Origin of the sequence: Streptomyces sp. NPDC093568, assembly GCF_044764945.1 — a bacterium.
Lineage (GTDB): Bacteria > Actinomycetota > Actinomycetes > Streptomycetales > Streptomycetaceae > Streptomyces.
Genome location: NZ_JBIWJD010000004.1, coordinates 412050 through 469720, shown reverse-complemented (window position 1 = coordinate 469720; position 57671 = coordinate 412050). Strand labels below are relative to the sequence as shown.

The following is a 57671-nucleotide window of genomic DNA, read 5'->3' as shown; positions in this document are numbered from 1 at the left end:
GGAGGTCTCGCGGACCATGAAGACGAAGTCCGTCAGGGCGGGCGAGTAGGCCGCGCCGCCCGCGCAGGGGCCGAGCATGACCGAGATCTGCGGGATGACGCCGGACGCCTTGGTGTTGCGCTGGAAGATGCCGCCGTAGCCGGCGAGCGCCGAGACGCCCTCCTGGATACGGGCGCCGGCGCCGTCGTTCAGGGAGACCAGCGGGGCACCGGCCGCGATGGCCATGTCCATGATCTTGTGGATCTTCGTGGCATGGGCCTCGCCCAGCGCGCCGCCGAAGATGCGGAAGTCGTGCGCGTACACGAAGACCGTGCGGCCCTCGACCGTGCCCCAGCCGGTGATGACACCGTCGGTGAACGGCTTCTTGGCCTCCAGGCCGAAGCCCTGGGCCCGGTGCCGGCGCAGCTGCTCGACCTCGCGGAAGGAACCCGGGTCGAGCAGCAGCTCGATGCGCTCCCGGGCGGTCAGCTTGCCCTTGGCGTGCTGCGCCGCGGTCGCCTTCTCGCTCGGGCCGGCCAGCGCCTGCGCACGGATCTCGTGCAGCTCGGCCGTCCGTCCGCGCGCGTCGATCGGCTCACCCGGTGCCTCATCCAAAACGGTCATGTAGTGACCTTACGAAGGACGCGTCGGAAAGCGAGCCGTTGACTCCGTACAGTCTCCGGACCCATTTCCTGGTGCCACTGAACAGAACCATGGCCGCATGCAGCCTTTCCGACTGCTCAGGGGGCTTGCGGGTTGTGGGGGTCGCACAAAGGCGTCACACGAGAGCCACCTCACATCGGTGGGTCGCGCATACCATCCCCGGAGTGACACGGACCCTCAGTCGGCGTCCTGTCGCGAGGACCTCGACCGAGTCGTCGGCGCGCAGGACCCGCCGTACGGGGTGGTCCCAGGTGATCTCCAGCGGCTCGCCGGTGCGCGGCGGCTCGCTGACGCAGAGCGTAGCGGTACGGCCCCGCCGGCGGACCATCACACTCGCGCCGGCGGAGGCGGTCAGCGAGCCGGCCGTGCCCGACTGCCAGAAGTTGGCCGCCGTGAGGCCCAGGGAGGGGACGCGCACCGCCTGGCGTTCGCTGTCGTTCGCGAGGACCTGCGGCCGGCCCGGGTCGACGGCGCGGGCGGCCACCTCACCGCGCTGGGCGCCGGGCATGAGTAGATAGAGGTAGGTCGCGTCCGTCGGGTCGGTGCCGTGGTCCAGCCAGAGGGTCTGCCAGCGCCGGGTGCGGCGCTCGGTCGTGCCGGCGGTGTTGATGTCGGCCCAGGCGCCGGTGCGGTCCTCGCGCAGGGTGCGCAGGGTGCCGTACGGCACCACCCAGCCGCCGTGGCCGGCCAGGTGGGCCCAGCCCCGGCCGCGTACGAGGGCCGGGGTGCCGCCCTCCCCCAGGTTGCGGTTGTCGACGACGGTCTCGACGGGGACGCCGTCGGCGCAGGTGATCCCGGCACCGAGGCAGATGACGGCGTCGTCGACGCAGAACCACGACTTGTGGGCCACGAGCGTCGAGCCCAGCCCCTTCAGGTGCTGTCCGATCGCCGCGTACTCGCCGTCGGTGGTGCCGCCGACCCAGCGCACGGCCGGCTTGGGCGCACCCCACTCGCCGCCGGCCTTGTCGGGGAGGCGGCGGGTGGAGACGGTCGTGCCGGGGAGGCGGTACCAGTCGACGGTCGGCCAGTACCAGTCGGTGTACTGGTCCCCCAGGCCGTCGGCCCACCAGGAGAGCATTCCGGCGCCGGTGTGCCAGCCGCGCGGGTTCTCGCCGTTGCCGCACTCGTAGTGGGCGATGCGGTCACTGGCCATGGCGAGGTGCGCGACGAAGCGCGGGCGGCGGTGCACCGCCCGGTCCATCGCGGCGAAGAGGTGGTGGCCGGCGGGTTCGGGCGCGGCGGCGACGGGTGAGTCGGCGACCGCGTGGAGCCGGGCGAGATCGGCGACACCGAATTGACGAGCCGTCAGGACGGGGGTGACGGTGTCCCGTTCGATCCATCCCTTGGCACGGCCGTACCAGCGCTCGCGTTCCGCCGCGCTCGCGCCGCCCGCCAGGAGAGCGATCGCGGCGATGATCCCCTGCCCGTGGTAGTGGTCGCTCCGCATCACCTGGCGGTCGTCGCTCTTGAGGTAACCCCGGCTGATGGCACGGCCGTTGACGCCGTCCATCACCAAACCGTCGTGGATGAGGGGCGCGTAGGCGCGTTCGACGCTGTCGAGGACGATCTGCCGGCCGGGGTCGGTCACCTCCCACTCGGAGCCGGAGAGCAGGGCGAAGAGGCGGCCGAGGCCGTCGAGGAGGACCTGGCCGTAGGTGCCGGAGTAGGCGACCCAGGTGTGCTGGACGAACGAGCCGTCGGCGTAGAGGCCGTCGCCCCGGGTGACGTACGGGAAGACCGGGGAGAGCGCGTCCCGGGCGAGGGCGATCTTCGCCGGCGTCCGGCCGAGGATGCCGCGCAGGGCGACGCTGCGGCACAGGTCGACGCGGTTGGCGCCGGTGGAGGTGCCGGAGTAGTCGGCGAGCACCGCGTCCGGGACGAAGTGGTCCACGGCCGCGCAGGCGGCGTCGATCCGGGCGTCGGTGAGGTGGTCGTACAGGGCGGCCGTGATGTCCGTCAGGAGCCGCGGGCTGCCGATCTGCCATTCCCACCAGTTGCCGTATCGGGTGGTGGAGGGGTTGTAGACGGTGGCGGAGAGATGGTCGAGGCCGCGCAGGACATCGGCGAGGAGACCCGGGTCCGCGGTGGAACCGGTGCCCTGCTGGACGTAGGCCTGGGTCATGGTCCACAGGCGGCTGTAGCTCTGGGTGATGCCGGCGGGCGGGTCGTAGGGGTGGCCGGGCCACAGGGAGGTGGAGGTGGGGGCCATGGTCGCGCGGAAGCCGCGGGCGAGGGTGCCGGTCTCGACCAGGCGGGAGGCGTACGGCTCGGCGGCCGGGTCGTATCCGGTGCCGAGGGCGATGTCGAGCCAGCGGCGGCGGAGGGTGGCGTACGGATCGGCGCTCGCTGCGCGGGCGGGCGCGGCCGTGGCCAGGAGCGCCGCCGCGAGCAGAACGGCTCGGCGGGTGGGTCCGGTGAGCCCTGTGCGCGGAGAGGTCATGCCCTGGGCATCTACCACCTCGGGGTGATCGCGCCAACACTCGGCGAGGGATGTTGAAACTCGTACGGAATAGGTCTACGGTCTGTCGCGTTGGTGTAGTTCAAGATTCAACATCACACCTAGGGAGCACATCATGGCGAACCTCGACCTGACCGCACTGACCGGCGACTACACGATCGACGCGGCCCACTCCACGATCGGCTTCACCGTGCGCCACGCCATGGTCACCAACGTCAAGGGCAAGTTCACCGACTTCAGCGGCACGCTGCACCTGGACGGCGCCAACCCGTCCGCGTCCGCCGCCTCGATCGACGTCAAGATGGAGAGCATCGACACCGGGTCCGCCGACCGCGACGGGCACCTGAAGAGCGCGGACTTCTTCAAGATCGACGAGTTCCCGACCATGACCTTCCGCTCCACCAAGGCGGAGTCCCTCGGCGGTGACGACTACCGCATCACCGGCGACCTGGAGATTCTCGGCACCACCCGGCCGATCAGCATCGACCTGGAGTTCAACGGCGCCGCGAAGGACCCGTTCGGCAACGAGCGCGTCGGTTTCGAGGGCAAGGCGGAGATCCTGCGCTCCGAGTGGGGCCTGACCTGGAACGCCGCGCTGGAGACGGGCGGCGTGCTGGTCTCGGACAAGATCAAGCTGAACTTCGACATCTCGGCGATCAAGAACGCCTGACGCCTCCTCCGCGAAGCCCGAAGCGCCGGTGAGCCGCCCCGCTCACCGGCGCTTCGGCAGTTCCCGCAGGATCGCGGCGACGCGCGCCGCACGGGCACGAGGGGTCCGGGCCTGCAGCAGGCCGAGCATGAGCTGGTAGCGCTCGGTCCGGCCGAGCCGCTCGAACGCCGCCCTCGCGTCAGGATCCCCCTCCAGTGCCACGCTCAGCTCCTGCGGCACCTCCGCCCTGCTCTGCGACTCGTACGCCGCCTCCCAGCGCCCGTCCGCCTGAGCGGCGGCCACTTCGGCGAGGCCCGAGGGGTGCATGCGACCCTCGGCGGTCAGTTCCGCCACTCGCCGCACATTGACCATGGACCAGAGGCTGCCCTGCCTGCGCGGGGTGATCCGCTGGACGTAGGACGACGTGTCGAGGCCCTTGCGCTGCCCCGTGATCCAGCCGTGGCACAGGGCCGCGTCGTTGATCTCGTCGGCGGTGACGGAGGGGATGCCGGAGCCCTTCTTGGCGACCTTGATCCAGAGGCCGGGATGCGGGGCCGGGTGCTCGGTCAGCCAGGCATCGAGGGCGGCGACGGTCGCGAAGGCGAGGGGGGCCGTGTCGTCGGAGGCGCTCATGGGGGCACGGTAGGCGCGGTGGCGGTCAGATCCTGACCTATATGGATCGCGGCCTAGGTGAGCCCGCGCTCGGCCGTAGCCTCGTCCACGAGCGCTGCCGCCTGGTCGCGGGCGTGCGCGATCGGGTCCGGGAAAACGTTCAGGCCGTGGGCGACGAGGGCTCCCTCGTGCAGCAGCATGAGCGTGCGGCCGAGGCGGTCCGCGTCGTCCGGGGCGATGTCCCCGGCCAGGCGGGTGAACAGGGCCAGCATCCACTGCTTCTGCCCGGCGATGACCGGGACGGCCGGGTGGGCCGGGTCGCTGATCTCGGCGTGGGCGTTGACCATGCTGCAGCCCTTTGAGCCGTACTCCGCCGACCAGGCCCGGGAGGCGTCGAACACGGCCAGCACACGCGCCCTCGGTGTCGCCACCTCGGCGCCGAGGTGGTCGTCGAGGTACCGCGCGAGGAAGGCCCGCCAGCGCTCGTCGCGGCCGGCCAGGTACTCCACGACGATCCGCTCCTTGGAGCCGAAGCGGTCGTAGAGGGTCTTCTTGGTCACCCCCGCCTCCGCGGCGATGAGATCCACGCCCACGGCGTGGATGCCGCGCTCGTAGAACAGCCGCTCGGCGGCTTCCAGGACGCGCCGTGCGGCACGCGTCATCGTGACGCGCTGCGGGGTCGCTGAGGTGCCCATGACCCAAGAGTATACCGATCTGTATAGTTGGTGGTGCGAGCCAGGTAAACCGATCTGTCTAGTGGATGTGGTTGGCGTGCACGCACTGCTGTCCCTCGCCTTCGTCCTGTGCTGGAGCTCCGGCTTCATCGGCGCCAAACTCGGTGCGGGCAGCGCGCCCGCGGTCACGATCCTGATGTGGCGCTTCCTGCCGCTCGCCGTGATCCTCGCCGTCGTGGCCGCCCTGGTGTGGCGCGCGTCGTGGCGGGGCCTGACCGCGCGGGACGTCGCCCGGCAGGCCGCGATCGGGGTGCTGTCGCAGAGCGGCTATCTGCTCACCGTCTACTACGCCATCCAGCTCGGCGTCTCCAGCGGCACCACGGCCCTGATCGACGGGGTCCAGCCCCTCGTCGCCGGTGCGCTGGCCGGGCCGCTGCTGCGGCAGTACGTCTCCGGCCGGCAGTGGCTCGGTCTGTGGCTGGGGGTGGGCGGCGTCGTCATCGTCACCGCGGCCGACGCGGGGGCGGCGACGGGCGTCGCCGCGTGGGCCTATGGGGTCCCGTTCCTCGGCATGCTCTCGCTGGTGGCCGCCACGTTCCTGGAGAGCCGCTCCCGGACGCCGGTCCCGCCCGGGGTGGCGATGACCGTCCACTGCGCCACCAGCGCCGTGCTGTTCTCGGTGTCGGCGCTGAGCACCGGAGCGGCCGCGCCGCCCGCCGAGGCCGGGTTCTGGGCGGCGATCGGCTGGCTCGTCGCGCTGCCCACGTTCGGCGGGTACGGGCTGTACTGGATCATTCTGCGGCGCTCCGGGGTCACCCGGGTCAATACGCTCATGTTCCTCATGGCGCCGGTCACGGCGGTGTGGGGAGCGCTGATGTTCGGTGAGCCGTTCGGCGTGCGGACCGGTGTGGGACTGGCCGTCGGCCTCGCCGCCGTCGTTGTCGTGCACCGGGGCGAGGGCGGTGGGCCCCGCTCGAAATCCGGTGGCCCCGCGCGCGGGGGCGTGCGTAACCTGCCTGCGTGTCCAGCCCCGAAGCCTCCAGACTCCGGCCACCGGCTCTCCGGTGGCCGCCCGTGACGTCCAGCTGATCTGCGCTTCCTTCCGCTGCCGGGCCACTCCGCCGCCGGACGGCCGTTCCACGTGCCGTTTTCGACCTCGACTTCGGGTTGCGGAGTTTCTTCATGCCGTTCGCTCTTCTTCTGCTGGGCGTCGCCGTGTTCGCACAGGGGACGTCCGAGTTCATGCTGTCCGGGCTGGTGCCGGACATCGCCCGGGATCTGGGGGTCTCCGTGCCCGCGGCCGGTGCGCTCACCTCGGCGTTCGCCGTGGGGATGGTGGCCGGGGCGCCGCTCGTGGCCGGACTCGCGCGGCGGTGGCCGCGGCGCGGGGCGCTGCTGGGCTTCCTGGGGGTGTTTCTCGCCGTCCATGTCCTGGGGGCGGTGACCGACAGCTTCGGGGTGCTGGTCGTCACCCGCGTCGTCGGGGCGCTCGCCAACGCCGGGTTCCTGGCCGTCGCCCTCGTCACGGCCGCGGCGATGGCCGGGCCGCAGGCCAAGGGGCGGGCCACGTCCGTCCTGCTCGGCGGGGTCACACTGGCCTGCGTGGTGGGCGTGCCGGCGGGGGCGCTGCTCGGCCAACTCTGGGGCTGGCGTGCGGCGTTCTGGGCCGTGGTGCTGGTGTCCCTGCCCGCCGTCGCGGCCGTGGCGCGGTCCGTTCCCGGCGGTGCGGCCGACGCGGAGCGGCCCGCGCTGCGCGGTGAACTGCGCGCGCTGCGCAGCCCCCGGCTCCAGGTGACGCTCGTGCTGGGCGCACTCGTCAACGGGGCCACCTTCTGCTCCTTCACCTATCTCGCGCCCCTGGTCACCAAGGTGACCGGGCTGGAGAGCGGGTGGGTGCCCGTCGTGCTCGCGCTGTTCGGCGCGGGGGCGTTCGTGGGGGTGGTGCTCGGCGGGCGGTTCGCCGACCGCCGGGCGGGCGCGGTGCTCGCGTGGGGCGGTGGCGCGCTGTGTCTCGGGTGGGGTGCCCTGGCACTCGGCGCCGGCACGCCGGCCGTCACGCTCGGACTCGTCCTCGTCCAGGGCGCCCTGTCCTTCGGGGTCGGCTCCACGCTCATCGCCCGAGCCCTCTACGCCGCGCCCGGCGCGCCCACGCTGGCAGGCGGTTTCGCGACAGCCGCGTTCAACGTGGGCGCGGCCCTGGGGCCTTGGCTCGGCGGTACGGCGATCGGGGCCGGGTACGGCTACCGGGCGCCGCTGTGGGTGAGCGCGGTACTGGTGGCGCTGTCGCTCGTGGTCGCGGGCTGCGTCGGCGGCCGGCGGGAAGGGCGCGCGGGCGGGCGTCCGGTGCGGGCATCGCCGTCGGCGTGACCGCCGCCTGCCGCTCCTGAACGGACATGGCCGGAATCCACCCCTTGTGGGGGCGGTCACAGGATTCCCATAATCCAGCAAAGGAATTGACCGGCGCATGTCATCAGAAGCTCACTCCCCCTGATTGGCATGCTCCCGACATTTCAGGCTCTTTCCACGTTCGTGTGTCCAACCCCCCACGGAAGGCATCACGTTGAAGAAGCTCCTCACCGCGCTCAAGAGATGCGCGGCCCTCGGCGCCGCCGCTCTCGCGATCGTCAGCCTTCAGCCCGTCTCGGCCGCGCACGCCGCCGACTCGCGCGTCGTCGGCGGAACCCGTGCCAGCCAGGGCGAGTTCCCGTTCATGGTCCGGCTCTCCATGGGCTGTGGCGGCGCGCTCTACACCCAGCAGATCGTGCTCACCGCAGCGCACTGTGTGGGCTCGACCGGCGCCAACACCTCCATCACCGCCACCGCGGGCGTCGTGGACCTCCAGTCCACCAGCGGCCGGGTGCAGGTCCGCTCCACGTACGTGTACCGGGCCCCCGGCTACAACGGCACCGGCAAGGACTGGGCGCTGATCAAGCTCGCCCAGCCGATCAACCTGCCGACGCTGAAGATCGCCACGACCACGCAGTACAACACCGGCACCTTCACCGTCGCCGGCTGGGGCGCGGCCACCGAGGGCGGCGCCCAGCAGCGCTACCTGCTCAAGGCCAACGTGCCGTTCATGAGCGACGCCCAGTGCCGCTCCTACAGCGGTTACAGCGGCCTCGTCGCGAACGAGGAGATCTGCGCCGGTCTGCCCTCGGGCGGCGTCGACACCTGTCAGGGCGACTCCGGCGGCCCGATGTTCCGCCGCGACGCGAACAACGCCTGGATCCAGGTCGGCATCGTCAGCTGGGGCATAGGCTGCGCCCGGCCGAACGCACCCGGTGTCTACACCGAGGTCTCCACCTTCGCCTCCGCGATCGCCTCGGCGGCGTCCTCGCTCTGACCTCCCGGCAGCTCTGACCTGCCGTCTTCACGGGCCCGGTGTCCTCGGACGCCGGGCCCGTCCCGTGCCGCGAACGTCCCCCTCCACGACCCGTCCGAAAAAATTCTGACGGCGATGTCGAGAGCCGGTGTCCGGCTCCGTCCCAGGGGTGAGCGCGACCACAATGGGCCGCACAGCACCGAGGAGACCACGATGGCCAAGTACCTGCTGCTCAAGCACTACCGCGGCGCCCCGGCGGCGGTGAACGACGTACCGATGGACCAGTGGACGCCCGAGGAGATCTCGGCCCACCTGCAGTTCATGAACGACTTCGCGGCCCGGCTGGAGAAGACCGGCGAGTTCGTCGACGGCCAGGCGCTCGCCCCCGAGGGGACCTGGGTCCGGTACGACGGTGAGGGGCGCCCGCCCGTCACCGACGGCCCGTTCGCCGAGACCAAGGACCTCATCGCCGGCTGGATGGTGATCGACGTCGACAGCCACGAGCGCGCCGTCCAGCTGGCCGGGGAACTGTCGGCAGCGCCCGGAGCGGGCGGGAAGCCGATCCACGAGTGGCTCGAACTGCGCCCGTTCCTGAGCGCGCCGCCCACCGTCCCGGAGTGCGACTTCCATGGATGAGGCTCCGCTGCGGAGCCTCACGCCCGGCGTGCTCGCCGTCCTCGTCCGCCGCGGAGCCGACTTCGCGGCGGCCGAGGACGCCGTACAGGACGCCCTGGTGGAGGCGGTCCGCGTCTGGCCCGAGGAACCCGTCCGGGACCCGAAGGCATGGCTGGTCACCGTGGCCTGGCGCAAGTTCCTCGACGCGACCCGGGCGGACGCCTCCCGCCGCCGGCGCGAGGAGCGCGTCGACGAGGAGCCGGGGCCCGGGCCCGTTTCCTCGGTGGACGACACGCTCCAGCTCTACTTCCTGTGCGCCCACCCGTCGCTGACGCCGTCGTCGGCGGTCGCGCTCACCCTGCGCGCCGTCGGCGGGCTCACCACCCGCCAGATCGCCCAGGCCTATCTGGTGCCCGAGGCGACCATGGCCCAGCGCATCAGCCGGGCCAAGCGCACCGTGTCCGGCGTACGGTTCGACCAGCCCGGGGATGTCGCCACCGTGCTGCGCGTGCTCTACCTGGTCTTCAACGAGGGCTACTCCGGCGACGTCGACCTCGCCGCCGAGGCCATCCGGCTCACCCGGCAGCTGGCCGCCGCGATCGACCACCCCGAGGTCCGGGGCCTGCTCGCCCTCATGCTGCTCCACCACGCCCGGCGCGCCGCCCGGACCACTCCCGACGGCAGCCTCGTACCGCTCGCCGAGCAGGACCGCGGCCGGTGGGACACCGCGGCGATCGCGGAGGGCGTCGAGATCCTTCAGGCGGCCCTCGCGCGCGACCGGCTGGGCGAGTTCCAGGCGCAGGCCGCCATCGCGGCCCTGCACGCCGACGCGCCCAGGGCGGAGGAGACCGACTGGGTGCAGATCGTCGAGTGGTACGACGAGCTCGCGCGCCTCACCGACAACCCGGTCGTCCGGCTCAATCGCGCCGTGGCCGTCGGGGAGGCCGACGGACCGCGCGCCGGGCTCGCGGCGCTCGCGGCACTGGACGACTCACTGCCCCGCCACACCGCGGTGGCGGCCCATCTCCACGAGCGCGACGGCGATCTCACGACGGCGGCACGGCTGTACGCCGAGGCCGCCCGGAAGGCCCCCAACCTGGCCGAACGCGACCACCTGACACGCCAGGCCGCCCGGCTCAACGCGCGGCTGCGCCACTGACCGGCACCCGTCCGCCGGAGCGGAGGCCGTAGGCGTCGACGATGAGCAGGTGATCAGTGCCATTACCTCAAGGGCAGGTCAGAACCCTCCCCCGCCGAAGTCCCCGCCGCCGAACCCGCCGCCGTCGAACCCGCCCCCGAAGTCCCCGCCGTCGAAGTCCGCCCCGGAGACGTCGCCGCCCTCGTAACCGCCGGCGCCGTAGCCGTAGCCCGCGCCGTAGTCGGCCGCGTAGGCGGGGGTCGCCATCAGGGAGCCCAGCAGGGTGCCGACGAGGAGGCCGGGCAGGAGGCCGCCGCCGAAGTAGCCGCCGGCCCAGGGACCGTAGGCCGGGCCCGCCTCCCAGTAGGGGCGGCGGCCGTACTCGGTGTCGACCTCACGGACCACGGGGTCGCGGCCCTCGGACAGCCGGGTGCGGTCGGCCGCGCACACCGGGACCTCGCGGGCGGTGCCGCCGGGTGGTGTCCAGGTCTCGTCGGACACCGACGGGCCGTGCCGCGGATCGAAGAAGCACGGGGGCCGGCGCTCCGGCAGGGCCCGGTGCTCCCGGCGGGCGGCCAGCTGGGTGAGGGAGAACCGGCCGTCCTCCAGGGCCTGCGTGACCGCCTTGACGTCCTCCGGTCTGCGAGCGGAGTCCATCAGGCGTTTCGCCTGGTCGTAGGAGTCGAGGGCGCGTTCGTAGTCCGCGCGCATCGCGTCGTCGGCGCCGGGCTCGGCCGGGTGGAAGTCCAGGCGGTCCAGTTCCTCGCCGAAGGCGGTGATGTCCTCGTCGACCACGACCCGCAGCTTCTCCAGCCCCGCCCGCTGCTCCCGCTCGTGGCGCAGCCGGTTGCGCCGGACGAGGGCGTACGCGCCCGCGCCGCCCGCCACGACCACCGCTCCGACGGCGATCAGGCCGCCGGCGTCCACGCCCGTGCCGCCGCCGTCGCTCCAGCTCGCGGGCGCGGTGCCGCCCACGTTGCGCAGCGCCCCGTCGACGAAGTCGTTCAGCTGGGCCTTGGGATCGCCGGCCGACCGCACCGAGGCGACCAGGTTGTCCACCGCCTGCCGGGACATCACGGAGGCGTCGGCCGCCGCGTCGAAGCGGTCGCCGACCCGGACGCCGTACAGGCCGGTCACACCGGTCTCGGTACGGAGGTTCAACAGGAGGTTCCCGGTGGGCTGGTCGGCCGGGAGCACGGCGACGAAGACCGGCTTGTCGGCATCCTCGATCTTGTCGGCGAGCGCCTCGGCGTCCGACGACGACAGCTGGTCCGAGGCGGCGGGGTCCACGTACACGGGACCGTCCCGCAGCGCCTCGCCGACCTGCGACAGGTCCGTGGCCGCATGTGCGCCGGGCGCGCCGGCCGTGAACACCGCGGCTGCCGCGGCGACCGGCACGATCAGCGAGCGCATGAGGCCCCTCAACAGCGGAGTCCTCATACTTCGACGCTACCTGATGGGCCGGGCAATGGCGCCGGTCCCGGGGCCGCAATCGCCCCGGGACCGGCGCCGGACGGCGTCCCGCCGCGTGCCGTACGGCGGCTCAGGCCGCGCGGTACGCCGCGCTCAGCCTCTCCACCGCCGCCCCGTACCGGCCCGTCAGCAGCAGATGGTCGGCCTCGGCGAAGGGCTTCGCCACCGCCTCGCTCATCGAGTTCCCGGCGGCACGCTGGACGATCAGCCGCGCCTTGGTGACGAGCACCCGGCCCGCCTCCGCCGCCCCCGCCTTCTCGGCGGCCCGGGCCGCGACGCCGAGCGCCTTGAGGGTCGTGGCGCCGCCCTCGGGCACCTTGGTCAGCGTGGTGAGGCCCCAGCCGTAGGGGAAGCGCGGGTCGTAGGACGCGTCGCCCACGTTGATCGGCAGCTGTGCCTCGCTCTTCGGCCAGCTCACGGGGAGCTGCCCGGTGAAGGGCCGCCTGCCGTAGAGGACGTCTGCCACGCCGTCCCCCTCGGTGCCGGGCAGCCAGGAGGCGACCAGGGCGTCGATCCCGGACAGCCGTTCGTCGTCGATGAGCTGCGGGCGCCCGGAGACGATCAGCACCGCGCACTTCATCGCGCCGCACACCTTGTCCACGGCCCGCTCGTCGGCGGCGCTCAGCCGGAGGTCATGACCGTTGCCGACGTCCCCGACGCCCTCGGCGTACGGGGTCTCGCCGACGACGACCACTCCGACGTCGTGACCGGTCAGGGGCTCGGAGGCGTCCTTGGAGTAGGTCAGCGCCGCGGAGTTCTTCCGCATGGCCTCCAGGATCGTCGTGCCGGGCGTGATGTCGCCGGACGAGCCCTGCCAGGTGATCGTCCAGCCGCCGCTCTGGTTGCCGATGTCGTCGGCGTTGGATCCGGCGACGTACACCTTCTGGGACCCGCGCAGGGGCAGGACGCCGCCGCTGTTCTTCAGCAGCACCTGCGACTCGGCGACGGCCTCCCGTGCCACGGCCCGGTGTCCGGCGGAGCCGATCCGCGACGCGCCGCTCGTGTCGGCGTACGGCTTCTCGAAGAGCCCCAGCCGGAACTTCTGCGTCAGGATGCGGGACACGGCGTCGTCGATCCGCGCCTGGCTGATCCGCCCGGCCTCGACCTCCTTCACGAGCGTGGTGTGGAAGTCCCGGAAGGCGTACGGGGCCATGATCATGTCGAGGCCGGCGTTGACCGACGTACGGATGTCGGAGGCGTAGTCGCCGGGGATCTGGTCGATGCCGTTCCAGTCGCTGATGACGAAGCCGTCGAAGCCCATGCGGTCCTTGAGGACCCCGTTGATCATGTCGGCGCGGGCGTGCATCCTGACCGGGCCCCGGCCGTCGCCGACGAGGTCGAGCGAGGAGTACGACGGCATGACCGTGCCGACCCCGCGGTCGACGGCACTCTCGTACGGCGCCAGATGGACGGCCTCCAGCTGCTGCCGGGTGACCTTGGTGACGCCCTGGTCGATGGTGTAGGTGCCGGTGGTGGAGGAGCCGTAGCCGGTGCCGCCGTCGCCGACGAAGTGCTTGGCGGTGGCGAGGACCTTGTCGTCGTCCTTGAGGTCCCTGCCGTTCGCGGCGCCCTGGAGGCCCTGGATGACCGTCTCCATGGAGTCGACGAGGGCCGGGTCCTCACCGAACGACTCGTACGCCCGTCCCCAGCGGTCGTCCCGCGTCACGCACAGGCAGGGCGCGAAGTCCCAGGGGATGCCGGTGGCCCGGGTCTCGGCGGCCGTCACCGCGCCGGCCCGCCGGGCGAGGTCCGGGTCGCGGGTCGCGCCGAGGCCGACGTTGTGCGGCAGGATCGTCGCGCCGGCCAGGTTGTTGTGGCCGTGCACCGCGTCGACGCCGTAGATCACCGGGATCTGGAAGCGGGTCGCCCGCGCCCGCAGCTGGAAGCCGTCGATCATCTTCGCCCAGGCCTCGGGGGTGTTGGGCGTCGGCGTGGAACCACCGCCGGACAGGATCGAGCCGAGGTCGTACGCGGCCACGTCACCCGCGTTCGTCAGGGCGCCGCGCTCGGCCTGCGTCATCTGGCCGGCCTTCTCCGCGAGGGACATGCGGGAAAGGAGATCGGCGACGCGCCGCTGCACCGGCAGCCCGCTGTCCAGATACGGCAGCCCGTGCGCGTCGACGACGACCTGCGGGGTGTCGGCGGGGGCCTTGGCGCCGGTGACCGTCAGCCTCAGCGGGATCGTCTCGGCGGATTCGGCGGACCCGTCCTTCAGGGTGGGGACGCGGACGGTGCGCGAGGTGCCGGAGGCGGTTCCCGCGGGGAAGGTGACCGTGCCGCTGACCGGCGTGTAGTCCTTGCCCGCGTCCGCCGTGCCGGCCGCGGTCTCGTACGTGACCGTCACGGGCTCGTCGAGCGGGGCGGAGCCGGTGGTGGCGACCGCGATCCGCACGGCCGCGGTGCCGCCCTCCCGCACCGGGTACACGGCGGCGTCGGTGGTGACCAAGGCGCGCAGCGACGGGTCGGCCCGGCCGTACAACTCGACTCCGTCCATGGCGAATTCGCCCTTGACCCCGACGGGGAGGGTGACGGAGTAGCCCCAGGTCTCGGTGAGGCCGAGGATCTGGTCGATGCCTCCGACGGGCTGGTAGTCCGTGCGATAGGTGAAGTCGGTGAACGGCAGCTCGATCTGTTTCCAGCCGCTGAAGTCGTCGGTGAAGGAGGTCGTCCACAGCTCGGAGGCCTCGCCGTTGGCCCCGCCGTCCTTCAGCTCGAAGGCGATCTTCTTGCCGTTGTCGCGGCCGTCCCACCAGAACCGGACGCCCTTGTGGGCGGACCAGTCGTGGGCGGGCTCGGCGAAGGCGAAGTCGTGGGTGAAGCCGCCGTAGCCGCTGATGTCGTAGCCGCCGGTGAGGACCTTCTCGCCCTCGGGCGCGTCGTCGCGGGCGGTCAGCTCGAGCGTGGGCGGGTCGTCGTTGTCGCCGCCCCACGTGAAGAGGCCCTCGGCGGGCGGACGGGCGAAGGGCACCTCCCCCTCGAAGCGGTCCACGGGCACCGGGGCGGGTTCGGCGGCGCCGGTCGCGGGGGCGGCGGCGGTCAGCGGGAGCAGGGTGGTGCAGAGGGCGGCGGAGACGAGCAGGGCGGTTCTTCGCATGGAACGTCCCTCGACTCTCATGGTCCACTTATGACTTACCTCACGCCTTGAGTTAACTGGGGGTGCTGTTTGCCGTCAAGACTTCACGTCAGAACCGGTGCCCGCTCAAGTCCTGGCCGGATCAGTGGTGTTGCCCCTTCACCTCATGAACGCGCGACCCCTTGACGCGTACACGAAGCCGTCATTTACTCACGCCTCGCACGCCCCCATCCCCCACCCCCAGAAGGGCTGCGCTCCATGAGGAGATCCACTCGGACGCTCGGGCTGCTTGTCGCCGGGCTCCTCACCTCGGCCGGCTTCTCGGCGGCCACACCCGCACAGGCCGCCGGCGAGCAGGTCACCGCCTGGCTCACCACGACGGACGACAGCGGCGGGCGCCATGTGACCCGCGGGCTCCAGCAGCAGGCGCCCTTCGCCTTCCAGTCCGGCTCCGGCGGCACCGGCGAGAACATCGCGGTCGACGAGAACACCCGCTACCAGACCTTCACCGGCGGCGGCGCGTCCTTCACGGACACCGCGGCCTGGCTGATGGACGGCAGCGGTGCGCTGTCGCAGGCCACGAAGGACGACACGATGCGCAAGCTGTTCTCCCCCACGGAGGGCATCGGGCTGTCGTTCCTGCGCAACCCCATGGGCGGCTCGGACCTCGCCCGGTTCGGCTACACCTACGACGACGTGCCGGCCGGGCAGACCGATCCGGATCTGTCCGAGTTCTCGATCGCCCACGACCTCCAGGACGTCGTGCCGCTGACCAAGCAGGCGCGTCAGCTCAACCCGCAGCTCACCGTGATGGCCTCGCCGTGGACGGCGCCCGCCTGGATGAAGGACAACGGGCAGCTCAACGGGGGCTGGCTGAAGGCGGAGAACTACGGCGCGTACGCCTCGTACTTCGTGAAGTACGTGCAGGCCTACCAGGCCCAGGGCGTCCCGATCGCGTACGTCACCGCGCAGAACGAGCCGACCTGCTGCTCGGGCTATCCGTCGATGAGCTGGAACGCGAGCGGGCTGGCCTACTTCACCAAGAACGAGCTGCTGCCGAAGCTCCAGGCGGCCGGTCTTGCCACCAAGGTGCTCGCGCACGACTGGAACTGGGACACCTACGACGCCTACGCCGCCCAGACCGTGGACGACGCGGCGGTGCGCAACCACCCGAACTTCGGCGGGGTCGCCTGGCACGGCTACGGCGGTGACGTGGCCAAGCAGACGCAGGTGCACAACCAGTATCCGCAGCTGGACGCCTTCGGGACCGAGCACTCGGGCGGCACCTGGATCGCCAACCAGCAGCGCGAGGACATGATGAACATCATCGACTACACCCGGAACTGGGCGAAGTCGGTGACGAAGTGGTCGCTGGCGGTGGACCAGAACCGGGGGCCGCACAACGGTGGCTGCGGGACCTGCGACGGGTTCATCACCGTGCACAACGGGGACTCCCGGCACGGGCAGGTCGACTACACCGTCGAGTACTACACGATGGGCCACCTGACGAAGTTCGTGAAGCCCGGTGCGCAGCGCATCGCGTCCACGGCGTCCTCGTCCGTGCCGAACGTGGCCTGGCGCAACCCGGACGGGTCGAAGGCGCTGATCGCCTACAACGACGCGTCCAGCGCCAAGACCGTGACGATCAACTGGGGTTCGCAGCACGCCACTTACTCGCTGCCGGGCAAGACGTCCGCGACGTTCACCTGGTCGGGTACGCAGACGGACGGACCGTCGCAGTCGGGAGCGTTCGTGGGGCTCGCGGGCAAGTGCCTTGATGTGGCGGGGGGTTCGTCGGCCAACGGGACCGCTGTGCAGCTCTACGACTGCAACGGCTCGTCCGCCCAGCGGTGGACCGTGCAGGCCGACGGGTCGGTGCGGGCGCTGGGCAAGTGCCTGGACGTCACGTCCGGCTCGACCGCCGACGGGGCGAAGGTGCAGCTGTACGACTGCAACGGCTCGGGTGCGCAGCGGTGGTCGTACAGCGCGACGACGGGCGATGTGGTCAACCTCGCCGCGAACAAGTGCCTGGACGTGACGGACAACTCCTCGGCGAACGGCGCCCGTGCGCAGATCTGGAGTTGCACGGGGGCCGCCAACCAGAAGTGGCGCCTGCAGTAGCGGCTCACGCGAAGGGCTGGCCGATGCCCAGCAGGTTGCCCTCACTGTCGTGGAACCAGGCGGCGCGCTCCCCGCGGAAGCCCTTGCTCGGGTAGTGCCCCTCGATGTCGGCGATGCCGTCGACCGTGCGCAGGCCGGGCACGTCGACCGCCTCGAACTCGACGCCGCGCCGCCTGAGTTCCGCGACCACCGCCTCGACGTCCTCGACCTGCCACCCCATCTGGGTGAAGGTGCCGGGGGAGACGCCCGTCGACTGGTACACGGCGAACTCCGTGCCCCCGCATCGGTACAGCAGCCCGCCGGGCCGTTCGTCGACGGGCTCCAGACCCAGCTTCTCGGCGTAGAAGCGCCGGGCCCGCTCCAGGTCCTGGGCAGGCAGCCTGGTCGCCGACTGCCCCCGGGCGAGGAAGTGCGTGGCGTCTGTGTCCTTGTCGTCCATGACTCCACTGTGCCGTGGACGACGGGGCCGGGGGCGCCTGCGAGGTCCGTTCGGCCTACTCCGCCGGCGTCACCCCGGCCCGCAGCAGGCCGTAGGTGTAGGCGTCCTCCAGGGCCTGCCAGGACGCGGCGATGACGTTGTCGGCTACGCCCACCGTGGACCACTCCCCCGCTCCGTCGGAGGTGGAGATCAGGACGCGGGTGGTGGACTGGGTGCCGTGCACGCCCTCCAGGATGCGGACCTTGTAGTCGACGAGGTCGAGCTTGGCGAGCTGGGGGTAGATCTTCTCCAGGGCCACCCGAAGGGCGCGGTCGAGGGCGTTGACCGGGCCGTTGCCCTCGGCCGTGGCGACGATGCGCTCGCCCTTGGCGAAGAGCTTGACCGTGGCCTCGTTGGCGTGGCTGCCGTCGGGGCGGTCCTCGACGATCGCGCGCCAGGACTCGACCTGGAAGTAGCTGAGGGGCTTGCCCTCGACCTCGGCGCGCAGGAGGAGTTCGAAGCTCGCGTCGGCCGCCTCGTACGTGTAGCCCTTGAGCTCGCGCTCCTTGACCCGCTCGACGACTCGGCCGACCAGTTCGCGGTCGCCGCCCAGGTCGATGCCGAGTTCCTTGCCCTTGAGCTCGATCGAGGCGCGGCCCGCCATGTCGGAGACCAGCATCCGCATGGTGTTGCCGACCTGCTCGGGGTCGATGTGCTGGTACAGGTCGGGGTCGACCTTGATCGCGGAGGCGTGCAGGCCGGCCTTGTGCGCGAAGGCGGAGACGCCGACGTACGGCTGGTGGGTGGAGGGCGTGAGGTTCACGACCTCGGCGATGGCGTGCGAGATACGGGTCGTCTCGCGCAGGTGGCCGTCGGGGAGGACCTTCTTGCCGTACTTCAGCTCCAGGGCGGCGACCACCGGGAACAGGTTGGCGTTGCCGACCCGCTCGCCGTAGCCGTTGGCCGTGCACTGCACGTGGGTCGCGCCCGCGTCGACGGCGGCGAGGGTGTTGGCGACCGCGCAGCCGGTGTCGTCCTGGGCGTGGATGCCGAGCCGGGCGCCGGTGTCGGCGAGGACGGTGGAGACGACGGCCTGGATCTGGGCAGGGAGCATGCCGCCGTTGGTGTCGCAGAGGATCACGACGTCGGCGCCGGCCTCCGACGCCGTACGGACGACGGCCTTGGCGTACTCGGGGTTGGCGCGGTAGCCGTCGAAGAAGTGCTCGCAGTCGAGGAAGACGCGGCGGCCCTGCTCGCGCAGGTAGGACACGGTGTCGCGGACCATCTCCAGGTTCTCGTCCAGCGTGGTGCGCAGGGCGAGCTCGACATGCCGGTCGTGGGACTTGGCGACCAGCGTGATCACCGGAGCGCCGGACTCCAGCAGCGCGTTGACCTGCGGGTCCTGAGAGGCCTTGGCGCCCGCGCGGCGGGTGGCCCCGAACGCGACCAGCTTCGCGTGCCTGAAGTCGATCTCCCGCTGGGCGCGCGCGAAGAACTCGGTGTCGCGGGGGTTGGCGCCGGGCCAGCCGCCCTCGATGAAGCCCACGCCGAAGTCGTCCAGGTGCCGTGCGATCGCCAGCTTGTCCGCGACCGTGAGGTTGATGCCCTCCCGCTGCGCGCCGTCGCGCAGGGTGGTGTCGAAGACGTGGAACGAATCGTCGAGTTCGCTGGTTACCGTCATGGTCGTAAGGCTCCTGTGTTGGATCTCGGTCTACCGGAATGACCGGTTCCACCGCCCCCACCTATGGTCCCTCACGCTCTCCGCCCGGCTGCTGGTGGGCCGGGAAACAGAAAAACCTCTCGCGGGTGCGAGAGGTCTGCGCGCGGGTCGAGGACGACGGTGTCCGCCCGTACCTGGTCGTACGTGGCGGTCACTGCGGACCGGCGCGCCTGCTGCCAATAATCATGGCGAACGAGAGCACGGGGGAAGTCTGGCACAAGTCACCCCCGTGCTCACCGTCCGTCTCAGGATGCGAGCACTGTGCTGATCACCGCAGGTGGCGGACGAAGCCGTCGCTCACGCCGTTGGTGTCGCCGGTGACCAGCTGTCCGGAGCCGGAGCCGAGGCCGAGGAGCTTGCCTCCGGCGCCGCCGAACGAGGTGGCGTAGACGTCCTCGTCGGTCACCGGGCCGCCGGTGACGGACGCGCTCGCGAGGCTGGAGGCGCCGGTGCGCAGGTCGCGCACATGGATGTTGTCCTGGCCCTGCGGGGCGCGGAAACCGTAGGCGACGTAGCGGCCGTCGCGGCTGATCTCCGGGCCGGCGATGACCGCGGGGCCACCGATGCCGTCGTGGACGACGCCGCGTGTGGTGTCGGTCCGCAGGTCGCGCACATAGGTCTCGGTGTTGCCCGCGGATCCGTCGGGCAGCAGGTCGTCACCCCGGTAGGTGAAGGCGACGTAGCGGCCGTCGGCCGAGATCGAGGGGTCCAGGCCGTAGCTCTCGGAGGGCGTGCCCTGCGGGGTGACGACGACCTGTTCCTCGGCGCCGGTGCGGCGGTCGTGCACCACCATGGCACCGGCTCCGCCGCGCGGGGGGTTCTGCTCGTAGACCACGTGGCGGCCGTCCGCGCTCATGTCCAGGTGGTACGAGCCCAGTTCCGGGTGGTTCCGGTTGGTGATCCGCTCGACGGCGCCGGTGCGGCGGTCGGTGAGGTACACGGTCGGCAGGATGACCGACTCGCCGCTCTCCATCTGCTTCGGCCGGGCGTTGAAGGCGACGTACCGGCCGTTGTCGGAGATCGCCGCGCTGCCGTGCGCGTAGGAGGAGGCGCCGGTCGGCGTGGTGCTGATCCGCTCGGTGCGACGGGTGACCCGGTCGTGGACGTAGACGTCCTGGGCCCAGTCCTCCTTCGGCTCCGGCCATGCGGTGAGGGTGTCGGCGCTCGAGACGAGCACGACGTACCGGCCGTCGGCGCTGAGGGCCACGGGCTTGGTGCCCCGGTCGGCCTGGGTGCCGTCCGTCGCGACGCTGACCCGCTCCAGGCGGCCGGTGCGCAGGTCGCGGACGAAGGCGTCCTCGACGCCGTTGGTGTCCCCGGGCACGAGGTTCGGCGCGTAGGACGCGAAGGCGGCGTAGCGGCCGTCGGCGCTGAGGTACGGGCCTGCGGCGTGGTCGGTGCCCTGCTCTCCGGTGGCGGAGACGGTGATCCGGTCGGTGGCCGGGACCCGGGGCGCCGCGCTCGTCGGCGTTCCGGTGAGGGCCACGGCGGCGGCGACGAGAGCGGTCGCGAGCGCGATGCGGGTGCTGGCGTACAAGAGCTGTTCCCCCTGTGGTGATGCTGGTCGCCGGTCAGTGAGACCGGTCGGTGACGGTGGTCGGTGACGATGGTCGATGAACACGTCCAAGGCCCCGTGGGTGTCGTCCGGGACCGGGTCGTCGGCCGTCGAGGTGAAGACGATCGAGCGGCCGCCGCGGTTGACGGCGCCCGGGAGCGCGCTGCCGCTCCCGGCCACCGCGCGCTCCCTGCCGGTACGCCGGTCGAGCGCCGTCAGGGCGCCGTCCCGGGACAGCAGCACGCGCCGCCCGCCGGAGCCGGCCGCGGCGACGACGGCCCCGGCCCCACGCCGAGGGCACGCTTCGAGGCAAACGCACCACGCGCTACAGGGTCAATCCGCCATATTGCGTACAACCAGGGCGCTGACTCAGGAGTCCGCGAGGAGGCCGTCGTCCAGGAACTCCCTTACGTGGCGCAGAATTTGCGCCCGGTCGGTGCCCCGCAGCCCGATCGCCACATGGATGGAGAACCCGTCGAGCAGCGCCCGCAGCCGCGCCGCGAAGCGGTCCGGGTCGACCGGCCGGAACTCGCCCCTCGACACCCCCTCCGCCAGCAGGGCCACCAGGTCGCGGTGCCAGGCGCCCTCGATCGCGGCCTGGCGGTCACGGGCGTCGTCGTCGGCGTTCTGCGAGCGGTTCCAGACCTCCAGCCAGAGCGTCCAGTGCGGGTCGCGGTGGCCTTCGGGGACGTACAGGTCGACGTAGGCGTCGAGCCGTTCCCGGGCGGACGCGAGGCGGGTCAGCAGCCGCCCGCGCTCCGCACCCAGCCGGCCCTCGCTCCACTCCAGCGCCTGGAGCAGCAGTTCGTCCTTGGAGTGGAAGTAGTAGAGGAGATGACCGCTGCTCATACCGACCTCACGGCCGAGCGCCGCCATGGTGAGCTTCTCCAGACCGCGCTCGGCGATCATCTCCATGGCGGCGACGAGGACCTCGTCGCGAGGCGGCGCCTGCCTGCGGCCACCGGCCATCTGCGGCTCCTAGATCTTCGGCTGCTGCTGCGTGATGCAGTGGATGCCTCCACCACCCGCGAAGATCGTACGGGCGTCGACGAGCGTCACCGTCCGCTCCGGGAACAGCCGCCGGAAGATGCCGGCCGCGAGTTCGTCGTTCGGGTCGTCGAAGGAACAGAGCACGACACCGCCGTTGCAGAGGTAGTGGTTGATGTACGAGTAGTCGACCCACTCTCCGTCCTCGTCCTTCAAGACCGTGGGGGCCGGGATCTCGACGACCTCCAGGCGGCGGCCCTTCGCGTCGGTCTGACCGCGCAGGATCTCGATGTACTCCCGCGAGCGGGCGTGGTCGGGGTGGGCCGGGTTCCGCTGGCTGTGGACGACGACGGTGCCGGGCCGCGCGAAGGCGGCGACGATGTCGACATGGCCCTGGGTGCCGTACGTGCCGTAGTCGCCGGTGAGGCCGTGCGGGAGCCAGATCGCCTTGGTGGTGCCGAGCCGGGCGTGGATCTCCGCCTCGACCCGCTCGCGCGTCCAGCCGGGGTTGCGCCCGACGCCGAGCTGGACCGTCTCGGTGAGCAGGACCGTGCCCTCGCCGTCGACGTGGATCGCACCGCCCTCGTTGACGAGTGCGCTGCTCAGTACGGGCACCCCGGCCAGATCCGCGACATGGCCGGCGATCTTCGAGTCGTGCTCCCAGCGGGCCCAGTCCTGTGCGCCCCAGCCGTTGAACACCCAGTCCACGGCGGCCAGTTCACTGCAGTTGGTGACAAAGGTCGGGCCGATGTCGCGCATCCACGCGTCGTCGAGCTCCCGCTCGACCAAGTCGATGTCCGGGCCGAGCAGTTCGCGGGCGGTCCCGCCCTGCCCCGGCCCGTGCACCATCGTCACCGGCTCGAAGCGGCGTACCGCGCGGGCCACCGACGCCCAGGCGGCGCGGGCGTCGGCCAGGTTCTCGTCGGCGGTGAACGTCGCGTTGGGGCCGGGCCAGGCCATCCAGGTGCGCTCGTGCGGGGCCCACTCCGGGGGCATACGGAAGGAGGTCATCTGCGGTCCTAGAGGAAGTAGAGGCGGTTGAGCGAGACCGAGTCGGCCGGCTCGGAGCGCAGCGGCTCGCCGTCGAGGGTGACCAGACCGGTGTTCTGGTCGACGTCGACGGCTCCGGTACGGGAGTTCAGGCGCAGGTCGGCGGGACCGATGCCGCGCGTGCCGCGCACCGCGACCCTGCGGCGCCGGGTCGGCATCGTGTCGCCTCCCTGGTCGACGGCGGCCTGGGCGACGAAGGCGACGGAGATGTCGGCGGGTGTGGCGCCGTACGCCCCGAACTGCGGGCCCAGGACGAGGGGTTCGCAGGTGTCGGTGGCGGCGCCCGGGTCGCCGGTCACGCCGTACGCCGGGAACCCGGCCTTGAGCACCAGCTGCGGCTTGGCGCCGAAGTACTCGGGGCGCCACAGCACGATGTCGGCGAGCTTGCCGACCTCGATCGAGCCGACCTCGTGCGCGAGGCCGTGGGCGATCGCCGGGTTGATGGTCAGCTTGGCCATGTAGCGCAGGACGCGTTCGTTGTCGTGCTCGTCGGGGGCGCCGAACTCGGCCTTCATCTTCCCGGCCATCGCGAAGGTGCGGCGGACGGTCTCGCCGGCCCGGCCCATGCCCTGCGCGTCCGACGAGGTGATGCCGATCGCGCCCAGGTCGTGCAGCACGTCCTCGGCGCCCATGGTCCCGGAGCGGATGCGGTCGCGGGCCATGGCGGCGTCGCCGGGCAGGTCGGTCTTGAGGTCGTGGACGGAGACGATCATGCCGTAGTGCTCGGCGACCGCGTCCCGCCCGAAGGGCAGGGTCGGGTTGGTGGAGGAGCCGATGACGTTCGGGACGCCGGCCATCTTCAGGACGTTCGGGACGTGTCCGCCGCCGCAGCCCTCGATGTGGAAGGCGTGGATGGTGCGGCCCTCCAGCACGCGCAGGGTGTCCTCCACCGACAGGCACTCGTTCAGGCCGTCGCTGTGCAGGGCGACCTGCACGTCGTGCTCCTCGGCGACGCGCAGCGCCGTGTCCAGGGCTCGGGTGTGGGCGCCCATGTCCTCGTGCACCTTGAAGCCGCTCGCGCCGCCCTCGGCCAGCGCCTCGATCAGCGGCGCCTCGTGCGAGGACGAACCGCGGCCCAGGAAGCCGATGTTGACGGGCCAGGCGTCGAAGGCGTTGAAGGCGTGCCTCAGCGCCCACGGCGAGTTGACGCCGACGCCCCAGACCGGCCCGAACTCCTGGCCGACCAGCGTGGTCACACCGGAGGCCAGCGAGGCCTCCATGATGCGCGGCGACAGCAGATGGACGTGGGTGTCGACGGCGCCGGCGGTGGCGATGAGCCCCTCGCCGGACACGATCGAGGTGCCGGTGCCGACTACGACGTCGACCCCGTCGAGGGTGTCGGGGTTCCCGGCCCGTCCGATCGAGCGGATCCGTCCCTCCCGGATCCCGATGGAGACCTTGCGGATCCCGAGCGCCGCGTCGATCACCACCACGTTGCTGATGACGACGTCACAGGTCTCCCGGACGGCGGCGGCCTTGAGGTGCAGCCCGTCCCGGGCGGTCTTGCCGAAGCCGGCGAGGAACTCGTCGCCGGGGCGCTGGGAGTCGGACTCGACGCGGACGGTCAGTCCGGAGTCGCCGAGCCGGATCCGGTCGCCGGCGCGCGGGCCGTGGGTGGCGGCGTACTCGTGCGGACCGAGGCGGCGGGCCTCGGCGGCGTGGCCCCCTGGGCGGCTCATCGCTGGACCTCCTGGTCGGGTGTGTGCGTGGCGCCGAGGTAGCCGCAGGCGGCGGCGCGGCGCAGGGCCTCCTCGCGGGCGCCGGGCGCGTCCAGCGGCCCGTCGACGAGCCCCGCGAACCCGATCGCGTTCCGCTCGCCGCCGATCGGGACCAGCCCGACCTCGAGGCTCTCCCCCGGCCCGAAGCGCACGGAGGACCCGGCGGGGACGGCGAGCCGCATCCCGTAGGCCCGCTCCCGGGCGAAGTCGAGGCGCGGGTTGGTCTCGAAGAAGTGGAAGTGGGAGGTGACGGAGACGGGCACGGTGGCGGTGTTCGTGACCGTCAGCCGTACGGCCGCCTCGGGCTCGGCGTACCCGGGCCCCGGCAGCAGCGCCCCCGGTGCCCCCCCGCCCAGCCCCCCGCCGATCGGATCGGAGACGACGGCGAGCCGCGAGCCGTCGTCGAAGACCGCCTCGACGTGTACCTCGGTGACGACGTCCGCCACTCCCGGCAGCACGTCGTCCGGCCCGAGCACGGACCGGGCCCGCTCGATCGCCTCGGCGAGGCGGACGCCGTCGCGGGCGGCCTCGCAGACGGTGTCCGCTATGAGCGCGGTCGCCTCCGGGACGTTCAGCCGCAGCCCGCGGGCCCTGCGCGCCCGGGCCAGTTCGGCGGCTCCGAAGAGCAGCAGCCGGTCACGTTCCGTGGGGGTCAGTCTCACTGCGTGGCACCTCCTTGCCTACCCGACTTTAGAGCATCACTCTAAACATGAAATTCCTTCGGCCGAAAGGTTGACACTCAACATCGCGCCATCCAGATTGAACGTCACTCAAACCCAGGGAGACCAGCCATGCCGATGGAACAGCGCGGAGTCGACACCATCCCCGAGCAGGAACGCACCAGCGGGCCACGGGATCTCGTCTCGATCCTGCTGGGCTCGAACCTCTGCCTCGGAGTGATCGTCTTCGGCTGGCTCCCGCCGTCGTTCGGCCTGGACTGGTGGGCCTCGGTCAGCTCGATCGTGGCCGGCACGGTCGTCGGCACGGCCCTCACCGCCCCGCTGGCCCTGATCTCCCTGCGCACCGCGACGAACCTGTCCACCTCCTCCGGCGCCCAGTTCGGCGTACGCGGCCGCCTGGTCGGCTCGGTGGTCGGCCTGCTGCTCGCCCTCGGCTACACCGCCCTGACCGTGTGGATCGGCGGCGATGTGATGGTGGGCGTGCTGGGCCGGCTCATCGGGCTGCCGGCGAGCGGGGTGTCGTACGGCGTGGTGTACGGGCTGCTGGCCGCGGCGACCGTCGCGGGCGCGGTGTACGGCTACCGCGTGCTGCTCGCCATGTCCCGTGTCCTCGCGGTCGGCATGACGGCCCTGCTGGCGCTCGGCGTGATCGCCTACGCCCCGCACTTCACGACCGCGGCGCTGCCGGAGGCGGGCGGGTATCTGCTGGGCGGCTTCTGGCCGACCTGGCTGCTCGCGGCGGTGGCGGCGGGCCTGTCCGGGCCGATCGCCTTCATCACCCTGCTCGGCGACTACACCCGCTACATCTCCCCGGTCCGGCACTCCTCACGCAAGGTGCTGCACGCGACCTGGCTCGGCCTGATGCTGGGGCTGCTGGTCCCGCAGCTGTTCGGCACCTTCACGTCGTACGCGGCACGGGCGGCGCTCGACTACGCCGGACCGCTCGTCTCCGCGTCCCCCGCCTGGTACCTGGTCCCGCTGCTGCTCGCCGCCTCCGCGGGCTCGGTCGGCAACGCCGGTCTGATGCTCTACTCCATGGGCCTCGACCTGGACGCCATCCTGCCGCGCGCCTCCCGGGCGACGGCCACGTACGCGGTCGCGGTGATCGCCACGGCCAGCGTCTTCGTCGGCCACTACTACTCGTCCGCGCAGGACGCGATGACGTCCTTCGTCCTGCTGCTGACGGCGATCGGCACCCCCTGGGCGGTCATCACCCTGATCGGCTTCGCGCGCTGCCGTGGCGTGTACGACGCGGAGGCCCTCCAGGTCTTCAACCGCCGGGCGCGGGGCGGGATCTACTGGTACCGGGCCGGGTGGAACCTCCCGGCGACGGTCGCCTGGGCACTGGGGGCGACGGTCGGCCTGCTCGCGGTCTCTCTACCGTCGTACGAGGGGCCGCTGCTGACGTGGACCGGTGGGGTGGACTGCAGCTTCCTGCTGTCGGGGCTGGTGGGGGGCGCGGCGTACGCGGTGCTGCAACCCGGGGCCCGAACCAGGCCGAGCCCGACCCGTTCAGCCCGTCCGGCGTTTGAGGACGAGGCCGTTTAGGCCGAAGCGGGGGTCTGGGGGCGGCAGCCCCCAGCGACCCCGGCAGCAACGCCGAGCACCGAAAGCCCGACGCCCGGTCAGCCCGGCTCGAGCCCCGGCAGGAACCCCGTTCCGAACGCCGGCTTCAGGTCCGTGAACCACGTCGCGCTCTCGTCGTACGCGGCGAAGAACGGCCGGTCGACGAGTTCCGGGTCCCGCGCCTGGATCAGGTGCAGCACGAAGACCCGCTCACCGGCCACCTCGGCGACACCGTCCACGCAGACCTTGCCGGGCATCGCCGACATCACCGGTCCGCGTACGGTGCGGGCCAGGCCGGAGACGCGTGCGTAGGCGTCCCGGAAGATCTGGTGACCGCGTGCCAGCGGCACCCCGAAGTAGCCCTGGGGGCCGGTGTCCCGCTCCACGAACTGGTAGTACGGCACCGCGCCCAGGGTCGTCGTGACGTCCCACAGCTCCGCCCAGGCCTCCGCGCTGTCGTTGATGCCCGCCACCAGCGGGCCCTGGCAGCGGATGACGGCTCCCGTGTCCCGTACCCGGCGCATCGCCTCCCGCACGACCGGGGGCCGCAGCTCCTGGGGATGCGTGAAGTGGGCCATCAGCGCCAGGTGACGGCCGCCCGCGACGACGCGCTCGAACAGCCTGAGCAGGTCGTCGGCGTCCCGGTCGGAGGTGAAGCGGTACGGCCAGAAGGCGAGCGACTTGGTGCCGATCCGGATCGACCGGATCGTGTCGATCTCCAGGAGCGGCTCGACGTAGCGACGCAGCACGTCGGTGCTCATGACCAACGGGTCGCCACCGGTGATGAGCGCGCTGCTGACCTCGGGACGGGCGCGCAGATAGGCGGTGGTGGCGGCGATGTCGTCGGTCGCGATGCGCAGATCGGCCTCGCCGACGAACTGCGGCCAGCGGAAGCAGTACGTGCAGTAGGCGTGGCAGGTCTGGCCCTGGCGCGGGAAGATCAGCACGGTCTCGGGGTACTTGTGCTGCAGTCCGGTCAGGCGGCGGCCCTCGTGCACGGGCACGTTGGCGTCGAGCTGCCCCGACGGATGGGGGTTGAGCCGCATCCGGATCTCGTGGGCCGCCCGCAGGATCTCGGCCCGCGGCGCCTGAGCGCCCAGCAGGTTCGCCATCCGGCGCAGCTCGGGCGCGGGCAGCATGCCCGCCTGCGGGAAGGTCAGGCGGTAGATGGGGTCGTCGGGTACGGCCGTCCAGTCGATCAGCTCGTCGATCACGTACGTGTTCGTGCGGAACGGCAGGACCGTCGCCACGGCCCGCAGGGCGAGGCTCTCGGCGGGCGTGAGGGACATCCGCCGCAGCAGGCCGTCCAGGTCACGGGGCGTGAAGGCACGGAAGCGTGGGCCTCCGTCCTCGGGTGCGGGGTGGTGCGCTGAACTCATATGTGCTGAGGCCCTCTATTCCGTGACCAGGACCGGCGGCCGCAATTCGACGAAGGCGGTCGCCGACGCATCGTACTTCTCCGTGAAGTGCTGGATGAGCCGCGCGTGCAGCTCGCTCTCGTCGTCGACAACGATCAGCTCGTGCGCGCCCTGGATGCTCAAGGCCTCGCTGTACGCGGAGAGTTGGTCCAGGTGATGACGGGCGAGATAGGTGACGAGGTCGGGTCCTGAGACGTAGAGACTGTCGTCGACCGACACGAAGTGGCAGGTGAACTGCCGTCGTCCGTCAGTCGCGTGGACGAGTGTGACCGGCAGACGGGTGAACCGTTCCATCGGTTTGCCCTGTTGCCACAGTTCGTCGAACCGCTGTTCCACGAAGGTGCCGAGCGGGGAGCGGACCGCGACCTCCAGCTGGACGCCCTCGCCGGAGAGCCGGCCGACCGTGAGGAAGGACACCAGACAGCGGTCGTCCCAGCGGTAGAGGGTGACGCCCGGCGAGGTGGAGCACAGCCGCACCTCGAGATGCTGGCGCGAGTTCTCGTCGAGCCGCTGTGCGAACCGGTCCAGGGTGCGCAGGTTGCGCAGGATGTCGCGGCGGATGACGGCACTCTGCTCCCCCAGTTCACGGCCGCGCAGGATGACGGCGAGGGAATCGGGGTCGAGCAGCAGGATCTGCACCCGGGCGCCGTGCGCGGTGGCCGCCCGCACGCCCCGGAAGAGGCGCTCGGAGAACTGCGGGCCGAAGAGGTTGGAGAAGGTGTCGAGCACCTTGACGTTCGAGGTGGAGCCGTGGACCTGGGCACTGAACCACTCGTAGTCGAGCCGGTGGTGCTCGCGCACGCGGCCCTCCTGGGCCCGGGAGATCAGCGGGCCGATCACGAAGACGGTGACGACGACCCCGACGATGTCCGTGCCGAGGTTGAGGGCGAGGTTCTCGCCGTAGTTGTCCATGCCCCTGCTCCGCCACAGCAGCAGCGCCGCGCAGGCCGCGAGGAGGGCGAGCACCGTGAGGCTCTGGGGGCGGCGCGGGGTGCGTAACGCCCGCATCAGCCAGCGCAGCCTGGGTATCGGTGACTGTCCGCTCACCCGTGCACCCCTCCCCCGGTGTGGGCAGGGGGAGGCTCACGCTCCCCCGCGGAATGGGTGGATACCCGCGCGGGGGAAGCGATACGCGTCGAACGAACGGCCTGTGCCCGTAAGCACGGCCGGAGGGATCAGCCCAGCTTGTGCATCCAGCCGTGCTTGTCCTCGGCCTTGCCCCGCTGGATGTCGAGGAGGGCCTGGCGGAGGCCGAGGGTGACCTTGCCGGGCTCGCCGGCGCTCTGCTGCCACTCGGTGCCGGTGCGCTTCACCGTGCCGACCGGCGTGATGACGGCGGCCGTTCCGCAGGCGAAGACCTCGGTCAGGGTGCCGTTCTCCGAGTCGCGCTGCCACTGGTCGACGGAGACCCGGCCCTCCTCGGCCTCGTAGCCGAGGTCGCGGGCGACCTGGAGGAGGGAGTCACGGGTGACGCCCTCCAGGATGGAGCCGGTGAGGGACGGCGTGATGATCTTGTCGCCGTACACGAAGTACAGGTTCATGCCGCCGAGCTCCTCGACCCACTTGCGCTCGACCGCGTCGAGGTAGCAGACCTGCGCGCAGCCCTGGGCCGCGGCCTCGGCCTGGGCCAGCAGGGACGCGGCGTAGTTGCCGCCCGTCTTCGCGTCTCCCATGCCGCCGGGGACGGCGCGCACGTGGTCCTCGGAGACCCAGATGGACACCGGCTTGACGCCACCGGGGAAGTAGGCGCCGGCCGGGGAGGCGATGACGAGGAAGAGGTACTCGCTCGCGGGCTTCACGCCCAGGCCGACCTCGGTGGCGAACATGAAGGGGCGCAGGTAGAGGGACTCCTCGCCGCCGTGCGCCGGGACCCAGTCCGCGTCCTGCTTCACCAGGGCGTCGCAGGCCTCGATGAACGTCTCGACCGGCAGCTCCGGCATGCCGAGCCGGCGCGCGGAGGACTGGAAGCGCTGGGCGTTCTTCTCGGGACGGAAGGTGGCGACGGTCCCGTCGGGCTGGCGGTAGGCCTTCAGGCCCTCGAAGATCTCCTGCGCGTAGTGCAGGACCATGGTGGCCGGGTCGAGGGAGAGCGGCGCGTACGGCACGAGCTCGCCGTCGTGCCAGCCCCGGCCCTCGGTCCACTTGATCGTCACCATGTGATCGGTGAAGTGGCGGCCGAACCCGGGGTTGGCCAGTATCGCCTCGCGCTCGGCGGCGGCGAGCGGACTGGCGGAGGGCTTGAGCTCGATCGTGGGCGTCGTCATGAGTGGATGTCCTTCACCGGTTTTGATTGTGGCGGGCCGCGCTCACGCCAGTACTGCCAGTGGCCAGTGCTAGGACGTCCGAGCATTGCCTCATTCCGCGGCTCCGCGTTCGATTATCGCAAGCGGGTGCCGAGGAAGAAATCGGCCTGTTCGGCGTGATCGGCGTGATTCGCGACCCAGGGGTCGATGGTGTCACCCGGTGGCGGACATGGGGAAGCCGCCGGGTGCGATGTGACCCGACGGCTTCGAAGGTTCGAATAGCGCGGCGGAGTCAGCCGGCTACTCGTACGGCCAGCGCGTCGCCGATCTCCGACGTGCTGCGGGCGGGCTTGCCGGCCCGCTCGGTGAGGTCGGCGGTGACGGCCTCGTCGATGCGGTCGGCCTCGGCGTCGTGGCCGAGGTGGCGCAGGAGCAGGGCGACGGACAGGACCGTGGCGGTGGGGTCGGCCTTGCCCTGGCCGGCGATGTCCGGGGCCGAGCCGTGGACCGGCTCGAACATGGACGGGAACGCGCGGCTCGGGTTGATGTTCCCGGACGCGGCGACGCCGATGCCGCCGGAGACGGCCGCGGCGAGGTCGGTGATGATGTCGCCGAAGAGGTTGTCGGTGACGATGACGTCGAAGCGCTCGGGCTGCGTGACCAGGTAGATGGTCGCCGCGTCGACGTGCATGTACTCGGTGGTGACCTCGGGGAACTCCTCGGCCACCTTGTTGAAGACGTCCGTCCACAGGTGACCCGCGAAGGTCAGCACGTTGTTCTTGTGGATCAGCGCGAGCTTCTTGCGCGGGCGGGCCTGCGCACGGGCGAAGGCGTCGCGGACCACGCGCTCGACACCGAAGGCCGTGTTCACGGAGACCTCGGTGGCGACCTCGTGCTCGGTGCCCTTGCGGATGGTGCCGCCGTTGCCGGTGTACGGGCCCTCGGTGCCCTCGCGGACGACGACGAAGTCGATGTTCGGCTCACCGGCGAGCGGGGTGGCGACACCCGGAAGGAGCTTCGAGGGACGCAGGTTGACGTGGTGGTCGAACGCGAAGCGGAGCTTGAGCAGGAAGCCGCGCTCCAGCACGCCGGAGGGGACACTCGGGTCGCCGATCGCGCCGAGCAGGATCGCGTCGTGCTTCTTCAGCGCGTCCAGGTCGGCGTCGGTGAGGGTCTCACCGGTGGCGTGGTAGCGCCGGGCGCCGAAGTCGTACTCCTTGGTCTCCAGCTTCACATCCTGCGGAAGGACGGCGGAGAGGACCTTCAGGCCTTCGGCCACGACCTCCTGGCCGATGCCGTCACCGGGAATCACTGCGAGATTGAGGCTGCGAGACATGTCGGCACCCTACTCCTCGTCCCATGGGATGACACGCGATGTCCGCGATACGGACACCCTGACGAGGGACGGCGTCTGCGCGTCGACCGGCGTTCACCCGCATGTATGCCGGGTGTTGGCCGCCGCTGGGAACTTTCCCACCATGGACCTCCGCGACTTCGGCATCCCGCCCCAGCTCGCCCGCCGCATGAGCATGGCGGAACAGCACGAGTACCTCCGTACGAAACTGACCCGGCGCCGCACGCTGGTGACGGCGGGCGCGGTGGCAGGCGGTCTGCTGACGGGCTGCTCGGGGCCGGGCTCGGGCACGCCCGGTACGAAGCCCTCCGTATCGGCGCCCGCGTCCACCCTCACTAAGGTGCCGGGCTCCGCCGTCGCCCCGTTCGGCCGCCATCTCGCCTTCGGCGCCGACCCGAAGTCGCAGATGCGGATCTCCTGGCAGGTCCCGGCCGCGGTGAGGAAGCCGTACGTCCGGGTCGGCCTGCGGCCCGACGAGCTGAGCCGCCGGATCGACGCCGAGATCCGCGATCTGTACACCCCCGAACTGCAGGGCATCCGCGCGGCGTTGGAGCAGTACTACGTCCACGCGGCACTGGACTCCCTGCGCCCCGGCACGACGTACTACTACGGCGTCGGCCACGACGGCTTCGACCCGGCGGCCCCGGGCAACCGCGCGACGATCGCCTCCTTCCGCACGGCTCCCGCGAGCCCGGAGACCTTCACCTTCACGGCCTTCGGCGACCAGGGCGTCAGCGAGGCGGCCGCCACCAACGACAAGCTCCTGCTGGGCCAGAACCCGGCCTTCCACCTCCACGCCGGCGACATCTGCTACGCGAACGTCAAGGGCCTGGGCCAGGAGTCGGACGCCTACGACCCCGGCTACTGGGACGGCTACCTCAAGCAGACCGAGTCGGTGGCCAGGTCGGTGCCGTGGATGGTGACGACCGGCAACCACGACATGGAGGCCTGGTACTCGCCGGACGGCTACGGCGGCCAGCTGGCCCGATGGTCCCTGCCGGACAGCGGCTTCGACCCCCGCACGGCCCCGGGCGTGTACTCCTTCGTCTACGGCAACGTCGGAGTCGTGGCGCTGGACGCGAACGACGTGTCGTACGAGATTCCCGCCAACCGGGGTCACACGGACGGCCGCCAGACGAAGTGGCTGGACGAGCGGCTCGGTGAGCTGCGGGCGGCCAAGGACGTCGACTTCGTCGTCGTCTTCTTCCACCACTGCGCCTACTCGACGTCCTCGCACGGGTCCGACGGGGGCGTGCGGGCCGAGTGGGTGCCGCTGTTCGCCCGGCACCAGGTGGACCTCGTGATCAACGGGCACAACCACGTCTACGAGCGGACGGACGCCGTCAAGAACGGCGAGGTCGGCCGGCAGGTGCCCGTCGGCGCCTCGACGGACCCGACGCGGGACGGCATCGTCTACGTCACGGCGGGCGGTGGGGGCAAGGAGCTGTACGGCTTCCCCGCGGGCGTCGAGGAGAGCTACGAGGGGCATGTGACCGAGCGGGAGTCGGTCGACACCTTCAGGTGGACCAAGTCGCGCAACACCAAGCCGGAGAGCGTGCACTGGTCACGGGTGCGCTACCGGGGCTTCTCCTTCCTCACCGTGGAGGCGGAGAGCGGCGCGAAGCCCCGGCTGCGGGTGTCGGCACTGGCCCAGAACGGGGAGCGCATCGACCACTTCGAGGTGCGGCGCGGAGCCTGAGGCCGCGCGCCGCACCCCGGTCGGGCGCGGCTCCCGGTTCAGGCTGCCTGGTGGCCCGTGACGCCGCCGTTGTCCCGGCGGTCCAGCGCGCGCTGGAGCGCCGCGGCGGCGTTCTTGCGGTCGGACTCGCTCGTACGGGAGAGGTGACGGACTCGGCGGCGGGCGGTCGTCTCGGCCATGGGAAATCGACTCCTTCGAATCCGGGAGTGCACAGAGGGGTTTCGAGACGCCGGGTGGGGCGGGGAGCGGGCCGCAGGGGTTGCCTGCACGGGGCCCGGCTCACGACCGCCATTCGCTTGATCGAGCGAGACGTTCGGCTTCTACAAAGCTAAGGGAGGACGACGTGTCTGTCTCCACAATTACTCGGACTTCCTACTATCTGAGACGGTGGAGTGGGTCACACGCCGCTGACCTGCACTTTCTCTCCAGACCCGGTCAGAGCACATCCCCGTCCCGCCAGTCGAAGACCAGCTCGAACGCGGGATCCAGCGGCCCGGCCAATGCGGTCCGCACGAACGTGCCGCCCTCCTCGTCGGGCAGATGGACGACGCCGTCCGGCGCGAGCCCGCAGACCCGCCCGCTCCACACCTGCCAGCCCCGGGCGGTATACAGCGCGGCCCCCTCGTCACTGGCGGAGAGCATGCCCGCGTCGTAGGCCCGGTCGATCACCCGCTCCAGCTCGGCCATCACCCGGCCGCCCAGCCCGGTGCGGCGCGCGTCCGGCCGTACGGCGACCGCCTCGACGTACCCGACCCGCAGCCACCGCTCCCGGTGCCGCACCCGCCGCATGACCACCGACCCGTGCGCGACGAGCAGCCCGGCGTCGTCGTGCACGAGGGCGTGCATCCCGCCGAGCCCGTGCTCGAAGTCCTCGTCGGAGAAGTCGCCGTCGAAGGCGTCGTCCAACAGGGCGCGGACGGCGCGCAGTTCGGCGGCGGTGAGGTCGGCGGTGTGGACGGTGCGCGGCCTGCCGGCCGGTGCGTCGGAGGTCATCCCACCAGTATTCGGCATCGCCCACTCGGCTGATCCTCCGCGCCGCACGGGACACCGGGTCACGCCGAGGGGAACGGTGAGGTCATGAACGACACGTCGAAAGTGTTCCTCGAGGGCGGCCCCGAGGATCTCCCCGAGCGGATCGTCGGGACCCCGTCCCCCGGCCCGGATGTGAAGATCAAGCTCCGCGGTGGCTACGAGCACTTCAGGCCGACCTCGCGCCGGACGAACACCCCGCAGGGCGCGCTGCCGGTCTACGAGTGGTGGGAGCGGACGGAGATCGCCGAGTAGCGCTCTCCCCTCTCCTCCCCCTTGAACGGCGAAAGGCCGGGTCCGTCAAGACCCGGCCTTTCGCGTTGCGTTGTCGTGTCAGCCCATGTGCGGGTACATGTAGTCGGTCGGCGGGACCAGCGTCTCCTTGATGGCGCGGGTCAGCGTCCAGCGCATCAGGTTCTGCGGGGCGCCGGCCTTGTCGTTGGTGCCGGAAGCACGGCCGCCGCCGAAGGGCTGCTGGCCGACGACGGCGCCGGTCGACTTGTCGTTGATGTAGAAGTTGCCGGCCGCGTAGCGCAGCTTCTCCATCGTGTACGCGGCCGCCGCGCGGTCGCCCGAGATGACCGAGCCGGTCAGCGCGTAGGCGGACACCGACTCCATCTGCTCCAGCATCTCGTCGTACTTGTCGTCCTCGTAGACGTGCACGGCGAGGAACGGACCGAAGTACTCGGTGGTGAAGACCTCGTTCTCCGGGTCGGAGCACTCGACGACGGTCGGGCGCACGAAGTAGCCGACCGAGTCGTCGTAGGAGCCGCCCGCGACGATCGTGCAGGTCGGGTCGGACTTGGCGCGGTCGATGGCGGCCTTGTTCTTGGCGAAGGCACGCTCGTCGATGACGGCGCCGATGAAGTTGGACAGGTCGGTGACGTCACCCATGGTCAGGTAGTCGACCTCGGCGGCGAACTCCTCCTTGAAGCCGGAGTTCCAGATCGACGCCGGGATGTACGCCCGGGAGGTCGCCGAGCACTTCTGGCCCTGGTACTCGAAGGCACCGCGGGTCAGGGCCGTCTTCAGGACCGCCTTGTCGGCGCTCGGGTGGGCGACGACGAAGTCCTTGCCGCCGGTCTCGCCGACGATGCGCGGGTAGGAGCGGTACTTCTCGATGTTGTTGCCGACCGTCTTCCACAGGTACTGGAAGGTCTTGGTCGAGCCCGTGAAGTGGATGCCGGCGAGGTCGCGGTGCTCCAGGGCGACCTTGGAGACCTCGATGCCGTCGCCGGTGACGAGGTTGATGACGCCCTTGGGCAGCCCGGCCTCCTCCAGCAGCTGCATCAGCAGCACGGCGGCGTGGGTCTGCGTCGGGGACGGCTTCCAGACGACGACGTTGCCCATGAGGGCCGGGGCGGTCGGCAGGTTGCCCGCGATGGCCGTGAAGTTGAACGGCGTAATCGCGTAGACGAAGCCCTCCAGCGGGCGGTGGTCGAGGCGGTTCCACACGCCCGGGGAGTTCGCCGGGGGCTGCTCGGCGAGCAGGTCACGGGCGTACTTGACGTTGAAGCGCCAGAAGTCGACGAGCTCGCAGGGGGTGTCGATCTCGGCCTGCTGGGCGGTCTTGGACTGGCCCAGCATGGTGGAGGCGGCGAGCGTCTCGCGCCAGGGGCCGGCCAGCAGCTCGGCGGCGCGCAGGATGATCGCGGCGCGGTCGTCGAAGGCCATCGCGCGCCAGGCGGGCGCGGCGGCGAGGGCCGCGTCGATGGCGTCCTGGGCGTCCTGCTGGGTGGCGTTGCCGTAGGTGCCGAGGCGGGCCTTGTGGTTGTGCGGCTGCACGACGTCGACGCGCTCGCCGCCGCCGAGCCGCTTCTCGCCGCCGATGGTCATCGGCAGATCGATCGGGTTCTCGGCCAGCTCCTTGAGCTTGACCTCGAGGCGGGCGCGCTCGGGCGAGCCGGGGGCGTAGCCGTGCACCGGCTCGTTGACGGGGGTGGGGACCTGGGTCACAGCGTCCATGAGATCCTTGACTCCTTGAACTTGAGCGGGTGTTCGGGCTCAGCCCTTGCTGATCACCGAGCGGGCGAAGTGCTTACCCGGGGGACAACCCCCGGCCCCCCGGCAGAAAAACCTCTGCGTGTGCGTCATTTCTCAACCTCGGGTGAGCATGCTCCGGGCGAAGAAGCGCAGGTTGGCCGGCTTCTCCGCGAGGCGGCGCATGCTGTGCTTTCCCGGGGGACAACCCCCGGCCCCCCGGCAGAAAAGCCTCTGTGTGTGCGTCATTTCTCAACCTCGGGTGAGCATGCTCCGGGCGAAGAAGCGCAGATTCGCCGGCTTCTCCGCGAGGCGGCGCATGAAGTAGCCGTACCAGTCGGTGCCGTAGGCCGTGTAGACGCGCATGCGGTGGCCCTCCGCGGCGAGGCGCAGGTGCTCGTCGCTGCGGATGCCGTACAGCATCTGGAACTCGTACTCGTCGAGCTTTCGCCCGGCGCGCCGCGCGAGTTCCTGGGCGATGGAGATCAGACGCGGGTCGTGGGAGCCGATCATCGGGTACCCGGCGCCCTCCATCAGAACCTTCAGGATCCTGACGTACGCCTTGTCGATCTCGTGCTTCTGCTGGTAGGCGACCTCGGCGGGCTCCTTGTAGGCGCCCTTGACCAGGCGCACCCGGCTGCCGCTCTCCGCGAGGCGGCGGGCGTCGGCCTCGGTGCGGAAGAGGTAGGCCTGGATGACGCAGCCGGTCTGCGGGAAGTCCTTCCGCAGCTCCTCGTGGATGGCGAACATCGAATCGAGGGTGGTGTGGTCCTCGGCGTCGAGGGTGACGGTGGTGCCGATCGCGGCGGCGGCCTCGACGACCGGGCGGACGTTGGCCAGGGCCAGCTCGTGGCCGCCCTCCAGCGCCTGTCCGAACATCGACAGCTTCACGGACATCTCGGCCCTGGTGCCCAGCTCCAGCTCCTTGAGCCGGTCGATGAGCGCCAGGTAGGCGTCGCGGGCGGCCGTGGCCTGTTCCGGGCGGGTGATGTCCTCGCCGACGACGTCCATCGTCAGCTCCAGGCCCCGGTCGCTGAGCTCCCGGATGATCGGCACGATCTCGTCGACGGTCTCGCCCGGGATGAAGCGGTCGACGACCTGCTTGGTCACCGGGGCCGCCGAGATCAGGCGTCGCATCCGGTCGCTGCGCGAAGCGGCGAGAATCACGGGACCCAGCACGGGGCACCTCCACAGACAGCGAAAAGGCGGCCGAATCCCAACCATTCGGGTACGGCACGGAGAACCACCGTGAAACCTAAGGATCCCTCCGATCGTCGGCCATCGACAGCTGTCACGCATCCGTGCCGCAGATCTCAGACAGATGTATGAAGGCCCTCGGGAAATGCGGGAGAATGCCCGGGTGACGTCCGAATTCAAGGGTGACTACCAGGAGCTGGTCGATGAGATCTCGGAGCTCCTGGGCGCCCCCGCGACCCTGGAGAACCGTGACTTCGAGCTGATCGCCTTCGGTGCCTACGACAGCGAGGACGACCTCGACGCGTCCGCCCTGGACCCCGTGCGCACCCGCTCGATCCTGACCCGCCGCTCGACATCGGCCGTACGGACCTGGTTCGAGGGCTTCGGCATCACGCGCGCGACCGGCCCGGTACGGATCCCGCGCACCCCGGAGGCGGGGGTCTACCGCGGACGAATCTGCCTCCCGGTACGCCATCGGGGTGTCGTCCTCGGGTACGTCTGGCTGCTCGACGACGATCCTGGCCCCACCGACCAGCAGCTGACGGCCGCGATGGAGGTGACCGCCCGGATCGGCGCGCTGCTCGCGGACGAGGCGCAGCACGGGGCGGACCTCAGCCGGGAGCTGCGGGCGGTGCTGACCGCCGAGCGCGGCTGGCAGGGCGACATGGCGGTCGCCGAGCTGCGCACGGCGCTGGGCGCGCGCGCCGACGGCGTCCATACGGTCGTCTGCGTGGCCCCCTGGCCCTCCGCCGACCCGGACGACGCCCCCTCGGTGCGTACGGTGCCGCACGCGACCGCGCTGTGCACGGTGCCGTGGGGGCCCGAGGGGCAGAGCCTCGCGGTACTGGTGCGGCTGCGCTCACCCGAGGTGCGCACGGCGGCTGTGACGGCGGCGTCCCGGCTGCTGAAGGAGAGTCCGGCCACGCGGGGCCGGGCACGGGCGGCCGCCGGCCTCGGCGAACCGCGCGCCGGCCTCGCCGACCTGGCCACCGTCTGGCGGGAGGCGTCGGCGGCGGCCCGCGCGGCCCTGGCGGAACCCCGGCTCGGGCCGGTGGCGCAGTGGTCGGACATCGGGCCGTACCGCCTGCTGACCTCGCTGTCCCCCGAGACGGCCCACGACCGCGCCGTCGCCCCCCTCCTCGCCCCCGCCCAGCACGAACTCGCCCGCACCGCCGAGATCTACCTGGACTGCGCCGGCCAGGCCGGCCGCACCGCCGCCGAACTCGGCATCCACCGCCAGACCCTGTACTACCGCCTCTCCCGCGTCGAACAGCTCACCGGCCTGGACCTGGACGACGGCGAGGACCGCCTGCTGCTGCACATGGCGTTGAAGGGGGCGCGGCTGTAGCGGTTGGCCGGGCGCTCCTAGGCAGGACGAGCCGGCGCTGGGAGTCACCGAAGGTGCATCTCGGGCTGCATGACCACCTGGCTTTCAACGGCTCGGCCTGGTCCGCCCGTGCCGGACGCCGTGCGCCAGGTCAGCGGGCCGTGACGGCGGTGAGGGCATCATGCAGCGCCGCCTCGCCCGGCGGTCCGTCGCTCCAGCGGGCGGCGATGTGGCCGTCGGGACGGACGAGGAGGGCTCCGCGCGAGCCCAGGCCCCAGAGGTCGGCGTGCTCGGCGGGGAGGGTCTCGACGCGCAGGGGCCAGGCCGGATCCCGGTGGACCGGTGCGGCGGTGAGCAGGGTGAACCACTCGCCGAACGCGTCGAGCGTGGAGCGTCCGTCCGTGAGCCAGAGGTGGGGCATGCGGTGGCCCGGCTGGGCTGTCGGAACATAGGTCGTGCCGGACGGCTCGGTCGGCGAGTGGCCGTCGGCCACGACGGCGGCGGAGCGGTAGGCGACGCCGAGCACGAGGCCGAGTTGCGCGAAGTACTGTTCCGACCAGGGCGGTTCGACCCGCTGCGCCGCCTGGGCCCCGTCGGCCTGGAGCTGCTCCCGGCGCACGTCCTGCACCTGGAACATCATCTTGGAGTTCTCCACGGCCTGGCCGAGTGTCCGGCGGGCGACGGGCATTCGTTCCGGTTCGTAGGTGGCCGGCAGATCGGGCCCGGCCCAGCCGCGCAGCACGCCCGCCAGTTTCCAGCAGAGGTTGTGCACATCGGCGACGCCGACGTTCATGCCCAGGCCGCCGGCGGGCGGGACGGCGTGCGCGGCGTCGCCGGCCAGCAGGGTCCGGCCGTGCCGGAAGCGCTCGGCGACGAAGGCGTTCACCACCCAGTGCTGCACCCGCCGCACGTGGACGGGCACATCCGCGCCGAGGGAGCGCGTGACCAGGCCGGGCCAGTCCGCGGCCTCGGGGTCCTGCGGGGTCGGGGCGAACAGGGCCCAGCCGCCCTCCGGGTACAGCGGCAGGAACGATCCCCGGGTGGTGAGGTAGACCCCGGCGGGCTGCCGCGCGGACCAGTGGTCGAGGTCGGCGTCGAAGACGACGGTGGTGACGCGGCCGACGGCTCCGGGGCCCTCGGTGCCGATGCCCAGCCGTTCCCGGACGGTGGAGTTCGCGCCGTCGGCGGCCAGTACGTAGCGGGCGCGGACGCGTGATTCCGTGCCGCTCCCATGCTCGACGAGCCGCGCCGTGACAGCGCCGTCGGCCTCGGCCAGGTCGACGAGTTCGACCCCGAACCGCACCGGCGAGCCCGCCGCGCCGAGCAGCACGGGCTCCAGCCGGTCCTGGGAGGTGACCACTCCGGTCACGGGGCTCTCGGGCACCGGCCCGTCCACTCCGATCATCGCCGCCGAGGCGAAGTCGGGGGCGTGCAGCGTGTCGCGGAAGCGGATCCGGCCGTACTCCGGCGCGAACGCGGCCGCCGTGATCCGCTCGGCGAGTCCGAGCTGCCGGAAGATCTCCATCGAGCGCACGTTGACCAGCCGGGAGCGGGGAAACGGCGACAGCTCACGGTGTTTCTCGACCAGCAGGGTCCGCACCCCCCACCGTTCGAGCAGTGCTCGGGCGGTGAGCCCGACGGGCCCGCCTCCGACGATCAGAACCTCCGCCTCGGCGTCCGCCGCGGGCATCTCGGGCTGCATGGGATCAATCATCCGCGCCCGGCGGGCGACCGCAACGAAGGTCCGTGCGACCGAGCCGGCGCGTCACTTCCGCGCGGCCGCCTCGATCACCAGACGCAGCCCCTCGGCGAGCTGTTCCCCGCCGGGGGCCGTCTTCGGGTCGAACTGCCACTGCGCGATGAGCCCCGTCATCACCGTCACGTAGAACATGCCGAGGGTGTCCAGGAGCTCCTCCGGCACGTCCTCCTCCCGTCCGCCCATGAGCAGCGGAATCAGTCCGCGCGCGGCCTCCCGCTGGGCCAGCGCCAGATGGTCGCGGAGCTCGGGCAACTGATCGCCCATGACGACGATCTCCATGCTGAGCCGCCACATCGAGCCGGGCTCGCGCATGGTGCCGATGATGTTCGACCACACCTCCTGGAACCGTTCGACGGAGCCCGGCTCGGTGGTGAGCCCGTCCGCCCCGCCGCCCTCGAAGGCCTCACCCATCCCCTCGACGAGCGCCACGTACGCCTGCGCCAGCAGCGCGTCCTTCGAGCCGTAGTGGTACCCGATCGAGGCCAGGTTGGTCCCCGACTCCTTGACGATGTCCCGCGCCGTCGTGCGCGCGAACCCCTTCTCCAGCAGGCAGCGCTTGGCGCCCTCGAGCAGATCCTCACGGTGTCCCATGCCGCCACCCTACCGCCGGTCCATACAAGCGTCCCATACGCACGTCTTATACAAGCGTTCTAGACAAGCGTTTAGGACGCGCGTACATTCACCGCCATGACAACGAACCCGACGAGCACCACCCCCGCGGCCCGCGCCGGCCGCCGTGAATGGACCGCGCTCGGCGTCCTGATGCTCCCGCTGCTGCTGGTCTCGATGGACGTCTCGGTCCTCTACTTCGCGGTTCCGTCGATCAGCGCGGACCTGGAGCCGAGCGGCACCCAGCAGCTTTGGATCTTCGACATCTACGCCTTCGTCCTGGCGGGCCTGCTGATGACGATGGGCTCGCTCGGCGACCGCGTCGGCCACCGCCGGCTCCTGCTGATCGGCGCCCTCGCCTTCGGCACCGCCTCACTGGCGGCGGCGTACGCGGGCAGCGCCGAGATGCTGATCGCGGCCCGCGCGGTCCTCGGCATCGGCGGCGCGACCCTGATGCCCTCGACGATGGCGATGCTCCGCACGATGTTCACCGACCCCGCCCAGCGCGCCAAGGCGATCGGCCTGTGGTCCGGCGTGATGACGGCCGGCATCGCGCTCGGCTCGGTGATGAGCGGGGTGCTGGTCGAGTACTTCTGGTGGGGCTCGGTCTTCCTGGTCAACCTGCCCGCGATGGCGCTCCTGCTGCTCCTCGGCCCGCTCCTGCTCCCCGAGTCGAAGAACCCCGCGCCCGGCCGCTTCGACCTGCTGAGCGTCCCGCTGTCGATGGCGGCCGTGCTCCCCGTGATCTACGGCCTGAAGGAGATCCCCTCCGAGGGCTGGAACGTCCGCTACGTCGTCTCGATCACCGTCGGCCTGCTCTTCGCGGCCCTCTTCGTGCACCGTCAGCGCACGGCGGCGGCACCGATGATCTCCCCGGCCCTCTTCCGCGGCCGCGGCTTCGCCCCCTCGGTCGCGCTGAACCTCGTCTCCGCGTTCGGCATCATGGGCTCGGCGTACTTCACCACGCAGTACCTGCAGTCGGTGCTCGGCAAGAGCGCCCTGGAAGCGGCCCTGTGGGCGCTGCTGCCGTCGGTGCCGATCGGAGCGGCGGCCCCGGTCGCGACCCAGCTGGTGCAGAAGGGCGTGAGCCGCGCCCAGGTCGTCACGGCCGGCTTCGTGATCGCCGCGGCGGGGTTCGGGCTGCTGGCCCTGGCCGGCCCGGACTCGATGGCGCTGGTGCTGGCCGCCTGCGCGGTCCTCGCTGTCGGCGGCGTCGTGGTGATGTCCCAGATCATGGACCTGGCGATGGGCACGGCCCCGCTGGAGCGGGCGGGCTCCGCGTCCTCCCTGATGGAGACCGGAGCGGAGTTCGGTGGCGCGCTCGGCATGGCGGTGCTGGGCTCGATCGGTACGGCGATCTACCACCACGAGATCCCGGCGTCGGCCCCGGAGGCCGCCCGCGAGACGCTCGGCGGAGCACTGGCGATCGCCGACCGCGCTCCTGGCCTGGCCACTGCCGCGCGGGAGGCGTTCACCAGCGGGATGCAGGGCGCGGCGATCGCGGGGGCGGTGATCCTGGCGGGAGCGGCGGTGCTGGCGGCCGTCACGCTGCGCCGGGTCGAGGTCCGGGAGCAGACATGCGAAACGCCGGACGAACCGAGCAAGCTCAGCCCGTCCGGCGTTTGAGACCAAGCGCGCACCGTCCCGAGCCCCACCCACCCGCCGGGGGCCTCCCCCCTCAACGCCGGACCGCATCATCCAGCCCGTCCGGCGTTTGAGGACGAGGCCCGTTCAGGGCCGAAGCGGGGGTCTGGGGGCGGCAAGCCCCCAGGGGACGGTCACCGCAGGAGACCCGGAACTCAGGTCAGGTTCACCGCACGAGCGGACGTCGCCCCGATCTCCGCCGCGACCTCGGACAGCACCGCGGAGGGCACCGTGTCGTCGACGGTCAGGACGGCCAGCGCCTCGCCACCGGCGATCGCCCGGGACACCTGCATGCCGGCGATGTTGATCCCGGCCTCCCCGAGGATCCGTCCGACGGTGCCGACCACACCCGGCCGGTCCTCGTACCGCAGCACCACCATGTGGTCGGCAAGCGCGAGGTCCACGTCGTAGTCACCGACCGCGACGATCTTCTGCAGGTGCTTGGGGCCGGCCAGCGTGCCGGAGACCGCCACCTCCTCGCCGCCCGAGAGCGTGCCGCGCACCGTGACGACGTTGCGGTGGTCGGTCGCCTCCGAGCTGGTCGTCAGCCGCACCTCCACGCCGCGCTCCTGCGCGAACAGCGGGGCGTTGACGTACGACACCGTCTCGTCGACGACGTCCTCGAAGACACCCTTGAGGGCGGACAGCTCCAGCACCTTCACGTCGTGCTGGGTGATCTCGCCGTACACCTCGACGTCGAGGCGCACCGCGACCTCGCCCGCGAGGGCGGTGAAGATCCGGCCGAGGCGCTCGGCGAGCGGCAGACCCGGCTTGACGTCCTCGGCGATGACACCGCCCTGGACGTTGACCGCGTCCGGGACCAGCTCGCCGGCGAGCGCGAGGCGCACCGACTTGGCGACGGCGATACCGGCCTTCTCCTGCGCCTCGTCGGTGGAGGCGCCCAGGTGCGGGGTGGAGACGACCTGGTCGAACTCGAACAGCGGGGAGTCCGTGCAGGGCTCCTTCGCGTACACGTCGAGACCGGCGCCGGCGACCCGGCCCTCCTTGAGGGCGGAGTACAGCGCCTCCTCGTCGACGATCCCGCCGCGCGCGGCGTTGACGATGCGCACGCTCGGCTTGACCTTGCGCAGCGCCTCGTCGCCGATCAGACCGAGGGTCTCGGGGGTCTTCGGCAGGTGGACGGTGATGAAGTCGGAGACCTCGAGCAGCTCGTCCAGCGACAGCACCTTGACGCCCATCTGCGCGGCGCGCGCGGGCTGCACGTAGGGGTCGTAGGCGACGACCTTCATGCCGAAGGCGGACATGCGCTGGGCGACGAGCGCGCCGATGCGGCCGAGACCGACGACACCGAGGGTCTTCTCGGCGAGCTCCACACCCGTGTACTTGCTGCGCTTCCACTCGCCGTTCTTCAGCGCGGCGTTGGCCTGCGGAATGTTGCGGGCGGTGGCGAGCAGCAGACCGCAGGCGAGCTCGGCGGCGGTCACGATGTTCGAGGTGGGGGCGTTGACGACCATCACGCCGGCCTTGGTGGCGGCGGAGACGTCGACGTTGTCCAGGCCGACGCCGGCTCGTGCGACGACCTTGAGCTTCTTCGCCGCGGCGATGGCCTCGGCGTCGACCTTGGTGGCGGAGCGGATCAGGATCGCGTCCACGTCGGCGATGGCGGGCAGCAGCTCGGCCCGGTCGGCGCCGTTGCAGTTCCGGATCTCGAAGTCCGGACCAAGCGCGTCCACGGTCGCGGGCGAAAGCTCTTCAGCGATGAGTACGACGGGTTTCGAGCTCACGTGGGTCCTCACATGTCCAATGCGGACGGCCGTCCCGACGGCCGCAGGCGGTGGAGGGGCTAGCCGCGTGGAAGACGCACGACGCTGTGGGCCTGACGCGTATGTAGTACGGCAGTGTAGTGCCGTGGCGGAGGTCGTCCTGCGCCTCCGCGGAAGGATCACCCGTCCGTGATGCGACGGGTTGGACAAAGGGGCCGGAGCGGCATGCCCCGGCCCCGTCACCTGAGGCTTACGCCTCCTCGTTCACCCAGCTCATGAGCTTGCGCAGCTCCTTGCCGGTGGTCTCCAGCAGGTGCTCGGAGTCCTGCTTCTTGTACTCGTTGTACTTCTTCAGACCGCCGTGGTACTCGTCCATCCAGGCCTGGGCGAAGGTGCCGTCCTGGATCTCGGCGAGGACCTTCTTCATCTCGGCCTTGGTGGCGTCGGTGATGATCCGCGGGCCGGTGACGTAGTCGCCCCACTCGGCGGTCTCGGAGATCGACCAGCGCATCTTCTCCAGGCCGCCCTCGTACATGAGGTCCACGATCAGCTTCAGCTCGTGCAGGCACTCGAAGTACGCGATCTCCGGCTGGTAGCCGGCCTCGGTCAGCGTCTCGAAACCGGCCTTGACCAGCGCGGCCGTACCACCGCAGAGGACGGCCTGCTCACCGAACAGGTCGGTCTCGGTCTCCTCGGTGAAGGTCGTCTTGATGACGCCGGCGCGGGTGCCGCCGATGCCCTTGGCGTAGGACAGGGCGAGCGCGAAGGCGTTACCGGTCGCGTCCTGCTCGACGGCCGCGATACACGGAACGCCGCGGCCCTCCTCGTACTGGCGGCGCACCAGGTGGCCCGGGCCCTTCGGGGCGACCATGCAGACGTCCACGCCGGCCGGGGGCTTGATGAAGCCGTAGCGGATGTTCAGGCCGTGCCCGAAGAACAGGGCGTCGCCGTCGTTCAGGTTCGGGGCGATGTGCTCCTCGTAGACCTGGGCCTGGATCGGGTCCGGGACGAGGATCATGATGACGTCGGCCTCGGCGGCGGCCTCGGACGGGCTCACCACGCGCAGGCCCTGCTCCTCGGCCTTCGCCTTGGACTTGGAGCCCTCGTGCAGACCGACACGCACGTCGACACCCGAGTCACGGAGCGACAGCGCGTGGGCGTGGCCCTGGCTGCCGTAACCGATGACCGCGACCTTGCGGCCCTGGATGATGGACAGGTCGGCGTCGGCGTCGTAGAACAGCTCGGCCACTTTGGGTTCTCTCCTTGTGTGCAGGTGTTGCGTCCCACCGTATGACGGTGGGGGGAAGGGAAGTCTCGGGGTCTCGCTATACGGGCGGAATCCGGACGGCCGGTGTCACCCGACCGCCCGAACGCGTCCCTAGGCCGATCGGTCGAGCGCGCGCAGCGAGCGGTCCGTGATCGAACGCGCGCCCCGGCCGATGGCGATCGTGCCGGACTGGACGAGCTCCTTGATGCCGAACGGCTCCAGCATCTTCAGCATCGCCTCCAGCTTGTCGCTGGAGCCGGTGGCCTCGATCGTCACGGCCTCCGGGGAGACGTCGACGGTCTTGGCGCGGAAGAGCTGGACGATCTCGACGATCTGCGAGCGGGTCTCGTTGTCGGCGCGCACCTTCACCAGGACGAGTTCACGGTGCACGGCCGACGCCGGCTCCAACTCGACGATCTTCAGCACCTCGACGAGCTTGTTGAGCTGCTTGGTGACCTGCTCCAGCGGCAGGGCGTCGACACTCACCACGATCGTGATGCGGGAGATGTCGGGGTGCTCGGTGACACCGACGGCGAGCGAGTCGATGTTGAAGCCGCGGCGGGAGAAGAGCGCGGCGATCCGGGCCAGGATGCCGGGCTTGTTCTCCACCAGGACGGAGAGCGTGTGCTTGGACATGGTCTTTTACGTCTCTCTCGCTCAGTCGTCTTCGTTGTCGCCGAAGTCGGGGCGGACGTCCCGGGCGGCCATGATCTCGTCGTTGGAGGTGCCGGCGGCGACCATCGGCCACACCATCGCGTCCTCGTGGACGATGAAGTCGATGACGACCGGGCGGTCGTTGATGGAGTTCGCCTCTTCGATGACCTTGTCGAGCTCGGCCGGGTCCTCGCAGCGGATCGCGTAGCAGCCCATGGCCTCCGACAGCTTCACGAAGTCGGGGACGCGGGTGCCGGCGCTCGGCTGCTTGCCCGCGGCGGAGCCGCTGTCGGACACAGTCGCCTCCGGGCCGCTGTGCAGCACGGTGTTGGAGTAGCGCTGGTTGTAGAAGAGGGTCTGCCACTGGCGGACCATCCCGAGGGCGCCGTTGTTGATGATGGCGACCTTGATCGGGATGTTGTTCAGGGCGCAGGTGGTGAGCTCCTGATTGGTCATCTGGAAGCAGCCGTCGCCGTCGATCGCCCAGACGGTCTTGGCCGGTGCTCCGGCCTTGGCGCCCATGGCGGCCGGGACCGCGTAGCCCATCGTCCCGGCGCCGCCGGAGTTCAGCCAGGTGGCGGGCTTGTCGTACTGGATGAAGTGCGCGGCCCACATCTGGTGCTGGCCGACGCCCGCCGCGAAGACCGTGCCCTCGGGGGCGAGTTGGCCGATCCGCTCGATGACCTGCTGCGGCGAAAGGGATCCGTCCTCAGGCTGGTCGTAGCCCAGAGGATAGTTCTCCCGCCAGCGGCTCAGGTCCTTCCACCAGGCGCTGTAGTCGCCCTGGTTACCCTCGGCGTGCTCCTTCTGGACGGCCTGGACGAGGTCGGCGATGACCTCGCGGGCGTCCCCGACGATCGGCACGTCGGCGGCGCGGTTCTTGCCGATCTCGGCCGGGTCGATGTCGGCGTGGACGATCTTGGCGTACGGGGCGAAGCTGTCCAGCTTGCCGGTGACGCGGTCGTCGAAGCGGGCTCCGAGGGCGACGATCAGGTCGGCCTTCTGCAGCGCGGTGACGGCGGTGACCGCACCGTGCATGCCCGGCATTCCCACGTGCAGCGGGTGGCTGTCGGGGAATGCGCCGAGCGCCATCAGGGTGGTGGTGACGGGCGCTCCGGTGAGTTCGGCGAGGACCTTCAGCTCGGCGGTGGCGCCGGCCTTGATGACACCGCCGCCGACGTACAGGACCGGCCGCTTGGCGGCGGTGATCAGCTTGGCGGCCTCGCGGATCTGCTTGGCGTGCGGCTTGGTCACGGGCCGGTAGCCGGGCAGGTCCATCACGGGCGGCCAGGAGAACGTCGTCTTCGCCTGGAGGGCGTCCTTGGCGATGTCGACGAGGACCGGGCCGGGGCGGCCGGTGGAGGCGATGTGGAACGCCTGCGCGATCACCCGCGGGATGTCCTCCGCCTTGGTGACCAGGAAGTTGTGCTTGGTGACCGGCATCGTGATGCCCACGATGTCCGCCTCCTGGAAGGCGTCCGTGCCGATCGCCTTGGACGCGACCTGCCCGGTGATCGCCACGAGCGGCACCGAGTCCATGTGGGCGTCGGCGATCGGCGTCACCAGGTTGGTGGCGCCGGGGCCGGAGGTGGCCATGCAGACACCGACCTTGCCGGTGGCCTGCGCGTAGCCGGTGGCCGCGTGGCCGGCGCCCTGCTCGTGCCGGACCAGGACGTGGCGCACCCGGGTGGAGTCCATCAGCGGGTCGTACGCCGGGAGGATCGCACCACCGGGAATGCCGAATACCGTGTCGGCGCCGACCTCCTCGAGCGAACGGATGAGGGACTGCGCACCCGTGACGTGCTCGGGGGCGGACTGCTGTCCTCCGGATCGGGGCCGCGGCTGCGGATTATGGGCCCCGGTGGCCTGCTCGGTCATCGGCATTCTCTTCTCGATGCTGAGGGTTTTTGCGAGGTTTGAGCGGAGTTTCGATGCTGCACGACAGGTGCCTGTGCAACAAAAAACCCCTCGTGCCGTAAGGCAAGCGAGGGGAGCGCGCCGGGTGTGGACGCTGGGAGTCCGGGTTCCGGACGTCACCAGCCTCAGCCGACGCGCTTTCCAAGTACGAGAATTCGGGTGCGCATGGCACTGACCCTCCCCCCGGCGCACACCCACTGTCAAGTGGGTGGGACGGGAGTCTCATTATGTGAGCGAAGGGCACTGCCGCCTCCGAGAACAGCGGGCACACCACTGGTGTACACCCCCGCGCCTCCTCCTGCGAAGGCCGGCTCGGCCGGGCCGTGCGGAACCGGATAGTGGCCGGAACTGAGCGCCCGGCGCAGCCGGTACTCGTCCAGCGGCCCGGAGAAGGCCATGCCCTGCCCATGGGTGCACCCCATGGCCCGCAGGGCGACGACCTGCTCCGGCAGATCCACGCCGTCGGCAACGGACTGCAGTCCGAGGTCGGCGGCGATCCGCAGCAGCCCACCGGTGATCTTGTGCAGCCGCGCGGACTCCACGACGCCCTCGACCAGACCGCGGTCCAGCTTGAGGATGTCCACGGGGAGCCTGCGCAGCGCGGTGATCGCCGCGTAGCCGGTGCCGAAGCCGTCCAGGGCGATCCGGACGCCGAGTCTGCGCAGACCACTCAGCCGGCGCTCCAGATCGTCCAGCGAGATACGCGGGTCGAGGTCCGACAGCTCGATGACCAGCGACCCGGACGGCAGCCCGTGCCGGGTCAGCAGCGCCTCGATCGAGCCGAGCGGCATCGACCGGTCCAGCAGCCGGCGGGCGCTCATCCGTACGGCGATGGGCACGGCGAGCCCGGTCGCGGTGCGTTCGGCGGCCTGCTCGACGGCCTCCTCCAGCATCCAGCGGCCCAGCTCGGCGGTCTTGTCGCTGTCCTCGGCCACCCGCAGGAACTCGGCGGGCGTGAACAGCACCCCTTGCGAGGACCGCCAGCGCGCCTGGGCGGCGACCGACGTGATCCGGCCGTCCTCCAGAGCCACCACCGGCTGGTGCAGCAGCGCGAACTCTCCGTCGTGCAGCGCGGCCCGCAGACGCGTGGCGAGCTCCGCCTTGCGTACGACGTCCTGCTGCATCTGCGGCCTGTACAGCTCGACGCGGCCCTTGCCGCCCGCCTTGGCGCGGTACATCGCGAGGTCGGCGTTGCGCAGCAGCTCCCCCGCGCCGAGGCCCGGCTCGGCGAAGGCGACGCCGATGGAGGCGTTGACCCGGACATCGTTGCCGTCGATGAGGTACGGCTGGGACAGCGTCATCCTGAGGCGGTCGGCGAGCTCCAGGATGTGTCGTTCGCGGGCGGTGCGGTCACGGGTGTTGTCCCCGGCGATCAGGGCCGCGAACTCGTCGCCGCCCAGCCGGGAGGCGGTGTCCCCGCCCCGGACCGCGTCCTGGAGTCTGCGGGCGGCCTGGACGAGCAGTTCGTCGCCGGCCTGGTGCCCGATCGTGTCGTTGACTCCCTTGAAGCCGTCGAGGTCGATGAACAGGACGGCCGTGTTGCGCAGGGCCAACCCCCGGTCGGAGGCGCGGCGGCCGGACAGGGCCTGCTGGACGCGCTGGGTGAACAGCGCGCGGTTGGGCAGGTCGGTGAGCGGGTCGTGCTCGGCGTTGTGCTGGAGCTGCGCCTGCAGGCGCACTCTTTCGGTCACGTCCCGGCTGTTGAAGATGAGGCCGCCGTGGTGCCGGTTGACGGTCGACTCCACGTTGAGCCAGCCGTCCTCCCCGGACCGGAAACGGCACTCGATGCGCGTAGTGGGTTCCTCAAGTGGGCTGGCGGCGAGGAAGCGGCGCACTTCGTGCACCACGCAGCCCAGGTCCTCCGGGTGGATGAGATTGGCCAGTTCCGTACCCACCAGGTCCTCGGCGGAACGGCCGTAGACCCCGGCGGCGGCCGGGGAGACGTACCGGAGGATGCCGTTGGGCGCGGCGATCATGATGACGTCGCTGGAGCCCTGCACCAGGGAGCGGAAGTGGTTCTCCTTCTGCGCCAGTTCCTGGGTGAGGGTGATGTTGTCGAGCAGCATGATGCCCTGGCGCACCACGAGCGCCAGCACGACGGTGCCCCCGGTGATGAGGACCACGCGGTCGACGCTGCGGCCGTTGAGGACGTTGTAGAGGATGCCCAGGGTGCAGACGGCGGCGGCGAGGTAGGGCGTGAGCGCGGCCAGGGAACCGGCGATCGGGCGGTTGGCCGGGTACCGGGCGTGATCACCCCCCGGCGCGGGCGTGTGGTGGTGGCCGGTGCCGCGCTGTCCGGGCACGTGCTCGTGCACCACGCGCGTGTGGCCGGCCCTGTCGTGCCGGTCGGGGTCCTCCTGCCCGCGCCTCGGCGCGGCCCAGGGGGCGTACGCCAGGAGCAGCGAGCCGGCGAACCAGCCCGCGTCGAGCAGCTGGCCGGAGCGGTAGCTGTTGTGCAGCAGCGGCGAGGTGAACAGGGCGTCGCACATCACGGTGAGCGCGAGCGCGCCGATCGCGGTGTTGACCGCGGTGCGGTTGGCGGAGGAGCGCCGGAAGTGCAGTGCGAGCACCATGCTGACCAGGGCGATGTCGAGCAGCGGATAGGCGAGCGAGAGCGCGGTGTGGGCCACGCTCTCCCCGCCGCTCGAGTCGATCTTGGCCGCCTGGGCGAGCGCGAGGCTCCAGGCCAGCGTGAGCAGCGAGCCGCCGATCAGCCAGGCGTCGAGCCCCAGGCAGACCCAGCCGGCCTTGCTCACCGGGCGCTTGGCGAGCACCAGGAGACCCACGATGGCGGGCGGCGCGAAGCAGAGGAAGAACCCGTCGGCATACGAGGGGCTGGGCACGGGCCGCTCCAGGACGACCTCGTACCACCCCCAGACCAGGTTGCCGAGCGCCGCCATGGCCGAGGAGAGCGCGAACAGCAGCCAGGCGGGACGAAAGCGGATGCGGCGGCTACGGGCGTAGCGGAAGCAGGACACGGCGGCGGCGCCGGCCGCGGCGGCCAGCCCGAAGTCGCCCATGATCAGCGCTACTTGGACCGAACCCCAGCCGAGCGCGGAACCGACGGCGTATCCCGCGCACACCAGAGCCAGTACGAGTTGCGGAAACAGTCCCGAGCCGTTGCCGCCGGACAGGGGGCGACGCAGGGTCGCCGCAGACGGAGGCTGTGACCGCAGCGCTCCGTCGAGCGTGGTCGTGGAGGGCGGTGGCGAGCTCACCGGACCCTCCCGGTCCGCGCCGCCCGCGGGTCCCGAGGGTCCCGGCGCACTGGGTGCGCATGCCGCCTGCGGCTGCTGTGCCTGCGGTGGTGATGGCTGTGACGGCAGCCGTGAGTGCCGTGCTGGCCGCGTCTGCGCGCGGCCGCTCGCCAGGGTCGCCGCCGACGGCCCCGTCGCGTCGGATCGCTCGTCCATAGGCCGTGCATCGCCCGTCGCCCCCCTCACAAATCTGAAATGTCCATCCCCGGCGCCGAACGGTGCGCGGCGCAGCCCCTGTCGGGGACGATACACCAGTCTCGTCACTCAGGGACATAGCACCTCTACGCTCCGTGACGACCAGCGCATATGCGAGTACGGACCGCTTCCGTGGGGTCGCGGACGGTACTCGAAGCGGACTACGGGCCAGTCGTGCACGGCACGCGCGGCACCCGCGCGATGGCTCAGCCCGTGAGCGTCACGCGCGCGTCGCGCCCGTCGTAAGGATCACGTTGCGCAACGGCTCCCGGTTCACGTAACGACGCAACTGGTCCACGAGCAACCGCTTGGCGCGCGGCAGGAACGCGGACGTCGGACCGCCCACATGCGGGCTGATCAGCACGCCCGGCGCCCGCCACAGCGGGTGCTCCCGGGGCAGCGGTTCGGGGTCGGTGACGTCCAGGGCGGCGGTGATGCGCCCGGTCTCCAGCTCGGCCAGCAGCGCCTTGGTGTCCACCACGGCTCCGCGGGCGACGTTGACCAGCAGCGCGCCGTCCTTCATGCGGGCGAGGAAGTCGGCGTCGACGAGGTGGCGAGTGGCCTCCGTCAGGGGCGTGGACACGATCACGACGTCCGCTTCCGGGAGCATCGTGGGCAGTTCGGTGAGCGGATGCACTTTTCCGCGCGCCGTGGTGCGCTCAGAGCGCGCGACGCGCGCCACCCGCGCGAGTTCAAACGGTGCGAGCCGGTCCTCGATGGCGGCACCGATCGAGCCGTATCCCACGATGAGGACGTTCTTGTCGGCCAGCGCGGGTCGGAACCCGCCGAGCCACTCCCCCCTGTCCTGGGCGCGTACGAAGTCGGGTACGCCGCGCAGCGAGGCGAGGATCAGGGTGAGCGTGAGCTCGCCGGTGCTCGCCTCGTGCACCCCGCGCGCGTTGCACAGGAGCACGCCGGGCCGCAGATGCCTCATCCCCGGCTCGACGTGATCGGTGCCGGCGGACAGCGTCTGCACCACCTCCACGTTGCCCATCTCCGGCAGGGGACGCTGCCCCAGGCCGGGCGGCTTCATGTACGGGACGACGTAGAAGGCGCACTGGGCCGGGTCGGCGGGGAAGTCCTCGGCGCCGTTCCAGTAGCGGTAGTTGAGGCCCTCCGGCAGGCCCTCGATGTCGTCCGGCGGAATGGGCAGCCACACGTCAGGAGTCATGGTCAGGAGGCTATGTCAGGCGAACTGGAGTGCAGAGGTTAGGTTGGGGTGCCGGAAGAGGGAGGGTTACGGCCAGGTGGAGCGCAGGACGATCGGCGCGGCGGCACTCGCGGTGGGAGCCGTCGGGCTCGGGTGCATGCCGATGAGCTGGGCGTACAGCTCGTCGCGGCAGCGGGGCGAGGAGTCGGTCAGGGCGGTGCACCGGGCGCTCGATCTGGGCTCGACGCTGCTGGACACGGCCGACATGTACGGCCCCTTCACCAACGAGCTGCTGGTGGGGCGGGTGTTGAAGGAGCGCCGCCAGGACGCGTTCGTCTCGACCAAGGTCGGCCTGCTGGTGGGCGAGCAGCACATCGTGGCCAACGGCCGCCCCGGCTATGTGAAGCGGGCCTGCGACGCCTCGCTGCGCCGCCTCCAGACGGACGTCATCGACCTCTACCAGCTGCACCGCGCCGACCCCGAGGTCCCCGTCGAGGAGACGTGGGGCGCGATGGCGGAGCTCGTCCGGGCCGGAAAGGTACGGGCGTTGGGGCTGTGCGCGATGGGCGCGCGGGGTGGCCGGCGCTTCGGGACGCGGCTGCACGACGCGACGATCCGGCAGTTGCAGCGGGTGCAGCAGGTCTTCCCGGTGAGCGCGGTGCAGGCCGAGCTGTCGGTGTGGTCGCCCGAGGCGCTGGAGACGCTGCTGCCGTGGTGCGAGGCGCGCGGCATCGGGTTCCTCGCGGCGATGCCGCTGGGCAACGGCTTCCTCACCGGCACGCTGACCCCCGGCCAGGGGTTCGAACCGGACGACGTGCGCGCCCGGCACCCCCGCTTCACCGCGGAGATGATGGCGGCGAACCAGCCGATCGTCGCGGGGCTGCGCCGGGTCGCGGCCCGCCACGGGCACGACGTCACGTCGGCGCAGGTGGCGCTGGCGTGGGTGCTGGCGCAGGGGCGGCACGTGGTGGCGGTCCCCGGCACCAAGCGGGAACGCTGGGTCGCGCAGAACGCGGGTGCCGAGGGGTTGCGGCTGACCGCGGAGGACCTCGCCGAGGTGGCGGGGCTGCCGGGGCCGCAGGGATCCTGGGACTGAGACCACCGGTATTCCGGGCGTCGGCGGACACCGCCGACCCGGGGCCCGGCGGCGCTGCTCAGGATTCATGGATCGGGAACCTCTGAGCCGCGAGCGGTGTAAGAAAAGTAGAACCCGCCGCTTCGAAGGGACCGTGATCGTGCAACGTCGAGCTGTGTCGGCCGTTTTGGCCGCGGCCGCACTCCTGCTGACGGCCGGCTGTTCCTCCGACGACGGGGGCTCGCCGGGCGAGGGCGGGAACAACAAGGCGCCGAGCACCACCGCGCCCTCCCCCACCCAGCGGACCGCCGAGACGCCACCGGCGAAGGGCACGGTCAAGGTGGTGCGCACGGTCGCGGAGGGCCTGAGCACCCCCTGGGGCGTGGCCCCGCTCCCCGGCGGCGGCCTGCTGGTCTCCTCCCGCGACGACGCCACGATCACCCGGATCGACGGGGAGAGCGGCAGGAAGACCGTGCTGGGCGAGGTGCCGGGGGTGTCACCGGCGGGCGAGGGCGGTCTGATGGGCCTGGCGCTCTCCCCGGACTACGCCTCCGACCACATGGTCTACGCGTACTTCACCTCGGCCTCGGACAACCGCATCGTCCGCATGCTCTACGACGAGCAGAAGCCGTCCGGCGAGCAGCTCGGCGCGCCCGACACGATCTTCAAGGGCATCCCCAAGGGCTTCATCCACAACGGCGGCAGGATCGCCTTCGGCCCGGACAAGATGCTCTACGCGGGTACCGGGGAGAGCGGGGACACGGGCCTGTCGCAGAACATGGACTCCCTGGGCGGCAAGACCCTCCGCCTGACCCCGGAGGGGGAGCCGGCCCCGGGCAACCCCTTCCCGGACTCCCCCGTGTACTCGTACGGCCACCGCAATGTGCAGGGTCTGGCCTGGGACGCGAATCAGCGTCTGTTCGCCGCCGAGTTCGGCCAGGACACCTGGGACGAGCTGAACGCGATCAAGCCGGGCGCCAACTACGGCTGGCCGGAGGTCGAGGGCAAGTCGGACGACAGCGCGTATCAGAATCCCCTGGCCCAGTGGGGCACCGACGACGCCTCCCCCAGCGGCATCGCCTTCGCCGAGGGCTCCGTCTGGATGGCCGGTCTGAAGGGCCAGCGCCTGTGGCGCATCCCGCTGAACGGCACAGAGGCCTCGGCGGACCCGCAGGCCTTCCTGGAGGGTGAGTACGGCCGGCTGCGGACCGTGGTGTCGGCGGGCGGCGACAAGTTGTGGCTGGTGACCAGCAATACGGACGGGCGGGGTGACCCCAAGGACGGGGACGACCGGATTCTGGAGCTGCAGGTGACCTGAGCGGCTCCTACCCGTCGCTGGCTTCGCCGCCGCGCCTGTCGTCCGGCGCCTCGGGTGGCCGGACGACGACCTTCCCGGACGCGAGGTCTATCGGTCCGCGCCCGGGGTCGTTGTCCCCGACGTCCACGCGGGCCAGTTCCAGGCGGTTCTGTTCGTCGCGGGTGTGCTTGCGGCCCGGGGCGAAGAGCTCCTCGAACGTGTTGAACACGGGACCTCCCTGAACAGACGTCTTCTACAGCGTAAGCCTCAGCCCTTCGTCCCCGAGGCGAGTGTTTCGGCCGGAAAAAGCCCCGTCCGATGCGCCACCGCCGCCGCCTCGCCCCTCCCCGAGACACCGAGCTTCCCGAGGATGTTCGAGACATGGACGCTGGCGGTCTTCGGGGAGATGAAGAGTTCCTCGGCGATCTGGCGGTTGGTGCGGCCGGCGGAGACCAGGCGCAGGACGTCCCGTTCGCGGGTGGTGAGACCGAAGGAGCCGGCCGGGTCGGGCGGGGGCGGGGCCGTCGTGAGGCTGAGGCGGGCGCGCTGGGCCAGGTGCGTGGTGGCGTCGAGGAGGGGGCGGGCGCGGAGGTGGGCGGCGGTGGCGTGGGTGAGGCGCAGCAGTTCCGTGGCGCGGGCGCGTTCGTCGTCGCCGCCGAGGGCGAGCAGGGCCTCGGCGAGTCGGTGGCGGACCTGCGCGAGGTCGTAGGGGCGCTCCAGCGTCTCGAAGGCGGTGACCACGTCCGACCAGGTGTCGGGGGCGACCCGGCCCGCGGCGCGGTCGAGTTCGGCTCGGGTCCACTGCTCGTAGGCCAGCCACAGCGGCGCGCCGGTGGTGAGCGTGCGGACGGCCTCGAAGAGCCGTTCCAGGAAGGCGGCGCGGCCCGTCTGTGCGATGGGCAGCGCCTGGGCGCGGGCGTCGGACTCGGCGACGGCGGCGGCCAGGAGCAGGGGCCAGGCATAGCGCTGGGTGCCGGTCGGGAAGCCGGCGTCGAGGGCTCGGTCGGCCTCCGCGCGGACGTCGAGGAGGCGGCCCTCGGCGGCGGCGATGCCCAGGGCCAGGAAGGACATCGGCAGGTCGTTCTGCGGCATGGGGTCGTGGGTGCCGTAGGAGGCGCGGGCGGCGGCGAGGTGGTGGGACGCCTCGTCGATCTCGCCGCGCACGAGGGCGAGGTGGGCGAGGCGGTTGGAGCCGCCGCCGCGCGGCTTGGCCGACTGCCCGGTGCGCTGGGCGTTCACCGCGGCCTCGACGGCCTCGTCCCAGCGGCCCAGGGAGATCAGCGACTCGGCGAGGTTCGCCCACATCCATGCCTCGGAGTCACGCAGGCCCCACTCCTGAGTGAGGCCCAGCCCCTCGCGCAGGATGCGGACGGCGTCCTGCGAGCGGCCGACGCCTTCGAGCACGGAGGGCAGGTTGACATGGCTGCGGCCCACGACGGCGGTGAGGCCCCGGGCGAGGACCTCGTCCTTGACCTCGTACATCTGGGCCAGTCCGGTCTCGATGTCGCCGGCGTCGACCATGAGGACGCCGAGCGTGAGACACGCGTTGAGCTCGATGTCCTCGGCGCCCACCATGCGCGCGTACTCGACGGCCCGTTCGGCGGCGGACATGGCGTCGGGGCCGGGGGCGCGCAGCATGGACCAATTGGCCGCGGCGGCCAGCACCTCGGCGTGGACCTCGGACGGCGGCAGGCCGCGCACCAGTTCCTGCGCGGTGCCCAGTTCCTTCCAGCCGTCGCCGCGGGCCTGCGCCTGGACCAGCCGGGAGCGCTGGACCCAGAACCAGGCGGCGCGCAGCGGGTCACCGCCGTCCTCCAGCTGGTGCAGGGCCCGCTTGGTGATCTTCAGGGCGCGTTCGCGCTCCCCGCAGAGCCGTCCGGCGACGGCGGCCTCGGCCATCAGGTCGAGGTAGCGCAGGGGTGTGGTGGCGGGGTCGCAGCCGCAGGGAGGGTAGACCTCGGCGTAGTCGACGGGGCGCAGGGTGGCGCGGATGTCCTCGGGGGTGGCCTCCCACAGTTCCATCGCGCGTTCCAGCAGCCGCAGTCGCTCGGCGTGGGCGTGCCGGCGGCGAGCGGTGACGGAGGCGTCCAGGACGGCGGGCAGGGCCTTGGCGGGGTCGTGGGCGTGGTACCAGTAGCTGGCCAGCCGCATGACGCGCTCGCCGGCCGGGACGAGCGTCGGGTCGGCCTCCAGGGCTTCGGCGTAGTGGCGGTTGAGGCGGGAGCGTTCACCGGGCAGCAGGTCGTCGCCGACGGCCTCGCGGACCAGGGAGTGCCGGAAGCGGTAGCCGTCGCCGCCGGGCGCGGCGAGGAGGATGTTGGCGCCCACGGCGGCCCGCAGTGCCTCGATGAGGTCGTCCTCGGCGAGCCGTGCGACGGCGGCGAGCAGCCGGTACTCCACGGTCG

At 71.3% G+C, this 57671-nt stretch carries 45 protein-coding genes (2 of these 45 cut by a window edge); 14 read left to right on the top strand and 31 right to left on the bottom strand.

The window, feature by feature from the left end; all coding sequences use genetic code 11:
- On the bottom strand, positions 1-603 hold the beginning of the coding sequence (locus ACIRD7_RS19515; protein ID WP_403454643.1) for an acyl-CoA carboxylase subunit beta. The gene continues 981 nt to the left of window position 1, outside the view; 603 of the gene's 1584 nt are visible here — the first part of the coding sequence; the start codon lies at positions 601-603; its stop codon lies beyond the left edge, outside the window.
- A 154-nt stretch (positions 604-757) separates the two neighbouring features.
- Entirely contained in the window at positions 758-3082 is a 2325-nt protein-coding gene (locus ACIRD7_RS19510; RefSeq protein ID WP_403454640.1) for a polysaccharide lyase 8 family protein, read from the bottom strand.
- A 133-nt stretch (positions 3083-3215) separates the two neighbouring features.
- Between ACIRD7_RS19510 and ACIRD7_RS19505 the strand changes: the two genes are divergently transcribed.
- Positions 3216-3770, top strand: a complete 555-nt coding sequence (locus tag ACIRD7_RS19505) for a YceI family protein (protein ID WP_403454637.1) — start codon at positions 3216-3218, stop codon at positions 3768-3770.
- Positions 3771-3812: 42 nt separating this feature from the next.
- Here the strand turns inward: ACIRD7_RS19505 and ACIRD7_RS19500 are convergent, their stop codons facing one another.
- Together ACIRD7_RS19500 and ACIRD7_RS19495 are read right to left on the bottom strand one after the other, a co-directional pair.
- A complete protein-coding gene (locus ACIRD7_RS19500; RefSeq protein WP_403454634.1) occupies positions 3813-4382 on the bottom strand; it encodes a YdeI family protein in 570 nt (189 codons plus the stop codon).
- A 53-nt stretch (positions 4383-4435) separates the two neighbouring features.
- Positions 4436-5056, bottom strand: a complete 621-nt coding sequence (locus ACIRD7_RS19495) for a TetR/AcrR family transcriptional regulator (RefSeq protein WP_403454631.1) — start codon at positions 5054-5056, stop codon at positions 4436-4438.
- 76 nt (positions 5057-5132) lie between these two features.
- Between ACIRD7_RS19495 and ACIRD7_RS19490 the strand changes: the two genes are divergently transcribed.
- From ACIRD7_RS19490 to ACIRD7_RS19470, 5 genes are all read left to right on the top strand, one after another.
- Positions 5133-6113, top strand: a complete 981-nt coding sequence (locus ACIRD7_RS19490; RefSeq protein ID WP_403454628.1) for a DMT family transporter — start codon at positions 5133-5135, stop codon at positions 6111-6113.
- A 104-nt stretch (positions 6114-6217) separates the two neighbouring features.
- Positions 6218-7402, top strand: a complete 1185-nt coding sequence (locus ACIRD7_RS19485; RefSeq protein WP_403454625.1) for a Cmx/CmrA family chloramphenicol efflux MFS transporter — start codon at positions 6218-6220, stop codon at positions 7400-7402.
- 193 nt (positions 7403-7595) lie between these two features.
- Positions 7596-8378 (top strand): serine protease, encoded by a 783-nt coding sequence (locus ACIRD7_RS19480; RefSeq protein ID WP_403454623.1) that lies wholly within the window; start codon positions 7596-7598, stop codon positions 8376-8378.
- 192 nt (positions 8379-8570) lie between these two features.
- Positions 8571-8993: a YciI family protein gene (locus ACIRD7_RS19475; RefSeq protein ID WP_403454621.1), complete on the top strand. Its 423-nt coding sequence runs from the start codon at positions 8571-8573 to the stop codon at positions 8991-8993.
- The gene (locus ACIRD7_RS19470) at positions 8986-10131 is read left to right on the top strand and encodes an RNA polymerase sigma factor (protein ID WP_403454618.1); all 1146 of its coding nucleotides are present in this window, start codon (positions 8986-8988) and stop codon (positions 10129-10131) included. The genes ACIRD7_RS19475 and ACIRD7_RS19470 overlap by 8 nt, the downstream gene beginning before the upstream one ends.
- A 78-nt stretch (positions 10132-10209) precedes the next feature.
- Here ACIRD7_RS19470 and ACIRD7_RS19465 read toward each other — a convergent pair whose 3' ends face one another.
- Positions 10210-11550, bottom strand: a complete 1341-nt coding sequence (locus ACIRD7_RS19465) for a hypothetical protein (protein ID WP_403454616.1) — start codon at positions 11548-11550, stop codon at positions 10210-10212.
- A gap of 103 nt (positions 11551-11653) precedes the next feature.
- Positions 11654-14677 (bottom strand): glycoside hydrolase family 3 protein, encoded by a 3024-nt coding sequence (locus ACIRD7_RS19460; protein ID WP_403454612.1) that lies wholly within the window; start codon positions 14675-14677, stop codon positions 11654-11656.
- Positions 14678-14914: 237 nt separating this feature from the next.
- Between ACIRD7_RS19460 and ACIRD7_RS19455 the strand changes: the two genes are divergently transcribed.
- Positions 14915-16777: a lectin gene (locus ACIRD7_RS19455; RefSeq protein ID WP_403454609.1), complete on the top strand. Its 1863-nt coding sequence runs from the start codon at positions 14915-14917 to the stop codon at positions 16775-16777.
- Between the two features lie 4 nt (positions 16778-16781).
- Here the strand turns inward: ACIRD7_RS19455 and ACIRD7_RS19450 are convergent, their stop codons facing one another.
- The 7 genes from ACIRD7_RS19450 to ureA form a co-directional block, all read right to left on the bottom strand.
- A complete protein-coding gene (locus tag ACIRD7_RS19450; protein ID WP_403454607.1) occupies positions 16782-17216 on the bottom strand; it encodes a VOC family protein in 435 nt (144 codons plus the stop codon).
- 55 nt (positions 17217-17271) lie between these two features.
- Positions 17272-18876 carry a citramalate synthase gene (cimA, locus tag ACIRD7_RS19445; protein WP_403454605.1) on the bottom strand — a complete coding sequence of 535 codons (1605 nt, stop codon included), beginning with the start codon at positions 18874-18876 and terminating at the stop codon, positions 17272-17274.
- A 307-nt stretch (positions 18877-19183) separates the two neighbouring features.
- Entirely contained in the window at positions 19184-20713 is a 1530-nt protein-coding gene (locus ACIRD7_RS19440) for a TolB family protein (RefSeq protein WP_403454602.1), read from the bottom strand.
- Positions 20714-20839: 126 nt separating this feature from the next.
- Positions 20840-21439, bottom strand: a complete 600-nt coding sequence (locus tag ACIRD7_RS19435; RefSeq protein WP_403454600.1) for a TetR/AcrR family transcriptional regulator — start codon at positions 21437-21439, stop codon at positions 20840-20842.
- Positions 21440-21448: 9 nt separating this feature from the next.
- Positions 21449-22468 (bottom strand): agmatine/peptidylarginine deiminase, encoded by a 1020-nt coding sequence (locus ACIRD7_RS19430; protein ID WP_403454597.1) that lies wholly within the window; start codon positions 22466-22468, stop codon positions 21449-21451.
- Positions 22469-22476: 8 nt separating this feature from the next.
- Entirely contained in the window at positions 22477-24186 is a 1710-nt protein-coding gene (locus ACIRD7_RS19425) for an urease subunit alpha (protein ID WP_403454595.1), read from the bottom strand.
- A complete protein-coding gene (gene ureA / locus ACIRD7_RS19420) occupies positions 24183-24887 on the bottom strand; it encodes an urease subunit gamma (protein ID WP_403454592.1) in 705 nt (234 codons plus the stop codon). The genes ACIRD7_RS19425 and ureA overlap by 4 nt, the downstream gene beginning before the upstream one ends.
- A gap of 129 nt (positions 24888-25016) precedes the next feature.
- Here ureA and ACIRD7_RS19415 point away from each other — a divergent pair, with 129 nt between their 5' ends.
- Positions 25017-26453: a cytosine permease gene (locus ACIRD7_RS19415; protein WP_403454590.1), complete on the top strand. Its 1437-nt coding sequence runs from the start codon at positions 25017-25019 to the stop codon at positions 26451-26453.
- A gap of 77 nt (positions 26454-26530) precedes the next feature.
- Here the strand turns inward: ACIRD7_RS19415 and ACIRD7_RS19410 are convergent, their stop codons facing one another.
- The 4 genes from ACIRD7_RS19410 to ACIRD7_RS19395 form a co-directional block, all read right to left on the bottom strand.
- Positions 26531-27850, bottom strand: a complete 1320-nt coding sequence (locus ACIRD7_RS19410; RefSeq protein WP_403454588.1) for a KamA family radical SAM protein — start codon at positions 27848-27850, stop codon at positions 26531-26533.
- A 15-nt stretch (positions 27851-27865) separates the two neighbouring features.
- On the bottom strand, positions 27866-28936 hold the full coding sequence (locus ACIRD7_RS19405; RefSeq protein ID WP_403454586.1) for a hypothetical protein: 1071 nt from the start codon (positions 28934-28936) through the stop codon (positions 27866-27868).
- Between the two features lie 128 nt (positions 28937-29064).
- Positions 29065-30153 (bottom strand): branched-chain amino acid aminotransferase, encoded by a 1089-nt coding sequence (locus ACIRD7_RS19400; RefSeq protein ID WP_403454585.1) that lies wholly within the window; start codon positions 30151-30153, stop codon positions 29065-29067.
- Positions 30154-30424: 271 nt separating this feature from the next.
- A complete protein-coding gene (locus ACIRD7_RS19395) occupies positions 30425-31468 on the bottom strand; it encodes a 3-isopropylmalate dehydrogenase (RefSeq protein ID WP_403454584.1) in 1044 nt (347 codons plus the stop codon).
- 142 nt (positions 31469-31610) lie between these two features.
- On the opposite strand from ACIRD7_RS19395, the gene ACIRD7_RS19390 reads away from it, so the two are divergent.
- Positions 31611-33185 carry a purple acid phosphatase family protein gene (locus tag ACIRD7_RS19390; RefSeq protein WP_403454582.1) on the top strand — a complete coding sequence of 525 codons (1575 nt, stop codon included), beginning with the start codon at positions 31611-31613 and terminating at the stop codon, positions 33183-33185.
- Positions 33186-33223: 38 nt separating this feature from the next.
- Here ACIRD7_RS19390 and ACIRD7_RS19385 read toward each other — a convergent pair whose 3' ends face one another.
- Positions 33224-33364: a hypothetical protein gene (locus ACIRD7_RS19385; protein WP_003997658.1), complete on the bottom strand. Its 141-nt coding sequence runs from the start codon at positions 33362-33364 to the stop codon at positions 33224-33226.
- A 256-nt stretch (positions 33365-33620) separates the two neighbouring features.
- Positions 33621-34178 carry a GNAT family N-acetyltransferase gene (locus tag ACIRD7_RS19380; protein WP_403454580.1) on the bottom strand — a complete coding sequence of 186 codons (558 nt, stop codon included), beginning with the start codon at positions 34176-34178 and terminating at the stop codon, positions 33621-33623.
- Between the two features lie 84 nt (positions 34179-34262).
- Here ACIRD7_RS19380 and ACIRD7_RS19375 point away from each other — a divergent pair, with 84 nt between their 5' ends.
- On the top strand, positions 34263-34469 hold the full coding sequence (locus ACIRD7_RS19375; protein ID WP_403454577.1) for a DUF5988 family protein: 207 nt from the start codon (positions 34263-34265) through the stop codon (positions 34467-34469).
- Between the two features lie 78 nt (positions 34470-34547).
- On the opposite strand, the gene pruA is transcribed toward ACIRD7_RS19375, so the two are convergent.
- Complete coding sequence (gene pruA / locus ACIRD7_RS19370; RefSeq protein WP_403454575.1) at positions 34548-36179, bottom strand: L-glutamate gamma-semialdehyde dehydrogenase; 1632 nt, start codon at positions 36177-36179, stop codon at positions 34548-34550.
- A 267-nt stretch (positions 36180-36446) separates the two neighbouring features.
- A complete protein-coding gene (locus ACIRD7_RS19365; protein WP_403454572.1) occupies positions 36447-37373 on the bottom strand; it encodes a proline dehydrogenase family protein in 927 nt (308 codons plus the stop codon).
- Positions 37374-37554: 181 nt separating this feature from the next.
- Here ACIRD7_RS19365 and ACIRD7_RS19360 point away from each other — a divergent pair, with 181 nt between their 5' ends.
- Positions 37555-38739 carry a PucR family transcriptional regulator gene (locus tag ACIRD7_RS19360; protein ID WP_403454570.1) on the top strand — a complete coding sequence of 395 codons (1185 nt, stop codon included), beginning with the start codon at positions 37555-37557 and terminating at the stop codon, positions 38737-38739.
- A 130-nt stretch (positions 38740-38869) separates the two neighbouring features.
- Here ACIRD7_RS19360 and ACIRD7_RS19355 read toward each other — a convergent pair whose 3' ends face one another.
- Together ACIRD7_RS19355 and ACIRD7_RS19350 are read right to left on the bottom strand one after the other, a co-directional pair.
- Positions 38870-40420: an FAD-dependent monooxygenase gene (locus ACIRD7_RS19355; protein WP_403454568.1), complete on the bottom strand. Its 1551-nt coding sequence runs from the start codon at positions 40418-40420 to the stop codon at positions 38870-38872.
- A gap of 63 nt (positions 40421-40483) precedes the next feature.
- A complete protein-coding gene (locus tag ACIRD7_RS19350) occupies positions 40484-41068 on the bottom strand; it encodes a TetR/AcrR family transcriptional regulator (protein WP_403454566.1) in 585 nt (194 codons plus the stop codon).
- Between the two features lie 96 nt (positions 41069-41164).
- On the opposite strand from ACIRD7_RS19350, the gene ACIRD7_RS19345 reads away from it, so the two are divergent.
- A complete protein-coding gene (locus ACIRD7_RS19345; protein ID WP_403454565.1) occupies positions 41165-42712 on the top strand; it encodes an MFS transporter in 1548 nt (515 codons plus the stop codon).
- A gap of 173 nt (positions 42713-42885) precedes the next feature.
- On the opposite strand, the gene serA is transcribed toward ACIRD7_RS19345, so the two are convergent.
- From serA to ACIRD7_RS19315, 6 genes are all read right to left on the bottom strand, one after another.
- Positions 42886-44475: a phosphoglycerate dehydrogenase gene (gene serA / locus ACIRD7_RS19340; protein ID WP_403454562.1), complete on the bottom strand. Its 1590-nt coding sequence runs from the start codon at positions 44473-44475 to the stop codon at positions 42886-42888.
- A 229-nt stretch (positions 44476-44704) separates the two neighbouring features.
- Entirely contained in the window at positions 44705-45703 is a 999-nt protein-coding gene (gene ilvC / locus ACIRD7_RS19335) for a ketol-acid reductoisomerase (protein WP_360211875.1), read from the bottom strand.
- A gap of 129 nt (positions 45704-45832) precedes the next feature.
- A complete protein-coding gene (ilvN, locus tag ACIRD7_RS19330; protein ID WP_403454558.1) occupies positions 45833-46357 on the bottom strand; it encodes an acetolactate synthase small subunit in 525 nt (174 codons plus the stop codon).
- 21 nt (positions 46358-46378) lie between these two features.
- Positions 46379-48259 carry an acetolactate synthase large subunit gene (locus tag ACIRD7_RS19325; protein ID WP_403454556.1) on the bottom strand — a complete coding sequence of 627 codons (1881 nt, stop codon included), beginning with the start codon at positions 48257-48259 and terminating at the stop codon, positions 46379-46381.
- A gap of 233 nt (positions 48260-48492) precedes the next feature.
- Positions 48493-51510 carry a putative bifunctional diguanylate cyclase/phosphodiesterase gene (locus ACIRD7_RS19320; protein WP_403454553.1) on the bottom strand — a complete coding sequence of 1006 codons (3018 nt, stop codon included), beginning with the start codon at positions 51508-51510 and terminating at the stop codon, positions 48493-48495.
- 454 nt (positions 51511-51964) lie between these two features.
- A complete protein-coding gene (locus ACIRD7_RS19315; protein WP_403454550.1) occupies positions 51965-52915 on the bottom strand; it encodes a 2-hydroxyacid dehydrogenase in 951 nt (316 codons plus the stop codon).
- A 76-nt stretch (positions 52916-52991) separates the two neighbouring features.
- Between ACIRD7_RS19315 and ACIRD7_RS19310 the strand changes: the two genes are divergently transcribed.
- Together ACIRD7_RS19310 and ACIRD7_RS19305 are read left to right on the top strand one after the other, a co-directional pair.
- Positions 52992-53990 carry an aldo/keto reductase gene (locus ACIRD7_RS19310; protein ID WP_403454547.1) on the top strand — a complete coding sequence of 333 codons (999 nt, stop codon included), beginning with the start codon at positions 52992-52994 and terminating at the stop codon, positions 53988-53990.
- Between the two features lie 154 nt (positions 53991-54144).
- The gene (locus tag ACIRD7_RS19305; protein ID WP_403454545.1) at positions 54145-55287 is read left to right on the top strand and encodes a PQQ-dependent sugar dehydrogenase; all 1143 of its coding nucleotides are present in this window, start codon (positions 54145-54147) and stop codon (positions 55285-55287) included.
- Between the two features lie 7 nt (positions 55288-55294).
- Here ACIRD7_RS19305 and ACIRD7_RS19300 read toward each other — a convergent pair whose 3' ends face one another.
- Both ACIRD7_RS19300 and ACIRD7_RS19295 read right to left on the bottom strand, forming a co-directional pair.
- Complete coding sequence (locus ACIRD7_RS19300; RefSeq protein WP_403454543.1) at positions 55295-55495, bottom strand: DUF6191 domain-containing protein; 201 nt, start codon at positions 55493-55495, stop codon at positions 55295-55297.
- A gap of 38 nt (positions 55496-55533) precedes the next feature.
- Positions 55534-57671 carry the 3' portion of an AAA family ATPase gene (locus ACIRD7_RS19295; RefSeq protein WP_403455101.1) on the bottom strand. 913 nt of this gene lie beyond the right edge of the window, so only the last 2138 of its 3051 coding nucleotides appear in the window; its start codon lies off the right edge, out of view; it ends in the stop codon at positions 55534-55536.

Bases quoted from the DNA above. Each gene is read 5' to 3' on its own strand.
- ACIRD7_RS19510 (WP_403454640.1), bottom strand. From the start codon at position 3,082: ATGACCTCTCCGCGCACAGGGCTCACCGGACCCACCCGCCGAGCCGTT.
- ACIRD7_RS19505 (WP_403454637.1), top strand. From the start codon at position 3,216: ATGGCGAACCTCGACCTGACCGCACTGACCGGCGACTACACGATCGAC.
- ACIRD7_RS19500 (WP_403454634.1), bottom strand. From the start codon at position 4,382: ATGAGCGCCTCCGACGACACGGCCCCCCTCGCCTTCGCGACCGTCGCC.
- ACIRD7_RS19495 (WP_403454631.1), bottom strand. From the start codon at position 5,056: ATGGGCACCTCAGCGACCCCGCAGCGCGTCACGATGACGCGTGCCGCA.
- ACIRD7_RS19485 (WP_403454625.1), top strand. From the start codon at position 6,218: ATGCCGTTCGCTCTTCTTCTGCTGGGCGTCGCCGTGTTCGCACAGGGG.
- ACIRD7_RS19475 (WP_403454621.1), top strand. From the start codon at position 8,571: ATGGCCAAGTACCTGCTGCTCAAGCACTACCGCGGCGCCCCGGCGGCG.
- ACIRD7_RS19470 (WP_403454618.1), top strand. From the start codon at position 8,986: ATGGATGAGGCTCCGCTGCGGAGCCTCACGCCCGGCGTGCTCGCCGTC.
- ACIRD7_RS19465 (WP_403454616.1), bottom strand. From the start codon at position 11,550: ATGAGGACTCCGCTGTTGAGGGGCCTCATGCGCTCGCTGATCGTGCCG.
- ACIRD7_RS19460 (WP_403454612.1), bottom strand. From the start codon at position 14,677: ATGCGAAGAACCGCCCTGCTCGTCTCCGCCGCCCTCTGCACCACCCTG.
- ACIRD7_RS19455 (WP_403454609.1), top strand. From the start codon at position 14,915: ATGAGGAGATCCACTCGGACGCTCGGGCTGCTTGTCGCCGGGCTCCTC.
- ACIRD7_RS19450 (WP_403454607.1), bottom strand. From the start codon at position 17,216: ATGGACGACAAGGACACAGACGCCACGCACTTCCTCGCCCGGGGGCAG.
- cimA (WP_403454605.1), bottom strand. From the start codon at position 18,876: ATGACGGTAACCAGCGAACTCGACGATTCGTTCCACGTCTTCGACACC.
- ACIRD7_RS19435 (WP_403454600.1), bottom strand. From the start codon at position 21,439: ATGGCCGGTGGCCGCAGGCAGGCGCCGCCTCGCGACGAGGTCCTCGTC.
- ACIRD7_RS19430 (WP_403454597.1), bottom strand. From the start codon at position 22,468: ATGACCTCCTTCCGTATGCCCCCGGAGTGGGCCCCGCACGAGCGCACC.
- ACIRD7_RS19425 (WP_403454595.1), bottom strand. From the start codon at position 24,186: ATGAGCCGCCCAGGGGGCCACGCCGCCGAGGCCCGCCGCCTCGGTCCG.
- ACIRD7_RS19415 (WP_403454590.1), top strand. From the start codon at position 25,017: ATGCCGATGGAACAGCGCGGAGTCGACACCATCCCCGAGCAGGAACGC.
- ACIRD7_RS19410 (WP_403454588.1), bottom strand. From the start codon at position 27,850: ATGAGTTCAGCGCACCACCCCGCACCCGAGGACGGAGGCCCACGCTTC.
- ACIRD7_RS19400 (WP_403454585.1), bottom strand. From the start codon at position 30,153: ATGACGACGCCCACGATCGAGCTCAAGCCCTCCGCCAGTCCGCTCGCC.
- ACIRD7_RS19395 (WP_403454584.1), bottom strand. From the start codon at position 31,468: ATGTCTCGCAGCCTCAATCTCGCAGTGATTCCCGGTGACGGCATCGGC.
- ACIRD7_RS19390 (WP_403454582.1), top strand. From the start codon at position 31,611: ATGGACCTCCGCGACTTCGGCATCCCGCCCCAGCTCGCCCGCCGCATG.
- ACIRD7_RS19385 (WP_003997658.1), bottom strand. From the start codon at position 33,364: ATGGCCGAGACGACCGCCCGCCGCCGAGTCCGTCACCTCTCCCGTACG.
- ACIRD7_RS19380 (WP_403454580.1), bottom strand. From the start codon at position 34,178: ATGACCTCCGACGCACCGGCCGGCAGGCCGCGCACCGTCCACACCGCC.
- ACIRD7_RS19375 (WP_403454577.1), top strand. From the start codon at position 34,263: ATGAACGACACGTCGAAAGTGTTCCTCGAGGGCGGCCCCGAGGATCTC.
- pruA (WP_403454575.1), bottom strand. From the start codon at position 36,179: ATGGACGCTGTGACCCAGGTCCCCACCCCCGTCAACGAGCCGGTGCAC.
- ACIRD7_RS19355 (WP_403454568.1), bottom strand. From the start codon at position 40,420: ATGCAGCCCGAGATGCCCGCGGCGGACGCCGAGGCGGAGGTTCTGATC.
- ACIRD7_RS19350 (WP_403454566.1), bottom strand. From the start codon at position 41,068: ATGGGACACCGTGAGGATCTGCTCGAGGGCGCCAAGCGCTGCCTGCTG.
- ACIRD7_RS19345 (WP_403454565.1), top strand. From the start codon at position 41,165: ATGACAACGAACCCGACGAGCACCACCCCCGCGGCCCGCGCCGGCCGC.
- ilvN (WP_403454558.1), bottom strand. From the start codon at position 46,357: ATGTCCAAGCACACGCTCTCCGTCCTGGTGGAGAACAAGCCCGGCATC.
- ACIRD7_RS19325 (WP_403454556.1), bottom strand. From the start codon at position 48,259: ATGCCGATGACCGAGCAGGCCACCGGGGCCCATAATCCGCAGCCGCGG.
- ACIRD7_RS19315 (WP_403454550.1), bottom strand. From the start codon at position 52,915: ATGACTCCTGACGTGTGGCTGCCCATTCCGCCGGACGACATCGAGGGC.